The sequence below is a fragment of the Micromonospora pallida genome, from assembly GCF_900090325.1.
Taxonomy (GTDB): domain Bacteria; phylum Actinomycetota; class Actinomycetes; order Mycobacteriales; family Micromonosporaceae; genus Micromonospora; species Micromonospora pallida.
Genome location: NZ_FMHW01000002.1, coordinates 3,109,409 through 3,167,079, shown reverse-complemented (window position 1 = coordinate 3,167,079; position 57,671 = coordinate 3,109,409). Strand labels below are relative to the sequence as shown.

Genomic DNA, 57,671 nt, shown 5'->3' with positions numbered 1-57,671 from the left:
TCGAATGGGACGCCAGGCGCGCTGAACATCGTCGACAACGATCTCACCCTCAGCACCACTGTCGAGGGTGAGCAGGCGATCTCCCGTACCTTCACCACGGAGCCGGAGGTCACCGCGATCCGCATCCGGTACCGCTTCGTCACCAGCGAGGTGCCCGGCGGGTACTTCGGCAGCCAGTACAACGACTACTTCCGGGTGGCCCTGCGCAGCCAACAGGGCGGCGGAGCGAGCGCCGAGGCGAACAGCATGAACGGGCTCGGCCTCGGAGAGTTCCACTACGGCAGCGGCGCCACCGGTTGGCGGGATCTGACCCTGCCGGTCGACCAGGACGGCGACACCATCCAGGTTGACCTGGGCGTCGCCAATGTCGGTGACGGCGCGTACGACTCGCAGGTGGTCGTCGACTTCGTCGAGGAGGTCCGCGACCAGATCAGCCCCACCCTGGCCTGGAACAACACCCAGGGCGGACTGGACCTGACCTACACCGTCGAGAACGGAGAGCTGGAGCAGGCGGGCCGGATCGACGTGTACTGGGCCAACGGACCGGGCCACGCCAACCGGCTGGGTGCGCCGGTGTTCAGCCATGCGGTTCCGGCCGGCACCGCTGCAGGACAGCACGGGCCGGTCCGGATCGCGGGGAACCTGCTCGCGGGCGACCCGGCCGGGGTCACCCACCTGGTGGCGACAAGCAGTCCCAGCCGGGTGGGGGCGGTGGCCGACGTTCGGGTGAACTTCGGCCCGAACGCGAACGCGGGGGCGGTCCGCGCGGCCACCATCGACATCATCAAGGACAGCCAGCGTGCGGCCGGCCAGGCAGCGGTGACGATCAGCAGCACCGCCCGGACTCCGGCCGACCAGGCCCGCGCCATGTTCCAGAATCTGACCAACGCGGCCCGCCCGATCGCCACGAACGTGCAGAACCAGCTAGCTCTCTACGCGGCAGCCGGCGACGCGGTGGTCAACGTCTTCGTCGCACAGACCCAGGGCCTGACCCGGCAACAGATCCTGGCGAACGCCGGAACGATCCAGGCGGCGATGGAACAGGAAATCAACGACCAGGGGCCGCAGAACGTGTCCCGTCACTGCGCCGACCCGAACGTCGTCAATGTCGCCGACATCGGTGCGGGTGCGTTCACTGCCGCTGGCGGCACGCTCTTCGTCAACGCGATCCGCCCCCGGGTCACGCGGTTCCTCGACGAACGTGCCAGCAACAACTGCTATCACATAGAAGTGCAGTAGGGCGACTGATCCGTGGGGGGCGGTACGGCACTGCCGTACCGTCCCCCACGCCGCGCGCCCGAGCCTCGTGCACGCGAAGAAGCAGCAGAGGCGGTCAGGCGGCCTCCCGGCGGCGGCCGAGGGACAGGAGCAGGCCGACGGCGGCCAGGGTGGCACCGGCACCGGCGGTGTAGCCGGGGAAGTCGGTGGGGATGCCCAGGTGGACGGTGATGCCGAGGATGCGGGACAGCCCCCAGGGCAGCAGCGCCAACTGGTCGTTCCACACCGTCAGCGCGCGCTCCAGGCCGACCACCGCGACCAGCCCGGACAGCACACCGAGCGGGACGCCCACGGCGGTCAGGGTCGACCCGACGGCGCTTCGCCGCCGCAGACCGTACCGGTCCCGCAGGACGACGGCGGTCGCCACGAAGAGCCAGCAGAACGCCGCGAACGCGACGGTGACGTACACCGTGCGCACGGTCGGCTCGGTCCAGAAGGTGAACCAGTACCGCCCCGGTCCGCGCCCGGCGAGCGCCGCCAGCAGCAGTACGCTGCGCAGCAGCGCCACGCCGCCGACCACGGCCCACAGGTGGAACGGGTCCCGTCGGCCGACGACGAGGCGTACGACGAGGGCGAACAGCGCCCACCCGCCGAGGGTGACCAGCAGGTGCGCCGGGGCGGCGAACCAGGTGAAGACCAGCCGGCTCGCCACCAGCAGCCCGGCCGGGACCAGCCACACCAGCACCCGGTCGACCCGGGAGGCGGGTGTCGGCAGCGCGGCCACCCGCCACGGCCGAACCGCGCCGAGCAGCAGCCCTCGCGCGGCGGCGCCGCCGGGCCCCCGCTCGCGCAGACCGAGCAGCACCACCAGCAGGATCGACCCGAGCAGCACCCGGGCCGCCCAGGCCATCGCCGGGTCGCGGTCCGCGCGAAGCGCCCCGAGGTCGGCGGCGGTGAAGTTGTACGCCGGCAGGTCCAGGTCGGCGCCATAGCGCTGCCGGTGTACGTCGCGCGCAGCGTGGTACGTCGTCTCGGCCACCCGCCAGCCGTCATAGGCGGTACGGGAGCCGGTGTCCAGCCACTGCGCGTGCCGCAGCACCATGGTCCGGTAGGCGCCGAGGGTCTCGAACAGGTTCACCTGGTAGTCGAGCGTCCTGGTGAAGTGTTCGCGCAGCCCGGCGTCCCGCCAGGTCGTCGGGTCAGTCGCGGCGACCAGGTCACGCATGCGTCGCGCCAGCGTGATGGCCTGCTCGCCCTCGTCGATCGCCACGTCGATGCGTCCGCCGGTCACCGCGTAGATGCTGTCCAACGCGGCGGAGTCGCCGGTCGGGATGTCCCACTCGAAGATCCACATCATCGGCGGTGGTTCCAGCCCGAGCGCCCGCACCGACCGGTCGGCGTAGGGCCCGAGGTAGAGGCCCTTGGTGACCGCCGGCCGGGACAGCGCCATGGCCTGCCCGATCGCCGCGACGGTGGTCGGGTCGGCGGAGAACGTCCGGTACGCCCAGTCCGCCGTGACCTGCGCCGGGTCAGTGTCCGGGTCCCAGGCCAGCCGGCCGGTGGCGTACGTGTTCAGGTCGTACAGCTGCCAGAACCCGGCGCGCAGGTAGAGCGACATCGGCCCGGCACGCAGCGGGCCGCCGTCCTGGGTCCAGTTCCAGACGCCCTCGACCCTCGGGTTGGCGGCGAGGAACTCGCGGAGCGCCTGGCGGTGCAGCGGGCCGAGGTCGTTGGGGAGCGAGCCGAATCCCTCGAACTCGCGCCGGGCCTGGAACTCCACGATCCGGCGGTGCCCACCGGTCGTCAGGGTGGTGTTCAGCGGTAGGTGACTGTAGAAGTCGCCGAGGCTGTACTTGGTGGACACGATCAGGTGCGGGTCGTCGAACCCGCCCAGCACCTGCTCGTACGACTCGGGGTTGGTGTGCAGGTCACCGACGGCGCCGACGCCGACCGTCCAGGTGCGGAAGACCATTTCCCGGTCGGCCTCGGCCGCCGTGTCCAGCAGCGCCCGCAGCATCGCGCGCACCGACGCGTCCGTGGTGACGACCAGCTTCGACGAGTAGTCCCAGCCGTCGGCGGCGTACACCTCGCCGCCCTCGCCGACGCGGACCATCAGGCCGTCGACGAACGGCAGGCTCTCGAACAGCTCGGCCAGCCCGGCCTGGTAGACCGCCCACAGTCGGGGGTCGGTCACGTCGAGGCCGCCGACGGTCCGCGTCAGGTACGCCTCCAGCGGGGGCGACACCGCGAGCATGTCGGTGAGCAGGAAGACCTTCACCCCCATCTCCTCGGCGTACCGGAAGACCGGGCCGAACGCCGCGACCATCGCCCGCGCCCGGTCGACGTGTGGGTCGCCGGCCGGGTAGACGGCGTGCCCGTCGCCGACCTTCGCGAAGGTGACGTACTCCAGAAAGCCGGGCACGACGATCCCGTTGTAGCCCTGCGCCACCGAGTGGTCGACAAACTGCCGGAACTGCGCGCCGATCCGGGCCACCGCCCCGGCGTCCACCCACGGTGTCTGCGGCAGCAGCGCCGGTGAGACCACGTCGGTGTTCAGGCGGTAGTCGGCGCCGGCGGCGAAGGCGGCCGGGTCGGGCTCGCGGCCCACCGAGCCGGCGTCGGTCAGCCGCAGGCCGAGCCGTGGCGTGACCAGCCGGCCCGCGTCGGCGGCGGGCAGCACCTCGGCACCGGAGCGGATCCGGTCGGCGAGCCGGTACAACCCGCCCGCGACGCCCGCGACGTCGACCCCCTCGACGGCCAGTTCGGTCCCGCGAGCACCGAGCCGGTACGACTCCGGCGCCCCGGCCAGCGTGGCGAGCACGCCCGCCCGCAGGGCGGTCACCGCCGACAGCGCCGGAGCCGGGGCGGCTGGCCGGGGACCGGTGGCCGGTCCGGCCGTTGCCGGCGTATCCACGGCGGTCGCGGTCATGGCCGGGCGCGGCGGGACGGGGGTGACGACCGGGCGGGGCAGGCCACGGGAGACGAGCGCGTCGGCGACTGCGGCCGCCGCCTTCCTGGTGCGCGGCTCGTCGGGTACGACGAGGGACGCCAGCGGCGGTGCCGGCGCGGTCACCCGGGACGGCGCGGCGGTGACGTCCTCGCGTGGCACGGCGGCGGGGGTGTGGCTCAGCCCGAGCGTGTCGCCGACGCCCCAGGCCACAGTCGCGCCGAACCCCAACAGGACGACCACGGCGACAAGCAGCGGGTACGGCCTCCGGACCCGAGCAACGTGAGTCACATTCGCATGGTAGTGCCACTCCGGACCCAGATCTGGCCCCTGATGTCGCGATTCTTACCAACACCCCGGGTGGTGCCGGATCTATAAGGTGACGGTCGATGAGAGAGCGGGTGTCCAACGCCTTCTTCCTGGCCGCGCTCGTGCTGATGTGCTGCGCCGGATCGCTGACATTGGGCACGGCCAAGGTCATGGCCCAGCAACACCCGATGGTCGCAGTGGCCGTCGTCGGCGGCGGCTACGCCGTGCGCCTAGCAGTCCGCGAAATCCGCGACCGGCAGACACTGCACCGGCTCGGGGCCGAGGGCTGGCAGCCCGTCCCAGCCGACCAACCGTGGCCATGGCTGCCGCTGTGCGAGCGACCCGACCAGACCAGGGTGCGCCGGGCCTGGACCCGGACCGTCGACAGGCTTCCGCTCACCGTCGGCGAGATCACCTGGGACGGCAACGCGCTCAGTGGCTCGGTCAGGGGCTGGAAAGGCCGGGGGGTGTTTGTCGTGGTCAAGCTGCCCGCGCCTACCGAACCGATGGCGCTACGCCGACCACATCGCACGATCGGCACCTCCCACCGGCTCGACTCCCCTGCGATGCACGCGGCATACGAGGCCGACGAGATCCCACCATGGACCGCCCAGGACGACCACCTGTTCACGTTCCACGCTTTTCCGGGACAGTTACGGGCCGATGCAGTCCAGGTGGCGGTGCAGCGGACGCTGCTTGTGGTACGCCTGCTGGACCTGGGCCCCGACCGATGAGCGGTCGCCGACCCGGCCCGCCACGTCGGCACGGGCGCAGCAACCTGACGGGTGGTGTGCTGCGCGTGGGTCATGGCCAGGACGTCGGAGGCGGGCCGAATGCGCGACGACCGGCCCGCACCGCCAGCGTGGCGAGGGCAGCGTTGGCGCCACCACCGATCACCGCGCCGATACCGAACGGTGCCACTCGACCGAGAACGATGATTCCCTGCTTGGTCCCGTACTTCGTGATGAAGTGTTTTCCCAAGATCTTGTTGATCTGGCGCAACGTCTGGAGAGGCACCTTGGCGACAACCTGACGCCCCCAGTGTTGCCCCGTACGCTCGGCGACCTTGGTAATGGTGGCGGAGCCGGACCCGCCGAGCATGATCCCCATCACGATCGTTCGGCGGCGCTCGATCTCGTCGATGCGAACTCCGTGGACCTCGGCGATTGAGAGCGCGAAGAGGGCGCTCAGCTCGAGAGACGAGAGCGCCTCGCCGGCCGACAGTGCCAGTGCGACCCCCGTGCCGACGCCGGGCGCGGCGGCCGCTCCGCCAACTGCGGCACCCGTCCCGGTCAGGGCGCTGACGTACATCCGCTCCAGATTGCGGATCACCTGTGCCGGTGTCGCCTCCGGGTTTCGCTGGCGGGCCCGAGCGATGTTCTTGCGCACCAGCGGGCTCTGGAGGGCGATTGCCTTGTCCAGGAGGTCGAGGATGCGCTGCCCAGGTACGGCTGCCTCCGGAACCGATCCGTCGGGGTCACCAGCTGCCATTTCTTGAACTCCCTTGGGTTGTTACGTCCACAGCGCACAGATGATCACGCGGTGGCCGCGCCACGTCTACCCGCTCCCGCCAGCGGAATCTCGAACGGCGGTCCTGGTTGGTCGCTCAGACGGCGGCGGTGGTGTGCCAGTCGCGGAGGAACGCGTCGACCAGGTCGTGCGCGCGGGGCCGTAGGTCGAAGGATTCCACCCGCCGGCGGCGAGCCATGTGGGCCAGCGCGTCGGCGGCCTCGTTGAGCGGATGACCACTGTGGCCTTTGACGTGTGCGAACACCAGGTCCGGCCGGCCGGCCACCTGGGTGGCGAGGCGGAGCAGGGTGGGCTGGGTCGCCCAGCGGCGGTTCCGGAGGTGGTAGCCGGCTGGCATGGCGGTCTCGCCGGCCTGCCAGCGGTGTAGCCACTCCATCGCACCGAGGCTGTCCAGCAGTACGGTCAGCCCGACCGGCGGCTCGTCGTAGTCGGTCAGCAGAAAGTCGACCGCCCGCAGCTCGTTGACGAGAACCCGGGACGGGCCGGTCGGGTCGAGCCGTCCGGTGCCTCGGCCCCGCAGCCCGTACCGGCCGTCGGTGACGACATAGCCGATGCCGCCGACGCGTCCCTTCCAGCTCGCGTCCGTGGCCGCCATCAGTGGCGTGGACCCTGCGGCCCACCGGGTGACCCGGCCACGACCGTGTCCGGGATCGTCGTCGGACCGGCGGTGTACGTCATGGTCTGCAGCGAGTTGTTCGGCGGTGTGGAGCAGACCGTCGGCGGCGGTCAGTTCGTCGTAGCGGGCGGCGGTGACCGCCAACTGGACGGCGTCGCCGACCCGCTGGCAGGCGTGGCAGTCGGCAGCGCGCAGGTAGTGGCGCAGGGCGAGCAGCCGGTGGTGCCGGTCGGCAGGGAACAGGTCCAGGTCGCGGAGGAACTCATCGGAGCGCATGACGCCTCCTGACGTATCGAAAGGAAACTACCCGGCGGGCGGCGGTGCCAATCGCCGGCCGAGTGACGAACACCGGGGGCGGGGACACTCCGCCCCCGGACGGACCGAGGGTCAGCCGAGCGTCACGTCGATGCCGCCGGAGAACGGGGAGTCGTGCAGCTCGAGCTTGGCGAGCTTGACGTTCTTCGGGATGTCGAAGACGAGCACGCCGGTGACCTGGTTACCGGGGTTGATGTCGTTGAGGAAGGTCTCGGCGTTCTTGTTGGCGTACATCGCGGCGGCGCCGTCGGCGGAGTACTCGGTGCCGTCGGCGGCGTACGCTTTCTGGCTGCTGCCGTCGAACATCTGCGCTTCTTTGCCGATGTTCTTGACGTTCAGGGTGACCAGGCAGAACTGGCCCTGCGCCTTCTGACCGAGCAGGTCGGTGCCGACCTTGGCGACGCCGCACTTCGACGACTTGACGGTGAACTCGAACTTGCCGTCCCGGGCCGGCTCGCCGACCTTCGCGACCGTGGCCTTCTTGTCGTCGCCCGCGCTGCCGGAACCAACGGCGCTGTCGGTGCCGCCGGAACTGCAGCCCAGGGCGACCAGACCGGTGGTGATCAGGGCGATGGTGGTGCTCTTGCGCATGGGGATCCTCCTGCTCTCGCGTGGCGGCGTCAATGAGAGCATCATCCGTGAACGCTGTCAACAGACGTAATGCTTGACGGGCGTGGCACACTGCGGAGGTGCAGGAGACACCGACCGTCACGGCAGCGGAGATCGCCCGGCTTGCCGGGGTCGGTCGCGCCGCGGTCAGCAACTGGCGCAAGCGCCACGCCGACTTCCCCGTCCCGGTGGGCGGCGTCCCGGCCAGCCCCGAGTTCGACCTGGCGCAGGTCGAGCAGTGGCTCCGCGCCCAGGGCAAGCTGCCCGAGCTGGCCACCGCCGAACGCCTGTGGCGGCACCTCGCCGCAGCCAGCGAATCCCCGGCCGCCGGCCTCGCCGCCGTCGGCACCCTGCTGCTGGCCCGACAACGCGGCCGACGCCCCCGCCGGCCAGCCGACCCGCACCTGAAAGCGCTGCTGCCCGACGTCGACGCGCTCGCCGACGAACTCGGCCCGCAGGGCGCCTTCGACGAGCTGTGGCAGCGGTTCTCCGCACCCGGACCCGGCCGCCCGTTCGCCACCCCGGACGACGTCGCCGACCTCATGGTCGGCCTCGCCGGCGTCGGCGGCGACGCCGTCTTCGACCCCGCCGCCGGATCCGGCGCCATGCTGCGCGCCGCCGTCCGCGCCGGCTGCACCTCCGCCGACGGGCAGGAACTCGACGAGGGCCTCGCCCGGCTCGCCAGCCTGTGGCTCGCCCTCCGCGACGTGCCGGGGGAGATCAGCACCGGCGACTCCCTGCGTGCCGACGCGTTCACCGGCCGCACCTTCGACGTCGTCGTCTGCCACCCCCCGTTCGGGTCCACTAACTGGGGCGACGAGGAACTCGGCCACGACCCACGCTGGATCGTCGGCAGCACCCCCCGTACCGAACCGGAGCTGGCCTGGGCCCAGCACGCCCTGGCCCACCTGCGGGTCGGCGGGCAGGCCGTACTGCTGATGCCACCTACCGTGGCCAGCCGCCGCGCCGGCCGACGGATCCGTGCTGAGCTGCTGCGTCGCGGCGCCCTGCGCGCCGTCGTTGCGCTCCCGCCCGGGGCGGCCGCGCCGCACGGCGTACCCCTGCATGTGTGGGTGTTGCGGCGGCCCGCGCCCGACGCGCCGCCACCGGCGCGGACGCTGCTGGTCGACGCCGCCGGTGACGACCTGACCGAGACCGGCCCCCGGATCCTCGCGGCGTGGCGGGACTTCACCAGCACGCCGGACGCCGAGGTCGAGGAAGCAGGCTTCGCCCGCGCCGTCCCGGTGATCGAACTGCTCGACGAGGAGGTCGACATCACCCCGGCCCGCCGGCAACCCGTCGTCACAGGCGAGACTACGGGCGAGCACCTCACCCGGCTCCAGCAACGGCTGGCCGACGCAGCCGGCCGGCTGCCGGCGCTCATGCCGCAGGTCACGCCCGTAGCGGGCCGCCGGACGGTACCGGAGACCATGACCGTCGCCGAACTGGCACGCATCGGTGCGCTGCAGATCATCGGGCCGGTGCGAGTCAGGCCGGCAGCCGAGCGGGACGGCGCGACGGATAGCGCGGTCCCGGGCGTCGTGGTGACCGGGCAGGACGTCGCCAACGGCGTCGAGCCGACCGCCCACGACGACGGCAGCCTGGCCGAGCGGATCAACCTGCAACCCGGCGACGTCGTCGTCCCGGTGGCTGCCCGCCGGTTGGTCGCCCAGGTCGTGACCACGGGCGGGCTGCTGCTCGGGCCGAGTCTCGTCCTGCTGCGTGCCAACCCGGCCGTCCTGGATCCGTGGTTCCTCGCCGGTCAGCTGCGTAGTACCGCCAACGAGCGGCAGGTCACCAGCCTCTCCGGCACGAGAATCGACGTCCGCCGTGCCCAGATCTGCCGCCTTCACCTCGACGAGCAGCGCGCGCAAGGCGAAGCGTTCCGCCGGCTGGTCGACTTCGAATCGACGGTACGGGAGGTCACGGCGCTCGGCGGTGACCTTGCGCGACTCGCGGCGGACGGCCTGGCCGGCGGTGCGCTACGCCCGAAGGGAGGGCAGCGATGAGCGGGACCGGACCGGACCCGGTCGGCTGACTGCGCGGTCTCGTTGAACGGACTGGACATGGGTGATCTTCTGGTCACCCGCCAATGGGCTACAAACCGAAACAAACAACCCGATCAGATGACTCGCCGTTCACCTTGGACGGACGTAGGGTCGCGGGGTTCAAGTGGGGGCGAAGTGAACATGGGAGCGCAATGCCGAGCATGACGACGGCCAACGCCGACGAACTGGCGGTCAGCAAGCTGGTCGCGGTACGCGGCCAGCGCTGGGTTGTCAGCAACATCGAGCCGGCCGGGCAGTGCACGCTGGTCACGCTGCAGAGCGTCGAGGACGGCCGCTACGGCCACACCCTCGACGTCATCTGGGAGGTCGAGCCGGGCCGGCAGGTGCTGCCCAGCGGCGCACTGCCCCCGGTCGCCGGGGAGGCGTTCGACTCGCCGCAGCGGCTGGCGGCCTTCCTCGACGCGGTCCGCTGGTCGGCTGTCACCTCGGCTGACGTGAAGACGCTACAGGCGCCGTTCCGCTCCGGCGTCGCCATCGAGGACTACCAGCTCGAACCGGTGGCCCGCGCGGTCGACGCGCCGCGGGTCAACCTGCTGCTCGCCGACGACGTCGGCCTCGGCAAGACCATCGAGGCCGGACTGGTGGCCCAGGAACTGCTGCTGCGGCACCGCGCCCGCCGCATCATGATCGTCTGCCCGGCCGGCCTGACCCTGAAATGGCGCGACGAGATGGCCGAGAAGTTCGGCCTCGACTTCACCATCATCGACTCCGAGCGCTGCGCCGCCGTTCGCCGCAGCCACGGCTCGGCGGCCAACCCGTTCGAGGTCCACCCGCTGAGCATTGTCAGCCTGCCGTGGCTGCGCGGGCAGAAGGCGCAGCGCCTCCTCGACGAGGTGCTGCCCGCCGACGGCCCGACCTATCCGCGCACGTTCGACCTGCTCATCCTCGACGAGGCACACCACGTCGCTCCGGCCGCGCCCAAGCAGATCTACGCCGTCGACTCACAGCAGACCAAGCTGATCCGCCGGCTCGCCCCGCACTTCACCCACCGGCTCTTCCTCTCCGCGACCCCGCACAACGGTTACCAGGCATCGTTCACCGCGCTCCTGGAGATCCTCGACAACCAACGGTTCGCCCGTGGCGTCAAGCCCGACCAGACCGCCGTCAGGGACACCGTCGTCCGCCGGCTCAAGCGGCACATCGAGAAGCCGGACGGCACCCCCCGCTTCGTCGAACGCCAGGCGTCCGCGATCCCGGTCACGTACCCGGAAGACGAGCGGCAGATCCATGCCCTGCTGACCCAGTTCGCCGAGCTGCGGCGCAAGCGCCTGCATTCGCAGCGCGGCCGTAAGGCCACCGACCTGGTGACGCTGCTGCTCAAGAAGCGGCTCTTCTCCAGCCCGGCCGCGTTCGCCCACACCGTCCGCGTCTACCTCGACACCCTGGCCAACCGGAAGGGCTCGCCCAGCCTGGCCGCCGGGGACGACGTGCCGGAGTGGATGGACGAACTGATGGAGGACATGGCCACCTACGACGACGAGCAACTCGCCGAGGCGGAGGACGATGCGCTGAACCGGGTCCGCCCGATGCAGCCGGACCCCACCGACGACGAGACGGCCCTGCTGCAGAAGATGCTCGACTGGGCGGAGCAGAAGGAGGCCCAGCCCGACGCCAAGGCCCGCGAGCTGATCACCTATCTGACGGCGATCTGCCGCCCCGACGGCCGGCACTGGACGAACGAGCGGGTCGTCGTCTTCACCGAGTACCGCGACACCCAGACCTGGCTGGCCGACCTGCTCCGACAGGAGGGGCTCGGCGGCGACGGGCTGGCCCTACTGCACGGCGGCACACCGGGCGACGAGCGGGAGCAGATCCGGCTGGCGTTCCAGGCCCAGCCCACCGAGCGCCCGGTGCGGATCCTGCTCGCCACCGACGCGGCCAGCGAGGGCATCGACCTGCAGAACCACTGCCACCGGCTGGTCAACTACGACATCCCGTTCAACCCCAACAAGCTGGAACAGCGGATCGGCCGGATCGACCGGTACGGGCAGGAGGTCAACCCGGAGATCCAGCACTTCGTCGGCACCGGCTTCGGTAAGCCGGTCGACGCGTTCGAGGCCGACCTGGAGTTCCTGTCCCGGGTCGCCACGAAGGTCGCCCGGATGGAGGAGGACCTCGGCTCCGTCAACGCCGTCCTCTCCGACGCGGTGCAGCGGCGGATGCTCGGCGAGCAGGTCAACGTCGACATCGACACGGCCGGCCGCGACAAGGCCGCCGGCACCCTGCCCGTCGAGTCCAACCTGCGCGAGCAGGTCCGCCGGCTCCGCGCCGACCTCGACCAGACCGTCGAGGAACTCGGCATCACCCCGACGGCGGTCAAGCGGGTCGTGGACACCGCCCTGGAACTGGCCCGCCAGCAGCGACTTCAGCGGCATACCGACGACAAGCACCTGCTCGACGGCCTCTACACGGTGCCGCCGCTGACCGGCTCCTGGCAGCGGGCCGGTGCCGGCCTCACCGCCAAGCTCGCCGACGGCGACGAGCCGCCCCGCCAACTGCCGGTCACCTTCGACCCGCAGGTGGCCAAGGAGGACCGCGACGGCATCGTCCTCGCCCACCTCAACCACCCCCTGGTGGCCATGTCGACCCGGCTGCTGCGCGCCGCTGTCTCCAACCCCGACATCGGCCTGCACCGGGTCACCGCTGTGGTCAGCGACGATCCCACCCTGGAGGACGTGCTGGTCGGGGCGTACTCCCGGTTCGTGCTGGTCGGCGCGGACGGCGTGCGGCTGCACGAGGAGGTGCTCCACGCCGGCGGCTGGGCCCCCGAACAGGGCCGCTTCCGCCGCCTGGAGAACCTCGGCATGCTCAAGGGCATCCTCGACCGGGCACTGACGACCGGCGCCCCCGCCTCCCCGGTCGTGCAGGCACGGCTGGCCGAGCGCTGGCCCCGCGTCCGGGGCGGCCTGCTGTCGGCCATCGAGTGGCGGACCAGGGCCCGGCAGGAGTCGCTGGAGCGCAAGCTCGCCCAGCGGCAGGAAGCCGAACGGCAGCGCATCATCCACAACCTCGAACAGTTCGCCGCCACCCTGCGCGGCGCGCTCGACGCCGACGACAGCGAGACCGAACAGGCGCTGATCAGCCGCGCCGAGGCGAGCAAGACCAGGGAAGAACTCACCCAGTACCGCAAGGACCGCCAATCCTGGGAGGACCGTCTGTTGGCCCTGGAAGCCGAGCGCGACCGCGAACTCGAAGCGGTCGCCGCCCGCTACCGCGACCCGAAGGACCACAGCTTCCCGGTGGCCGTGGTCTTCGTCGTACCGAAGCGGGAGGCCACCCGATGAGCCGTACCTTCCGTCGCCCAGCCCCCGACGGGGTCGAGCAGCACCGCAACTGGCTCAGCCTGGTCGAGGTCAGCGGCCCCTTCCTCAGCCTGCCGGTGCTGCGCCGCACCTGGCCCACCCTCGACACCCTCGATCGGCGCAGCCGCGAACGGCTGCGCCAACAGCACACCACCTGGCAGGCCGACACCGCCGCAGGCCAGGCCGACTGGATCGGGTACGTGCTGGACGAGCTGCTCGGCTGGGGCGACGCCCGACACACCGAAGGGCTCGACGCGCTCGCCCACACCGTCGCCGAGCACGACACCGAGCTGCGGCCGTCGTTCGTGCTGGTCGAGCCGGGGGAACAGGTCAAGGCCGACAGCGTACGGCTGCTCGGCCTGGTCATCCCGCCCGGCCAGCACCCCACCGCCCGCGTCAAGGGCTCCACCTGGGCCGCGACGCCCGCCGACCGGCTCGCGCTACTGTGCCGGCACCACAACATCGAGCTCGGCCTGGCCACCGGCGGACGCTGGTGGACCCTGGTCTGGGCCCCGCGCGGCGGCGTCACCACCACCGCCACCTTCGACGCGGTCTCCTGGCCGGAGGCAGCCGAGCGGGACGTGGTCCGCGCCTTCGTCTCGCTGCTCTCCCGGCACCGGTTCTTCGGCGTGCCCGACACCGAACGGTTGGTGCCGCTGCTGCGGGACAGCCTCGGCAGCCAGGAGGAGATCACCGAGGCCCTCGGCGTCCAGGTCCGCCAGGCCGTCGAGCTGCTCGTCGCCGCGATCGGCCGGATCGACGTACGCGACCGGCAGGACGGTGGTCGCGGCCTGGCCCACGTCGAGGCGCACGAGGTCTACCGGGGCGCGGTCGCGGTGATGATGCGGATCGTCTTCCTGCTCTTCGCCGAGGAGCGCCGGCTGCTCCCCGCCGACAACGAGCTGTACGCGGCGGCGTACTCCGCCGGCCGGCTCTGCGCCGAGCTGGAACAGCGGGTCACCGAGGGCAGTGAGGAGGACCTGGAGCACAGCTCCGCCGCCTGGCACCGGCTGCTCGCCCTGTTCACCGCCGTCTACCACGGCATCGACCACCCCCGGCTCACCCTGCACGGCCACGACGGCTCGCTCTTCGACCCGAAGCGGTACGACTGGCTGCCGCTGACCATCGACGACCGGACCGTCCTGCATATGCTCCGTTCGGTGCAGTACGTCCAGGTCGGCACCGGCCGGTCCCGGGAACGCCGCACGGTCAGCTTCCGCGCCCTCGACGTCGAGCAGATCGGGTACGTCTACGAGGGCCTGCTCTCCTTCGAGGGCTTCCGCGCTCAGGACGTCACCGTCGGGCTGATCGGCAAGGAAGGACTGGAGGACGAGGTCGCCCTCGCCGACCTGGAGACGCTGCACCGCCTGCACCCCGACGTGTCGGCGCTGGCCAAGGCGCTCGCCGAGAAACACAAGGACTCCAAGATCGGCTCCCCGGCGGCGCTGGCCAAGAAGCTTGCGCCCCTCGACGGGGCGGAACGCGAGGAGGCCCGCCGGAAACTCCTCGCCGTGACCGGCGGCGACTACCCGCTCTCCGAGCGACTGCTGTCGTTCGTCGGCGTGCTGCGGGCGGACCTGCGCGGCCTGCCCGTGGTCATCCTGCCCGGAGCGCTCTTCGTCACCGAGTCCGCGCTGCGCCGCAACACCGGCACCCACTACACCCCGCGCTTCCTTGCAGTAGAGGTGGTCGAAGGCGCGCTGGAACCGCTGGTCTACGAGCCCGGCCCGTTGCAGACCGCCGACAGGGCACAGTGGAAGCCGAAGTCGGCCAAGGAGATCCTCGCCCTGAAGGTCGCCGACATCGCCATGGGCTCGGCGGCGTTCCTGGTCGCGGCGGCCCGCTACCTCGCCGGCCACCTCATCGAGGCCTGGTCGCGGGACGGCGACGAACGCGCGCTCACCTACCAGCAGCGGGACACCGGCCGCACGATGGACGCCGACGACGACCCGCTCGTCATCGAGGCCCGCCGGCAGATCATCGAACACTGCCTGTACGGGGTGGACATCAACCCGATGGCCGTGGAGATGGCGAAGCTCTCCCTCTGGCTGGTCTCCATGGACCCCCAGCGCCCCTTCACCTTCCTCGATGACCGGTTGGTCCCGGGAGATGCACTACTCGGTCTCGGGAACACGGCGACGCTGCCCGGGAAGGCCGCCGGTGACCTGCGGCTGGAACGCGACATCGCCGAGGCCCGGGACCTGCGCCGGAAACTCGCCGCACTGCCGGACCGCCTGGACACCCTGGCGGAGAAGCGCCGACTCCTCGACGAAGCGCGTGCGGTACGAAAGCGCGCCGACGCCTACGCCGACCTGGTGGTGGGGGCCTCACTCGCGTCGGTCAAGCGTGGCCAGGACCCTGTCGTGATCGCCGCACGCGTCGGCACGCTCGCCCAGCAACTGGCCAAGGGCGGCAAGGTGGACCCGCTCATCGAGCAGGCGCAGTCCTGGCTCTCCCTCGACCAGCCGGACGGCGGCTTCGACCGCGATCCGCTGCACTGGCCCCTGGAGTTCCCCGAGGTCTTCGAGCAGGGCGGCTTCGACGCCATCATCGGCAACCCGCCTTTCCTGGGTGGCAAGAAGATCAGCGGTCCACTGGGCACGGCATATCGGGAGTATCTCGTCGCAGTGCTCGGGCGGGGCGTGAAGGGAAACGCCGACCTGGTCGCCTACTTCCTTCTCCGGGCACATGACTTACTTAACGCCGGCGGGCAAACCGGGCTGATCGCCACCAATACCCTGGCCCAGGGTGACACCCGGGAAGTCGGCTTGGAGCAGGTCGTGACACGTGGGATATCGATCCGGAGATCAGTTAAAAGCAAGCCCTGGCCGTCAAGTTCGGCCGCGCTCGAATACTGTGCCGTCTGGACTAGTCGACGGCCGGTCGGCCGGGAGGCTGCTTGCGTGGCCGATGGAGTCGTCGTCCCTGGTATCACCACCATGCTCGATCCTGTATCCCGCGCGTCCGGGCCGGCTGTGCGATTGGCTGGGAGTGCCGGCCTTGCTTACATAGGTAACTTCGTCAACGGCATTGGCTTCGTGATGTCCGAAGAGGAGGCGGCGGATCTGATTGCGGCCGACGGGCGCAGTCAAGAGGTTCTTTTCCGATACCTGAACGGGCAGGACGTAAATTCTCGACCCGACCTTTCGGCAAGTCGGTGGATTATTGACTTCGGGGACTGGTCGTATGACCGTGCCTGCCTTTATCGGGCCTGCATGCAGCGACTCCGAACTCTCGTAAAACCTTCGCGGGATCAACTTCCTGACGCTAAGCGAGCCACTCGTGAGAAATGGTGGCAATATGAGAAGCTGGCACCAGGACTGCGCGCCGCAATTGCGGAGCTTGGCAGGGTAGTTGTGATCACGCTCGTCAGCAAGACGGTTATGCCGGTGATCGTGCCGACCGGCCAGGTCTTCTCGCACGCGCTCGCTGTGTTTGCGACGGATGACACGGCCATGTTGGCGTTGCTGTCGAGTGCGCCGCACTACTGGTGGGCGGCCAGCCGCGCGTCGTCGATGAAGGCTGACCTTCGATACACCCCGTCGGACGTGTTCGAGACGCTTGCGTTGCCGGAGTTGACGTCCGAGCTGCGGGGACTCGGCGATCGACTCGACACGTACCGGCGAAACGTGATGCTCAGCCGGCAGGCGGGGCTGACGGCTACGTACAACCTTGTCTTTGACTCGGGGTGTCAGGACGACGACATCGTGGAGTTGCGGCGGATTCACCGGGACATCGACGTGGCGGTCTGCCGAGCCTACGACTGGGACGACCTGGTCGATCAGGGCCTTGACCACGGCTTCCACAAAGCCGGCGCGTACACCCGCTACACCGTCGGGCCCGCCGTCCAGCGGGAGATCCTCGATCGGCTGTTGGAGTTGAACCACCAGCGTTACGCCGAGGAAGACGCGCAGGGCCTACACGACAAGAAGAAGTCCGGCCGCAAGGCGCAGCCCGGCCCCGCGACCCTGTTCTGATCCGCACACCCTTCCCGGAGGCTGCTTCCGTGTTCGTTCGTGGCCAGCTCACCCGTCAGCGCGGCGTCGACCCGCGCGGCCTGACGTTCGCCTTCCTCGACCTGGAGACCACCGGCCTGCACCCCAACAAGGGTTCCCGGGTCTGCGAGGTGGGCATCGTCCGGATGCGTGGCGACGGCGTCGTGCTGGACGAGTACTCCACCCTCGTCAACCCGGGCATGCGGATCAACAACGAGGAGTACCACGGGATCACCAACGCGGACGTCAAGCACGCACCGACGTTCCAGGACGTCGCCGGGGACGTGCTCGCGTACCTGGGCGGTGCGATCGTGGTGAGTCACAACCTGGACTACGAGGAGAGGTTCCTGATCGCCGAGTACGGGCGGCTCGGCATCACCCTTCAGGGTGTGCCCGGGTTGTGCACGCTCGTCACCGCGCGCGTCCACCTCGACCGGTGGGGCTACAAGCTGGACAACGTCGCCAACCTGATCACGGGGGAGTGGCCGACAGCGTTGCACTCGGCGCTCGGTGACTCCCGCGCGCTCGCCGCGACGCTGGCGAAGCTCATCGCCGAAGCACCACAGCCGCTGGCCTGGGCGGGGCCACCGCCGGGGCCGCTGCCCAGCCTGCCGCGTACCGGGATCATCAGCCCGCGCGCCGCCGGGCTGCGCAAGGGCACCGAGGGGTGGTTGGCGACCCTCACGGCGAGGCTGCCGTACATGGCGTCTTCTCCGCCACCCCGGCCGGACGGGTTGCGTGACTACCGGGCGTTGCTTGCGCACGCGCTCGTCGACGGCCGGATCGTCGGTGAGGAGGCGACGCAGCTCGCGGTCGTCGCCGGTCGGGCCGGGCTCACCCAGAGTACGGCGCGGCAGGTGCACGAGGAGTTCCTGGCCGAGGCGCGGGCCCGCGCGGAGGACGACGGCGTGGTCACGTCCGTCGAACTCAAGGAGCTTCAGCGGGCGGCGAAGGAACTCGCCGCGTCACACCTGATCAGCGACCTGGAGGAGGCCGCTGCCGCGAACCGGGCCAGGACCAACGGCCCGCTCAAGGGCTGGCGCATCCTGCCGGTCGGCGACTCGGCCGACGTCACCGAGGTGGTCGACTACGCCGTCGAACAGGGCGCGAAGGTCGCCGTGAACGTCACCAAGACTGTGCGGCTCGTGATCGACGGCGGTGCCGGGCAGGACGACCCGCGAATCGCCAAGGCAGTCACCGCCGGTATAGACATCATGTCGCCCGATCAGGCGCGCAAGGTGTTGGAGGCTGAGGCGGCGAAGGTCCGGGGTGGACTGTTCGCCGATGCGGAGGGCGCGCAGGTCGCCGGCCGGCTCGCCGCCGAACGGACTGCCGCAACCCGTCCGGCTCGTCCCGAGTGGCACGAGTTCTGGCGGCCACGGGAGATGACTCCCGCCGAGTACCATGCCAGGTTCGTCGAGCGACACGACGACTGGGACGAGACGCCCACGATCCGGATCACCGTTCCCGCCACCGTACGTGTGCCGGCTACTCCGGTCATGACCGCCCAGAAGAAGAGCGGATGCGCGGCGGTGATCGCCGTCGGTGGTCTGCTCGTGGGCGGTGCCTTCGAGCTGGTCCGACAGGTGATCGCGTGAGTCAGACCAGCTTGAGCCAGAGGAAGGCACGACAGATGGTGACCAGCATCCAAGGAGCGCAGGACCGGAGGTTGGAGTGGTGAGAGCCGACGAGGCCGCCCTCTTCCCGCATCCCCGGGGTGAGCAGCAGGCGCTGTCCCTGGCCGGGGACGGCGACAGCGACGCGGACCAGCGTTCGCCGCTCGACGTGCCGCAGACTTTTACGAAGGCCACCTCCTACCAGTTGCGCGACGAACTGGAGGAGCTGATCGGGCGGGACCTGCTCGGGCCGTGGGACGGGGAGCGGGAGGAGTTCCCACCCGGTGCGATGGGCCCACGGGAGCGGTACCTGGTGGGCATGCTCGGGCCGAAGCAGCGGCCGCGCACCGACAAGAGTGCCGAGGTGCAGGACGTGGACGCCGCCGTGCAGGGGGACGGCAGCGAGGCCGAACTGCCCGAGGTGGTCACCCCGCTGAACCTGGGCAAGATGTGGGCGTCCTCGATGGGGATGTCGTTCGCGGTGGCCGGTGACACCGACGTGCTGTCCGTGACCGCCGACTGGGGGCGTTACGACCTGCGCGAGTCGGAGGACGAGAAGGGCCGGAAGCGCCGGGTCTGGTACCGCGAGCCGGTGTCGTACGCCAGACCGGTCCGGCTCGACGGCGACACCTCGTACCGGATTCCGTTGACCGTCGCCGACCAGGACGCGCCGGGAGTGCACCTGTCGGTCGAGATCCGGCCGCGGGACGGGCGGCGGGTGGTGCAGCTCGCCCTGATCAACTCGCAGGCCGAGCCGGAGAGCAACGGGGACACCGCGTGGCTGTTCCAGGCCGCGCTGACGGTGACCGCGTCGGACGGACACGCGGCGGTCTTCCTCCCCATCGACGATCCGCTCGACGGCGTGAAGGGCATCAGCGACGACGAGGAGGAGACGCATCTGCGGCTGCTGTACCGGGCGCAGCGCCGCCACGCCTCCGGCCGCAACGTGGCCGTGCATCCGTGGGTGCGCGCCGGGGAACGCTGTGCCCACAAGCTCTTCACCACCTGGCTGCCCACCTACAACGTGCCCGCGACGGTGGCACCGACCGGCCCGGGTACGCCGCTGGCCGGCGTGGAGCTGTCGATGGACGCCCTGGCTGCGGTTGACGTCGACGGACTGCGGACCGGGCTGGTGACCCTCGCCGACAGGTACGAAGCCTGGCTCACCGACGAGGAAGCGAAGGTCCCCGACCTGCCGGAGCCGTTCCGGGGGACCGCCCAGCACGCCGTATTCACCGCCACCCGGGCCGCCAAGCGACTCCGGGCCGGCATCGCGCTGCTGACCGACCCGACGGCCGAGCGGCACGGCGAGGCGCTGGCCGCGTTCCGCTTCGCCAACGAGGCCATGGCGTTGCAGCGTCGCCACAGCGAGGTGGCCCGGCTGCGGGAGGAACAGGGCCTGTCGTACGTGGAGGCGAAGGCCGCCGTTGACGCGCGCGGTGCCTCGGCCGCCTCCTGGCGGCCCTTCCAGCTCGCGTTCGTGCTGCTGAACCTGCCGTCGCTGACCGACCCGGCGCACCCGGAGCGGGCGGCGAACCGGGACGCCGTCGTCGACCTGCTGTTCTTCCCGACCGGTGGTGGCAAGACCGAGGCGTACCTCGGCCTGACCGCGTTCACCTTCGCCATCCGCCGCCTCCAGGGTGTGGTCGGTTCCGGTGCCGACTCGCGCAGCGGCGACGCCGGGGTGTCGGTGCTGATGCGGTACACGCTGCGGCTGCTCACCGCCCAGCAGTTCCAGCGGGCCGCCGCACTGATCTGCGCCGCCGAGGTGTTGCGCCGACGTGACGAGCGCACCTGGGGCGTCGAGCCGTTCCGGATCGGGCTGTGGGTCGGCGGGGGCGTGTCGCCGAACTGGTTCGACGAGGCAGCCGCGCAGATCGCCGAGGCGCGCGAGGCGGGCCACGGCAAGTTCACCAACGTGCTCCAGACTCTGAGCTGCCCGTGGTGCGGGTCGAAGCTGCGGGCCGAGCGGGATCTCGAACCCAAGGAGGACCTCCGGCGGGTCCTGCTGTTCTGCCCGGAGGCGGAAGGCGCGGACGCCTGCCCGTTCTCCCGCACCCGCAGCGCCGAGGGTCTGCCCATCCTCACCGTCGACGAGGAGATCTACCGGTACGCGCCGAGCCTGGTCATCGCCACCGTCGACAAACTCGCCCAGCTCCCCTGGCGCGGCTTCGCCGGGCTGCTCTTCGGCCGGGTACGGCAGCGCTGTCCCCGACACGGCTACCGGCACGACGACCTGGACGCCCGTACAGGGTGCAGCAACCGGCACAACAAGAAGGGCAGCCTGGAGGCGGTCAGCAGCCAGCCCGTGGTTCGGCTGCGCCCGCCGGATCTGATCATCCAGGACGAGCTGCACCTCATCTCCGGTGCGCTCGGCACCATGGTCGGGCTCTTCGAGGCGGCCGTCGACCAGCTCTGCACCTGGCCGTTGCCCGACGGCGGCGCGGCCGGGCCGAAGATCGTCGCGTCGACGGCCACCACCAAGCGGGCCAGGGCACAGGTGCTCGGTGTCTTCGGGCGGGACCTGGCGGTGTTCCCGCCGCCGGTCATCGACATCACCGACACCTTCTTCAGCCGTCAGGTTCCGGTCACCGTGGACCACCCGGGCCGTCGTTACCTGGGTGTCTGTGCCCACGGCGTACGGATGAAGTCGGCCGAGATCCGCGTCGCGGAGATCCTGCTGCTCGCCGGGCAGACCCTCTTCGACCAGTACGGCTCGCCCGCCGACCCGTACCTGACCACGGTGGGATACTTCAGCGCCACCCGCGAGCTGGCCGGCATGCGCCGGCTCCTGGACGACGACGTGACCACCCGGGTACGCACCCACGGCCGCCGCAAGGGCATGTCGGACCGGCTCACCGGGCCGGTGATGCTCAACGTCCAGGAGCTGACCTCCCGGATCTCGTCCGGAGACATCAGTGACGTGTTGAAGCGGCTGGAGATCGGCTTCGACGCGGAGATCGACACGACCGCCCGGCGGAGGGCCGTCTTCGAGGACATGCGGGAGGCCATGAAGGCCAAGACCGCCTCCAACCCGCGGCTCAAACTGCACCCGGTGACCGACCGCTACTACCGGCGACAGCACGACGGCCGGCTGCCGGTCGACGTGGTGCTGGCCACCTCGATGCTCCAGGTCGGCGTGGACGTCTCCCGGTTCGGCCTGATGGTGGTCACCGGGCAGCCGAAGAACACCGCCGAGTACATCCAGGCGTCCTCCCGGGTCGGCCGGGACGCCCGTCGCCCCGGCCTGGTGGTGACCCTCTACAACTGGACCCGCCCCCGGGACCTGGCCCACTACGAGGACTTCGAGTACTACCACGCCACCTTCTACCGTCAGGTGGAGGCGCTGTCGGTCACCCCGTACACCCGGCGGGCGCTGGACCGGGGCACCACCGCGACCATGGTCGCAGCGGTGCGTAACACGGAGGAGGCCTTCTCCCGGAACACCGACGCCCACGACGTGCCGCTCGACGGCCCGGAGGTGCGGCGGGTCGTCGACCGGTTCCTGGACCGGGCCGAAGCGATCGGTGGCACCCGCGCCCGGGACTACCTCGGCGAGCGGATCAACCGGCTGCGGGACCGGTGGAACGAGCGTAAGACCGGCTCCACGCGGCTCGGCTACGCCGACGGAACCTTCAAGCAGCAGAAGCTCGCCGGCCTGCTCACCGTCGCCGGTGGCGAGCGCTGGACCGACCTCACGGTCGGGCAGTCCATGCGGGAGACCGAGAACGAGATCAACCTGGTACTGCCCGCCGGGGAGAAGATCTTCGACCCGCAGTACGGAGCGCCGGACTGGTCGTTCGGCCCGCAGAGTGACGACGCGCGGGAAGAGGACCTCCCCGACGGGGACGAACTGGGCGAGTCGACCCTCGCGGGGAAGGGACACTGATGGCGGGCAAGCACTTCCGGCGGGTCGGATCGGTCCGCCCCAGCCATCTGATGTTCACCACCGGCGTCGGTGCCATCGTCGACCTGCCCAACTTCTCCGTGCTCGTCCGTGGGCTCGACGACTGGAACTACACCACGGTGCCGGACTGGGAGCCGATCACCGAGCCCCGGCTGCTCGCCGCCGTGCGGAGGCTGCTCAAGGACAAGTCCATCAAGGAGCTGCGCCCGGCGCCGTGGATGGACGGCGTGGACCAGCAGCCCAACGGCCCGGCGGCGAAGGTCGGCGTGCCGATCACGCCGTTCCCCGGCTGGCTGCGCTGCACCGCCTGTGACGAGTTGGCACCGGTCGACGGGGGCGTCTTCGGGTTCGAGAACGCCAAGGCCCGCAAACCGCACGAGGCCCGGTTCTTCCACACCGCCTGCGGACGGAAGAAGTCCGGCCGGCGGCCGATGGCGGTCGCCGCCCGGTTCGTGCTCGCCTGCACCGCCGGCCATCTGGACGACTTCCCCTACACCCAGTACGTGCACCAGGGCGGCGGCTGTCCCGACGCCAGCCACCCGAAGCTGCGCATGGACGACCGGGGTGGCAACCTCGGTGCCAACGTCGAGATCAGGTGCGTGCCCTGCGGCGCCCGCCGCAACATGAAGGAGGTCCTCGGCGGCCGGGGCGCGGAGAAGCTACCCCGCTGCCGGGGCCGCCGGGCGCACCTCGGCGACTTCGAGCCCGGGGCGTGCACCGGCGAGCTGAAACTCCTCATCGTCGGAGCCTCGAACCAGTGGTTCGCCCAGACACTCTCCGCCCTGGCCGTGCCCCGGACCGGTGCCAGCGAGCTGCAGACCAAGGTGGAACAGCACTGGGAAGCGCTCAAGGGCATGCCCAGCGTGGACATGCTGCCCTACCTGCGGACCGTCGTGCCCGCTCTGCGGGAGTTCGACCGGTGGTCCGACGCCCAGGTCTGGGCCGCGATCGAACGGCAGCGCAACGGGCCCCCGGCCGACGACGACGAGAAGACCTATCCGGATCTGCACACGCCGGAGTGGGAGGTCTTCTCCGCTGCGGAGCTGCCACCCGCCACCGACGACTTCACCCTCCGTCGGGACCCGGACGGCGTGCCAGGGGAGCTGAAGGAGATCTACGCCGACGTGATCCACGCGGAACGGCTGCGCGAGGTCCGCGCCCTGGTCGGCTTCACCCGCCTCGACGCCCCCGACCCGATGGACCCGGAACTGGTCCAGCGGGCCCCGCTGTTCAAGGCCACGCAGAACTGGATACCGGCCAGTGAGGTACGCGGTGAAGGCATCTTCCTACGCCTTCCCGAGGACCTGCTCGCCGGGTGGGAGCGGCGGGTCACCGACACGGAGTGCATGGAGACGCACCGGGAGGCGTACGGGCGGTTCCGGGAGAGCCGCTACTCCGGACGCGTCCGGGGCGGCTTCGAGCGGATGAAGAACTGGCCGGGCGAGCGGTACATTGCCCTGCACACCCTGTCACACCTGCTGATCCGCACCATCGCACTGGAATGTGGCTACAGCTCGGCCAGCCTGTCGGAACGCATCTACCCGGGCACGCCCGACGACCCGCAGCGGGCCGGGATCCTCATCTACACCGCCGTACCCGACGGAGAGGGGACACTCGGCGGCCTGGTGTCGCTCGCCGAACCCGACGCGCTGGTCCGACTCACCCGACGGGCCCTGCACGACGCTATGCACTGCTCGTCGGACCCGCTCTGCGCCGAGCGGCTTCCACACCACCCGGAGGACTTCCTGCACGGCGCCGCCTGCCACGTCTGCCTGTTCGTCTCCGAGACGACCTGCGAACGCGGCAACCGGTTCCTGGACCGGCGGTTCGTCGTACCGATCGACCAGCCGGAGCTGGCGCTCTTTCCCGAGCTGCCGTGACCTGGCAGCCGGCCTTCGAAGCGGCGGCCGAAGCCGCGGTGCACCGGCTCGGCCCGGCGCACCTGCGGGTCCTGGCCGACCGGCTCGGCGACGGCTGGCCGGAGCAGGCCGTACTGCACGCCGTGCCGGTTCCCGGGTTCGCCGAGGCCGCCGGGGCGGTGCTCGCCGCGAAGCGAGCCACCGGAGTGTCGGGTGTGGAAGCGGCGGCCTACCTGCGAGGGTTGGCCGCCGGCCACGCCCAACAGTCGGCGGCCGTGCGGATCGAGTCGGTGTGGAGCGGGCCGAGCACCCATCCGGTTCCGGTCCGCGCGACCGCGCAGGTTCTCGTCGAGCTGGTCGCGGAGGCGCGTACCGAACTGCTGCTGATGACGTACTCCGCCCGGCCCTACCCCCCGCTGGTGTCGGCCCTGGCCACGGCGGTCGCGCGCGGCGTGGCCGTGACCGTCGTGGTCGAGACACTGGCCGGGGCGCGCGGGGCGTTGAACGGGGCCGAGCCCGCCGCTGCCTTCGTCGACCTGCCCGGCGTCCGGTTGTGGCATTGGCCGGTCGAGCAGCGGGCCGTGGAGCACGCCAAGATGCATGCAAAGATCGCGGTAGCCGATCGGCGGGTGTTGCTGCTGTCCAGTGCCAACCTCACCCAGTCGGGGGTCAATCGCAACATCGAGGCCGGGCTGCTGGTGCGTGGCGGGACCGCACCCGCGCGGGCCGCCGAACACATCGCCGAGCTGCAGAGCCGTGGTCTGCTGGTTCCGCTGCGCACATCGGCGCGGGGGCGGTGAGCAAACCAGGCCCGGCCGGCGCCACGCGGCCGACGACGACTGCGGACTAACGTACGGATGTGGCGGAATCGAGAACGGGAAAGGGTTCGCGCCGTGGGGACGCTGATCAACGGCCGGTACGAACTGGACGTTCTGCCGATCGGTCGCGGGGGCATGGGCGAGGTGTGGCTCGGCCATGACACCAAACTGGACCGGCCGGTGGCGGTCAAGTTCATCCGGTTTCCCAACGGCGAACCGGATCGGGACTACATCCGCCGGTTCGTGCGTGAGTCACGGATCACGGCCCGCCTGGAACACCCCGGCGTCCCCGCCGTCTACGACGTTGGCACCCACGACGGCCGGCCCTACCTCGTCATGCAGCGCATCATCGGGATCAGCGTCAGCGACCTGGTGGCCGAGCAGGGCTCTCTCTCCATCGGATGGTCGGCGGCGATCGCTGCACAGGTCTGCGCCGTCCTCACCGCCGCGCATCAGGCCTCGCTCGTGCACCGGGACCTGAAGCCGAGCAACCTCATGCTTCAGCCGGACGGTGCCGTCAAGGTCCTCGACTTCGGACTCGCCGCCGCGCCCACGCTTTCCGACTTCTCGAAGATCACGGCGACGGGTCTGCCCCCCGGCACACCCCCGTACATGGCACCCGAGCAGATTCAGACCAACATGAGCGGTCCTGCCACCGACCTGTACGCGTTGGGCTGCACCCTGCACGAGATGCTCACCGGAGAGCGGCTGTTCACCGGCTCGACGTCGTACGACGTGTGGAGCAAGCAGGTCGGACACGAGCCGGTGCCGGTCCGCGGCGTACGCGACGACGTCCCCACCGAGCTGGAGGCTCTGCTCCTGCACCTGCTGCAGAAGAAGCCCGAAGATCGGCCGGAGAGCGCGCAGGTCGTCTACGAACGGCTGCTGCCCTTCGCCACCGATCTCCGACCGATCCCGGGGACCCTCCACCCGCCGTCGGCGATCAGTCCCATCCGCATGTACAGCGTGGTGCTCGGACGGGTGTTCGGCGGCCCACCGCCCGCCGGGCCGGCCCAACCCGCGGTGCCACCGGCCCCGCCGCCCAAGCCAGTAGGGCCGCCGCAACCGCGCGGCGAGGCGCGACCGGGAATCGGTCGCTCGGAGCTGCGGCGCCTACGGGCGAACGCTGGGCGGCTGGCAGGGGCGTCCCGCTACGGGCAGGCGGCGGACGTGCTCGCTGCCGCTGTCCAGCCGGCGATCGATGCCCTCGGTCGGACCGACAGCGACGTGGTGCGGGCGCGGCTCGAACTCGCCGACGCGTTGTTCGAGGAGGGCGATTACCGGCGAGCCGCCCCGGTGTACGAGGAACTCGCCACGGACGTCGCCCAGGCGGAAGGGCCGCGCGCGGAACTCGCACTGCAATGCCGGCTCCGTAGCTCCACCTGCCGTGCCCTGTTCGGTGAGACGAGCGAGGCGCTGCGGCAGCTCGACGCACTGGTACGCGACCAGACCGACGCGTTCGGCGCAGACGACCCCCGCACCCTGGAGCTTCGTCGCCAGATCGGCCTGCTCCAGCTCGGAGCGGGTCAGCGGCGTGCGGCCGAGCAGACGATGAGCCGTCTCCTCGCTGATCTGACCCGGCTGCATGGCGCTACCCATCCCAGGACGCAGGAGATCGCCGGTCTGTTGTCCGGGCTGCGCCGCCCGGACGCTCCATGACCAGGAAGGCCCACCCGTCGAAGACATGGGCCACGGACGGGAGCGCTGTGCCGTCTTGGCGCAGGCTCAGTGCGGAGTCTTGGCCGCCCGGACGAAGCGGGTCCAAGCGGTGGGGGAGAAGGTGAGGGTGGGTCCGGTCGGGTCTTTGCTGTCGCGTACGGCGACGAGGCCGGGCAGGTTGTCAGCGACCTCCACGCAGTCACCCCCGTTGTCGCCGCTGCGGGTGCTCTTGCGCCACTGAGCGCCGGTCAGTTCAGCCATGGTGGACCTCCCCGATGATCTTGTTGATCAGTTGACTTGATTGTGCCTTATCAAGCGTCAGGTCATCGAGGCTTGCCCAGACTTCTTCGTAGATGGCGAGTTCTTCCTTGCGGTCGAGGTAGAGCGCTCCGGTCAACGACTCTTTGTAGATGACCGACGGCTCGGGCTCGACTCGGTTGCGGATCGGGAAGTCCAGGATGACGAACGAGCCGGCGACCGCGCCGAAGTGCAAGCCTGCGCTGAGGGGGAACACCCGGATGGAGACGTTGGGTAGCTCCCCGACCTTCAGTAGGTGACGGAGTTGGTCCGCCATGGTCGACGCATTGCCGACTGTGCGGAGCAGCGCCGCCTCGGCCAGGACAACCTCAAGTTTGGGTGCCCGAGGCAGCCTCCGGTGAAGAAGGGCCTGCCGTTGTAGCCGTACCTCGACCAGCCGCTCACGCTCGTCTTCCGTCACCTGGTGTCGATGTTGGTAGACCGCGAAGGCGTAGGCACGCGACTGGAGCAGCCCGGGGATCAGCGCTTCGTCGAAGCGGCGGATGGAAGACGCGGCGGACTCCAGGCCGACGTAGAGTTCGAACCACTCGGGGATGGCATCGATGTACGAGTGCCACCAGCCCTTGGCCTTGGTCTCTTGGGCGAGGGCGATGAGCGCGGCGGCCAGCTCGGGCGTCGCGCGGTACAGCTCGCACAGGACCCGGACGTCGAGAGCGCGGGCCGGGCCGAGGCCGGTCTCGATGCGCCACATCTTCTGTCGGCTGCAGTGCAGCGCCTCTGCCGCGCCGTCGAGAGTCATCCGTGCCTCGGTGCGTAGCTCCCGTAGAGCCCGCCCGAGCTGCCGTCTCGGGACGGTCGATCCCATGTCGTCGGCCATCCGCCACCCCTCTCCGTGTTGCTTTTTGTTACATAGCGCCGCCATCGGTGAAACGTGACTCTGTCGCCTCGGGAAAGATTTGTCAGGTCGGCGTCCACGCAATGGCGATTACGCATTGGACCCTACCGGAAGCGGTCGGTAATCGCCATTGGCGCGCAATTCCCATGCGCGCGATTTGCGTGCAGCCGCGCTCACGAAGTAGGCCCGGAGGATGCCGCGCTCGCTCACCTCACGAGCGACGTCCTGGGCCAGACGGTGAGACAGCTCAACCCTGACCAGCAGGAGTGCGTCATCCTTCGGTTTATTCAAGGGGTTTTCGGTATCGGAAAAGTGAGGCGATGGACAAGACCGAGGGCGCCGTCGAGGCTTTGCAGTACAGGGCAACGCGCCCTGCACAAGCTCGTCCCGGAGGGGCTGCGCCCGTGAGACCTCGTCGTCGACGTGACCGCTTCGCTGCGCTGCCTCAACCGGACTACCCGGGCCGGGGCTTTCGACCGAGACCTCCGGGCGCAGCTCATGGCCGCAGTCCAGCGGGACGGCATCGGGCACGAGCGGGCTGGGCCTGATGCCGGACATTCCGATCCTCGGCCGCCAGTAGCTCGGCCTGGCGATGGCGGTTACTGCCCGCCTGCGAGGTTGATGGCGGCGGACAGGCCGGGCGGGGCGAGAGTGACGGCGATCCGGGTGTCCTCAGGGGAGAGCCGGGTGGGCTTGCCGTAGCGGCCAAACGTGACGACGGCCCGGTGGTAACCGGGACCGCCGTCACTGGTCATGACCTTGGGTTGCACCGGCTCGCCGTCCGGGCCCGTGGCGGTCACGGTCAGCGGGGACGGGAGCCCCGGTCCTGTCCAGTCCGGGGTCCGGAGAGCGCCGGACCCCGGCTCTTCGAGGATGTCGATCACCATCATCAGCCCGTGCGGGCCGTCGATGACTCCGTTGTGCAGGAGGACCAGCCCGCCGCCGCGCGCGAGGATCGCCGGCGGCTGGAGGAGTCGGGGCTCAGCGACCGTCATAGGTGCCGACCCTAGCCGGCCGCTGAGCCCCGTGCGGTCACATCGAGCAGGACAGGACGGGTTCGTTGCTGCCGACGACGGTGTCGAGGTAGGTGCCTCGGGCGTAGACGTCGACCACCAGGCGGTACTTGCGGCGGTTGGTGTTGTCGCAGCCCAGGCCGCCGGTCTTGGTGGCCACGCGGCCCGTCACCCAGCCGGTGTCCATGTAGCCCTCGTCGTCGAAGACGATGCACCAGAAGTCGGAGCATGTCGATTGGAGCCAGACCACGACGCGGTGAGGCCAGTCGCGGGCGTTGTCGCAGGTCTGCTGCGCGCCGAACTCGAGCGTGAGGGTGCCGATCATCTTCGGGCCGTGCGAGGTGCCCGCGCAGTAGGAGATCGGGTAGTTGACGTTGTCGGGGTCGCGGATCTCCCAGGAGCCGTCCGGGTGGACGACCAGTTCGGGTTTGGCGGTCGAGGGGGCGGGGGTTGGGGCCGCGGCCTGGGCCGGGACGGCGGAGAGCAGGGCGGCGACGGTGAGGAGCGCCGCGAGGGCGAGACGTAGTGGTGCGGACCGTTTCATGCTGCCTCCTGGTGAAAGGGGAACGCATCCACGATCCGCACCTCCTATTAACGGATATCAACCATTTAAGAGTTCATAGAGTTGGAAGTCGGACACGCGGTGGCGGGTTCCTGGTTTGCCGCGCGGACGTGCCGTTATCGAGGTGGCCAAGATCCAATGAATCCCGTCAATTGACTTGCAGTTAAGGGCGTCGATATTCTGGCGCGCGGTAGATCATGATCTGCGTTCTCCAAGGTTTCCCACACCCAGCGTCAGCACGGAAGGGATCACCATGAAGGATGTCGGCGTAGCCCGGCGACGGCGGTTGGTCGGTTCGGTCGCGACAGCCGGTATGGCCGCCCTGTTCCTCTCGGCGACCGCGTCCCCGGTGGCGGCGGCGGAAGGTCGGATTCTCGGCGTCGGCAACCCGGGCGCCATCCCGAACAGCTACATCGTGGTGCTCAAGGAGAGCAGTGCGGCTGACACGCAGGCAGCGGCGCGTCAGTTGGCTGCGGAGTTCGACGTGCGGGTGGAGCACACCTACTCGCACGCGGTGCGCGGGTTCGCCGGCACGATGAGCCCGGCCGATGCCCGCCGGCTCGCGGCCCAGCCGGAGGTGGCATACGTCGAGCAGAACGCCGAGGTGCGCGTCACCGGGACCCAGCCGAACCCGCCGTCGTGGGGGCTCGACCGGATCGACCAGCCGAACCTGCCGCTGAACAGCGGCTACACGTACCCGAACACGGCGGGCAACGTGCGGGCGTACGTGATCGACACGGGTATCCGGACCACGCACACGGACTTCGGTGGCCGGGCCTCCTGGGGCACCAACACCACCGGGGACGGCAACAACTCCGACTGCAACGGCCACGGTACGCACGTGGCGGGCACCATCGGCGGCACGGCGTACGGTGTGGCCAAGGAAGTGTCACTGGTCGCGGTCAAGGTCCTCGGCTGCACGGGTTCGGGCAGTTGGGCGGGGGTGACCGCCGGGGTGGACTGGGTGACCGCCCACCACACCGCCGGGGTGCCGGCGGTGGCGAACATGAGTCTCGGCGGCTCCGGCAGCAACGCCACGCTGGAGAACGCGGTCCGTAACTCGATCGCCGACGGTGTCGTCTACGCGATCGCCTCGGGCAACAGCAACAGCGACGCCTGCAACTTCACCCCGGCCCGGGTGGCCGAGGCGATCACGGTCAACGCCAGCACCAGCACCGACGCGCGCGCGTCGTTCTCCAACTGGGGCACCTGCACCGACATCTTCGCCCCCGGCCAGGACATCACCTCGGCCTGGCACACCAGCGACACCGCGACCAACACCATCAGCGGCACCTCGATGGCCGCCCCGCACGTGGCCGGCGCTGCCGCCCTGGTGCTCGGTGCCAACCCGGGCCTCGACCCGGCCCAGGTCGCCGGCACCCTCTCCGCCAACGCCACCGCGAACAAGATCACCAACCCGGGTACGGGCTCGCCGAACCTGCTGCTCCAGGTTTCCGCCGGCACCGTCACGCCCGGTACGGCCACCGTCTACCGGCACTGGAACGGCCGTGACCACGTCAGCAGCACCAGCGTCTCGGTCAGCGGCTACGTCAACGAGTTCGCGATCGGGAAGCTGCAAACCACCCCCGTCGCCGGCACGAAGCCGATCTACCAGTGCGTCGTCAACGGCTGGGACCGGATGACCTCCAGTGCCTCGAACTGCGAGGGCCAGGCCTCCGCCGGCATCATCGGCTACGTCTACACGTCGCCGCCGGCCGAGCCGCACCAGGCGTTCCACCGGTGCCGGATGAGCTCCGGCGACCACTTCGACTCGCCCGCCAGCAACTGTGAGGGCCAGATCTACGAGCACATGATCGGTTACCTGCTCCTCTGACCCTGACCGGTTCCGTTCCGACTCGTCCGACGGGGTCGTGGTGCGCGAGCACTGCGGCCCCGTCTCGGCGGGGCGAAGGTGCTACCTGACCCGGGGTGGGGATCGCGTCGACGGACGAGTGCCACCAGCCCTGGGTGACGGGAACGGTGAGCGCGTACGGACACACTGCTCCGCCCGTCAGTGCTTCTGGCGATGGGGGTCTTCGTGGTCGCCGTGATCCTCGGCGGCGTGGATGCCATCCCGAGCGTCCGGAACTGGCTGGTGGACTGACGGATCTGCACGGGCGGCCGCGATCGACCCGGCCTGGTTGTGCTGGCGATGGTGGTCGATGATGTCGCTATGCGTGCCCGACGCTGGGTGGCCTTCGGGTCTCAGTCGGACGTGCCGAACTGTAGCCAGACGCGGACCCGCTCGGTGACCATGTCGCGCCCGCCGAGGGCGTCGCGGACCTCGGCGGTGAACGCGGCGCGGCCCTGCGGGGAGGGCAGCCGGTCGGCCGACAGGGCGGAGAAGACGCCGCCCACCATGTCGTCGACGGTGAGCGGTGCGTCGTACTGCACCGACGACTCCGCGTATCGGTAGCCGGCGCGAACGAGGGCATCCTGATTGCGTCGGCGGCCGGCCTCGTCGGTCTGGCAGGTCGCCGTGACGGGATGCCCGAGCAGCCGTTCCAGGCACTCGCGCAGTACCCCGGACCACTCGGCGTCCTGCAACCACAGCGGCGCGCCGTTGGTGACCACGGCGACGCCGCCGCCGGGCCGCAGCAGTGGCCGGGCGGCCCGGAACAGCGTGTCGCGGTCCATGAAGTGGACGGCGACAGCGACGGTCAGCGCCCCGATCGTCCGTTCGCCGAGTAGCCGGCCCAGCGCCGGCAGGTCGCGGTCAGCGCCGAGCAGCCACGTGGTGTTGGCGCTTGCCGCGTTGCGGGCGGCCTGGTGGGCCAGGGCCAGCATGTCCGGCTCGGGGTCCACGCCGATGACGGACCGCACCCGGGCAGCGAGCGGGAGGCTCAACTGGCCGGTGCCGCAGCCGAGGTCGACCACCGTGTCTCCGGCGCTGAGGTCGAACGCTCCGACGAGGACGTCGAGCACCTCGGGCGGGTAACCGCGTCGGTGCCTCGCGTAGTACGCCGCCACCTCGCCACTGAAGCCCGTTCCCACTCCGACAGCCTGCCCGCAGCGGATGGCGGGTAGCGAGCGATTCTGCTCAGGGCATGCTCTCCCGGGACACGCTATGGCTGGCACCGGCGTTACTCAGGTGATCCGGTCAAGGCCCTCCGCGAAGTCCTGAAACCGGTCCGGCACCGTCAACCAGTCCCCGTTGGTGCGGTAGTCCAGGAACAGTCCTGCCTGGACCACGCCACGCACCATCGCCCTCAGCGGCCACGAGCCGCTTCGATCCAGGTACGCGAACACCGCACGCAGGAACGCCCGCAACGCCACCGGGTCGACCTGCACCTCGTCCTGTCCGGTGTCGTCGATCCCGCTTGGTGTCTCGACAAGCTTCTCCAGCAGCAGGACCTGCCCGCAGAACATCTGCGAGGTACGGAGGCCACGGTCCCAGATCTCCCGGCCGTCTACCGTGAAAAGCATCCCCATGACCGCCCCCACGTCGTCAGGCGGCCAGCACCCTACTACCCGAAGGCCGGGTTCACCCCGCAAGGTCCGTCATGATGGGCCGTCCAGGACGGAGGAGGCATGGTGTGGCGAGCGTTGATCGGGCTGCTCTGGGGAGCCGTCCTCATCGCGATTGGCGTAGCCCTCGCAACCGACTACCGCGGGGTTGCGACGAAGCACATTGAGCTTGCCTCACGCGTGGTGTATCCGCTTGGCCCGTCCCGCCGGGCGGGTTGGATGGATGAGCGTCTTGTCCGACGCCGCGCTCGTTTCGTGGTGTTCGACAGGATCTTCGGGGGCATGGTGGCCGTGTCGGGTACCGTGACGTTCCTCGTCGGAGGGTATCTGCTGCTCGCCTGATCTGGACCTGCTGGTGCGGGGATGCCGCGAGACGCGGCTGTATCGCGAAAAGTCGGAGCTTTCCGGCAAAAGGAAATTCTGATTCATGATCGCCTATGTGAATGACCCTTATCGAACGCGGTTTCTGATCTATTGTCGGTGTGTGTCGATTCGACGCTCCGCGTCTTGACATGCGTCTGTAGCGGCCAGGACACTCCCGAAGAAGGTGAAAGCCGATCGCAGGGTTGATCGGTCTGGGGTGTTGGTGGACGCCAGCAACTGGCCTGTCGACGGCACTGGCCGTGGAAGGTGAAGAACTCATGCCCAAACGTCGAAGAATCCTGCAATCGGTCCTGTCCGCAGTGGCGGCGATGCTGCTGGTGGCGACGACCGCACAACCGGCGTCCGCATGGACCTGGTCGTCCGTGACGAACGTGTACTACCCGATCGGCTCGTCCTACTGCGTGCGAGCCCAGGCCGGAATCGACCACTTCGTTCCCGGTTCTTTCTCGGGGAACCTGGCTTATTCCAACGCCTACCTGCTCAGGGTGCGTGTGGACATCATCACCGGGTGGCGTTCCTGCGAACTGGCTGCCACTGGCTGGGGCCGCGCTCGCCTGGACGTGCAGAAATGGAACGGGACTGCCTGGACCTTCTGCCGTGGCTCCGGCTGGGCGTACGGCAGCTTCGGCTGGTCGAGCGGCGAACTGGGCGGGCCGTATGGTCCGTCGCAGATCCTGGACTACGGCGGGTCGGCCTCGTGCGGCCAGGGCTACTACCGGACGATCGCATTCGCTGAGTACGAAGTCAGCCCGTCCACCTGGGTCGGTGGCAGCGTCCCTTCGCCCTACGAGTGGGTGCCCTGACCTTGCTCCACCCCATCAGGGGCCGGAACCGCCCGCTACGGGCTCCGGCCCCTGATGCAGGTGGGGCCTGGCCGAGCAGCCCCCGCTGACACCCCGACGTCGGGTCACCGCAAGGTCGTAGGCGAGCGAGCCCCCGCGTCGTCCGCGAAATCGCCTTGTCGTCCGGTTGGTCCGTGCCTACCGTGCGGGGATGCCTTTGCGACTGTTGTCGGTGACCTTCGACGCGCACGATCCGATCCGCCTGGCGAGATTCTGGGCCGATCTGCTCGGTCGGGAGGTCGTCGAGGACGCCGGTGGTGTGCTCCTGCCCGGCGACGACACCCAGGTCGGCCTCGGGTTCGCGCCCGGTGGTGCGGAGACGGTCCGGCCGAACCGCATGCACCTGCATCTGACCAGCGCAAGCGCCGCCGATCAGCCGCAAACGGTGGAGACGGTGCTGCGGCTCGGTGGTGACCACCTCGACGTCGGGCAGCGTCCCGAGGAGGGGCACGTCGTCCTGGCCGACCCCGAGGGCTACGAGTTCTGTGTGATCGAGGCGGGCAACAACTTCCTCGCCGGGTGCGGTTTCCTCGGGGAGGTCGCCTGTGACGGCACCCGGGAGGTCGGCCTCTTCTGGAGCGCGGCGCTGGACTGGCCACTCGTCTGGGACCAGAACGAGGAGACCGCGATCCAGTCACCGCACGGTGGTACGAAGCTGGCGTGGGGCGGCCCGCCGGTGGCCCCGAAAGTCGGGCGGAACCGGCAGCGCTTCGACCTCGCCCCGACCGGTGGCGACCAGCAGGCCGAGGTCGACCGGCTGGTCTACCTCGGGGCGACCCGGCTGGAGACCGGTGCCGACGGCGCTCTCGTGCTGGCCGACCCGGACGGCAACGAGTTCACCCTCAGCCGCATCTGACCGCGGCAGGGGCGGGCACCCGTCGCGCGCCGGATGTGGCGCTGCGAGCCGAGGCTACGGGCCTGTACCTCAGTCGGTGAGTGAGAATCGGGGGAAGCCGGCCAGAGTGTCGAGCGCCCACAGTTGCACATCGGAGCGCGGCGGGTCCGTCTCGCCCGGGGACGCGGGATCGTTGCGCTGCGCGATGAGTGCGCGTTTGCCCTCCTGATCGAGGGCGACCTCCCATCGCACGATGCTGCCAACGGTGTCCGGGACGATCTTCCAACCGGTCATCGGCCTCAGTTCGGTCTTGTCCCAGGTGCGCAGGTCCCAGTAGGTGAGGAAATTGTTGTAGGTGGTCCAGTGGTGGTAACCCACGAGGGCGATGTTCCCGTCGCCACTGAGGGCGACGGTGTTGGCCGAGTGGTAGCCGGCGTTCCGGATCAACGAGTATGCCTCCGGGTTGGCCGGGCTTGACAGGTTGTAGACCAGCACACCCCCGTCGCCGTTGCCGGACTGGTGACTTACCAGAGCGCGTTTCGCATCGGCGCTCATGGCCACCTCGTAGTAGTCGACGGAGTATGCGCCGGAACCCAGGAGCTGCTTCTTCCTCACCTGGCTCGAGTTCGTGAGGTCCCAGAAATGCACGCCGTCGCTGCCGCCGGAGATGGCGTAGTGGCCGTCGTGGTTGAGGGCGAGCGAGGTGACCCCCTTGGCGGCCAGTTCCCGGGGAATCGGCCGGGCCGGGTCCGCGAGATCCCAGAGCGTCAGCTTCCCGCTCAGGTGAAAGGTCGCCGCGTACCTGCCGTCTCCACTCAAGGCCACCTTGACTGCCGTGCCGCCACGATCAGGTATGAGTTCGGAGGCGCGGGGCTTCAGCGGATCGGTCAGGTCCCAGAGTGACACCGATCCGTGGGGAGGGTCCGCGCCCTCCTGCACGGAACTCGTAACGGCGCGCTTGCCGTCACTGCTCATAGCCACACTGTGCGCAGTGCCGGCGGGCTCGGACAGGATGGTGGCTCGAAAGTCCTTCGGTGGCTGGACGGTCGCCGTCCTCGTGGGTTCGCTCGGGGTCTCGTCAGCGGAACAGGCCGTGCCCGTTGCGAGCAGGACTGCCGCCAGGCAGATGATCCGGGTCAGCGAGGGGAGAGTCATGGCTGATCACCTGGGGCATGCAGAGGACGGCGCCACCCTGGTCCAGCCACGTTCCGAGGGTTGGTGTATCTGCTGGTAGGCGGAGCAGTCGAGCTGGCCGCTCCGCGTCACCAGGGCGGTGACCTGGAACGGCCTGCCCTGATCGTCGATGTCTATCGATCCGACGTTGCCATCCGCGATGAACTCCACTCTGAAGGTGTATTCGCAGTATCGTTCTCTGGTCACGGTGGAAAGGCGGAAGGTGACCTGCTCGCCGAGCTTCAGGGTATATTTGCGGCTGGCGAAGTAGTTGCCGGTCAACTGCGGAAGTGGGGCGCCGTCGACCACCTTGGATTCTTGCGCGAAGACGGAGTCGCGGTCGAGGTCGTAGCCGATCTGGACGGTTTCCGCAGAACCCTGCGGCGAATTGTCGAAAAGTGCGGCCTTCAGTGGCTCACGGCAACGCGGGCGAATGGCGATGTCGGTGATACGGACCTCCTTTGCGCGATTTCCCTCAAGTTCCAGCTCCACCGTGGAGACCCCGGACTCGACTCCCCCGTACGAGCGCATGATTTCCTGGGTGCTCTTTTCGTACGCCGCGAAATCGCCGTTGATGTCTCTGAGGGTCTGTGCGCTCACCGGGCCGGGAAACACCCAGGTGTTGTCGTTCTCCCGGGGGGGCAAGGGTGACTTTGTTGACTTTGATCGGGTCGCCGACGGGAGCGGTCGGGCTGCTGCCGGGGGTGGCCGACGGCGTCGGGGTCGGCTTGTCCTCTCCACCCAGGCCGAGCCACTTCACACCGGCTGTGGTCCCCACTCCGCCGACCACGGCGACGACAATTGAGATGACGCCCGCTACGAGTGCGCGTGACAGCCACTTCTCGCGCGGGGTCGGGTCTCCGTCCTGACTCTCCGGCCGTCGGCGAGGGGTGGAATCTTCGGCGGGCAACTACGTCACATCCTCAAGGAGATGGACCGAACGCGGCCATCGATTCTACACAGCGTTGTCCAATTCCGGGTCGACCAAGGGAGTGTCGGGGAGAAGCGGCCTCGAACGCGAGAAGGTCGAAGAATCCTGTAATCGGTCCTGTGCGCGGTGGCGGCGAGGCTGCTGCAGAACGAGGTCGACCGGCTGACCCGTCACCGGCCGCCGAGCCGCGCTGTCGGTAGCACCGATGGTGCACCGCTCCTGTAATCGAAACGGCGATCTACCAGCGGGTACGTGACGCGGCCGACTCATCCGCGATTCACCAGCTTAACGAGGGCTTCCTAGCGTCCGGGGTGATCACCCACCCCCACACCGGAGGCTTGACTTGAGCCAGACCCGCAGGGACTTTCTTCGCCGCGTCGGCATCGCCGGCGGCGCTGGCGTCATGCTTCACAGCATGGGTGCGCTCGGCCTGACCAGCGCCCATGCCGCGGAGACACCCCCGTTCACACCGCTGAAGAAGAGCGACCTCGGCCGGCACGGCAGGAAGACGGTCATCGTGATGGGCGGCGGCATCGCCGGCCTCACCGCGGCGTACGAGCTGCTCAAGGGCGGCTACGACGTCACCGTCCTGGAAGGCCGCGGCCGGCCCGGCGGCCGGAACTGGACCGTGCGTGGCGGCGACACCTACACCGACCTGAAGGGCCAGACCCAGACGGCGACCTTCTCCAAGGGCCAGTACATGAACGCGGGCCCCGGGCGCATCCCGCAGATGCACGTGACGCTGGACTACTGCAAGGAACTCGGCGTCCCGATCGAGGTCTTCACCAACCAGAACGCCGACGCCTTCCTCTACCGGGAGAACGTGCCGGGTGCCCTCAACGGTGTCCCGGTCCGCCAGCGGGCCGCCAAGGCGGACGCCTACGGTTACACGGCCGAGCTGCTCGCGAAGGCGACCGACCAGGGATCGCTCGACCAGTACCTCACCGCCGAGGACAAGGAGCGCCTGCTCACCTACCTGCGCAGCTTCGGCGCCATCGGGAACCGGGTCGCTGGTGACCCGGCGGCCAGCTTCAAGTACAACGGCGGCGGGCGTCGCGGCTACGCCCCGCAGCCGGGTGCCGGCCTGGAGGCGGGCACGCCCATCCCGCAGTACGCGATGTCCGACCTCTTCGCCTCGACGCTGGGCAACTACTTCTCGTTCGAGATGGGCTTCGACCAGGCGATGATGATGTACCAGCCGGTCGGCGGGATGGACCGGATCGCCTACGCCTTCGCCAAGGCGATCGGCGGCGGCCGACTGCGCTACAACGCCCAGATCGTCGAGTACAACAACACGGCCGATGGCGTCGAGGTCGTCTACACGACCCCGAGCGGTACGAAGAAGGCTGTCGCCGACTTCGCGATCAACGCCATGCCTCCGCACATCGCCGCGAAGATCAAGTCCAACCTGCCCACTGCGGTCGTCACCGCACTCGGGTCGGTGAGCGTCACCAACGCCGGCAAGATCGGCATCGAGTACAACCGCCGGTGGTGGGAGGAGGACTTCCGGATCTACGGCGGCATCACGAACGCCAACACCAACCTCGCGAACATGTGGCACCCGTCGTACGGCTACCACAGCGACCGGGGCACGATGATCGGCTACTACAACACCGGCGGGAACGCGAACTTCTACGGCAACCTCACCCCGCCGCAGCGGCTGGCGGAGGCGGTCACGCAGGGGAAGAAGATCTTCGGCGACGTGTACGGCCAGGGCATCACCGCGTCCTTCTCCCAGGACTGGGCCTCCACGCCGTTCTCTGAAGGGGCGTGGGTCGGCTGGCCCGGCGCGGTCGGCGGGCAGACCGGTGCGGGGTACCGCAGCCTCCTGGAGGCGACCGGGAACGTCTACTTCGCCGGCGACCACCTCAGCCACGCCATCGCCTGGCAGCACGGCGCGATGGTCTCCGCCCGCGTCGCCGTCGAGTCCATCCACGCCCGGGTCACGGCCGCATGAGCACGCCCGCCCCCACCCCCGGCATCCCCACCAGAAAGGCCCCCGCAGTGCGCCGACTCGGCATCCTCATCCCCGCCGCCGTCATCCTTCTCGCCGTCCCGACCGTCGCCGCCGCCGGCGGGCTGTTCCCGCCCCGGCCCGGTACCACGGTCAGCGTGCTCCCCGCCGGACAGGACAACCCGATGATCGCCGAGGGGGTGGCCATCGGTAAGGGCACGGCGCTGTACAAGACCAGCGGCCTCGGCCCCTCGGCCCTCAACACGGCCGCACCGGCCGGGTCGGAGGCGCGCTACATCGACACCGAGGTGTTCCCCGGCGGTGTGCTGCCGGCCGGCGTGACCATCACCGAGGCGCAGGGCATCAACGTGCTGCGCCGCATCGGCGAGAACCTGGCGAAGGCGGGCCTGTCCTACGAGGACGTCATCTCCATGCGGGTGTTCCTCCAGAATCCCGCCGGCCAAGAGCGGATGGACTTCAATGGCTGGAACCGGGCCTACCGCCAGTTCTTCGCCAACACCAGCCTGTCGACCGGTAAGCCGGTGCTCGTGCCCCTCGGGTCGGCTGCGCCGGCCCCGCCGATGGTGGTCAACCCGGCCCGGCCGTCGCGGTTCGCGCTCGAGATCGAGAATCTGCCGGTCAACGGCTGGCTGGTCGAGGTCGAGGTGGACGCCGCCTACCCGTCGAAGGACGAGTGATCCCACCCGTCACGTAGGAACCGTCGACCCGTCGCGTAGGGGATGTCCCCGTCCCCCGGCGACGGGTCGGCGGCCGCACCGGTCCGCTACGTTGTCCCGCGCCTGACGATCTAGAGCGCGAGGCGACAGCAGACGGGAATCATGATTCCGTTGGGTCTTCTCCTCGGCCGGGATACGCGTACGCAGGGCCTGATCCGCCCGTCAGTGGCACTGGCGATGGGGGATGTCCTTGGTGCACGTCACGCTTCGCCGTGCGTGCTGTGGCAGAATCGCCGGGCACGACTCAATGGAATGTGATGCCGTTTGGTGAGGGAGGGCCGTGGCGAAGTTGGTCGAGAAGGACAAGCTCGGCGGGCGCGTACGGACCACAGGCGAAGCGACAGCGGAGTCGGCTGCATCGCCTCGCCTGGGAAAAACGCTCCCTGGCTATGTGGCGGCGGCTGTCGGTCTTGCGGGTGTCTTGTATCGGGCGATTCTGATGGCGCTGGACGTTCCGCCAGCCAATAGCGATGAGGGCACTGCCGGGCTGGCCGCCCTGCACATCGGAGAAGGCCGGCACTGGCCGACGTTCTTCTACGGCCAGGACTACATGGGCACTTTCTACTCCTATCTTGCGGCCCCCTTGGCTCAGGTCCTCGGCACACACTGGTGGGTACTTCGTCTGCCGGCACTCGCGATTTATGCCGTCTTCCTTCTTCTCGTCTTCCGGCTGACGCGCACGCTCTACACGCCCTGGTTCGCCGTCTTCATCATGGCGGTCCTGGCGTTCGGGTCCGACCGGGTGGTCAAGGATCAGATCATCGGAGCTGGCGGCTATTCCGACGTGGCCACTGCCACCGCCGGGCTCATGCTGGCATCTGCACTTCTGGCTCTTCAGCCGGAGAAGCGGAACATGACATTCGCCGTGTGGGGTTTGCTGGCCGGTTACATTGTCTGGACCCACTGGCTCGCGTTGCCGTATGTGGCCGCTGCTGTGCTGCTCGTGGCATGGATGAGTCGATCAGAGCTGACGATACGTCGGGTGTCCCTGGCAGTTTCTGGATTCCTCCTCGGCGCAGCGCCGTTGATCTGGTTCAACCTCCGCTCCGATCACCCCAACTCCTTCTCGGTGCTGTTGTCGATCAGTGGCGCGACCGAGTCGGCCGCGTGGCCGGACAGGTTGCACGGTGCGGTTCTCCTCGGTCTGCCGCTCAGTTCCGGGATGTGTGCGCCCAGTCACTGTGCGACCTGGCAGATGTGGTGGGGACCGGCTTACCTGATTCTGATGGTCGTGGCAGCGGTCATCGCGGTCGTTGCGATACGCCGCGCCGACCCCGGCGAACGTCATGTGCATGCCAGTCGGCTTGCTCTCGTCGCCGGTGCTGCGATGACCCTGGCCGCGTACATCGCGAGTTCCTCGTCGGCGACGACCCCGATCGAAAGCGCCCGCTACCTTCACTACGGGATGGTGTCGCTGCCGGCCATTCTCTGGCCGCTGTGGACCGGCATGGGTTCCCTGGTCGGCAGGGCTGGGGCCAACATCTCCAACGGCAGGGGCGTACGCCAACGCCGTGTGACCGGCGCGGGCCGACGCGGCGTCGTCCTGGCCGTCGGCTGTGTTGCACTCACCTGCGCGGTCTTCGCCGGCCTGCTGGTCGCTACCGGGCAGTTGATCGCCCACCGGTCTCACTACGCTGCCAAAGCTGACGATGAACAGCAACTTCTGGACCAGTTGCGGGCAGATGGCATCGCGCACATCTACTCCGAGTACTGGACGTGCAACCGGCTTGCCTACCGCAGCGGGGAGCAGGTCCGCTGCGCGGTCCTCGACGAGAACCTGGCACCCGGGTTCGATCGTTACCGACCGTACCGTGACCAGGTCCGGCAGTCGGAGCAGGTGGCCTACGTCCTGCCCGGATCGAGCGCCATGGCGGACAACATGGCCCGGTCTGCCCCTCAGGGGGTCGACGTGGTTTCTGTACGTGAGATCGCGGGCTACCAGGTTTACCTCTGCCGCCAGAAACCGGAGCGGAACTGAGCAGGCATCCGAACGGCAGTGGCGGAGCGACCTGGCATACGGCTCAACGAACCAGCAGGAGAACGGCTGGCCGAGGAAGCGGAGGTCGCACCGGGCGACGACGCAGATTCAGTCGCGGGTCTGCTCGTCAATTGTCCCGGTGCGCCCCCGCTTCATTGTTGGGACAGGGCATCGAATCCCCGCTCGTCGAACGCGTGCCTCCCGAGGGCCGCCTGGCTCGATTGGTCGGCGCGCTGGGGCGGCTCCGGCCAACCGCTCCGATGCAGCAGGCAGGGGTGCCGGAGCCTGATCGGGCTGCGGCCCGGACATGCGACGTGGCTCCGTCTCCCAGTGGGGAGACGGAGCCCTGGTCAGCCGAGGAAGCTCGGTCAGTTGTCGTTGTAGAAGAAGCCCTTGTTCATGGTGCTGCCGCTCATGTCGATGCCGTCCGGGCAGTAGACGAAAGAGCCGCGGCGGTCGCCGGCCCAACGGATCGTGCCGGACTTGAACGCGCCACTCTTGCAGAACGCGTAGGCCCAGTACTCGTCAGGTCCGTTCCCGTCGACCCAGCCGCCGTAATTGTAGCCGTCATCTTTGGTGATGTGTTGAGCCCCGAACCACGTCGGCGTCACTTCTGTCGCCAGGGCGGGAGAAGCGGGAAGAAGTGGAAGGACCAGAGCAGCAGCCAAGGCTGGGATTGCGGTTTTCATGCGCATGATGAGGAAATCTCCGTCCACGAATGAAGTAAATCTGGGCGGTTAGCGGCCCGTGCCCAGATCAGACGGCCTCGAGAATGAACCCTCGTTGACCGGGGCCATCCTTGATTCCTGACGGGCAGTAGGAGGACGAGCCGCGACGATCACCGGCCCAGCGCCAGACACCATACGACGGGTCCCCGACTTTGCAGTGGGCAAAGCTCCGATACCGGTCAGGTCCGTTGCCGTCGACCCAGCCGGCGTAGGTGGTGCTGGTGTCGGTGGTGACATGCGTGGCACCGAACCACAGTGGAGCGGCGTCGGTGGCCGACGCGGGCTGGCCGGACAGCAGGCATGCTGTTAGCGCGGCGCCAGCAATAATTGCCGATCGCAATTTACTCATCATTTAGAATTATCCCCGTTGGTGTTGAACTGGACGGACGGGAAGCGGGGGGTGCCCCGCCGGCCGCCGAACCACTGGGTCGGATTCTGTTGGCCACCAGAGCTTCCGACGCCACGATCATATAGGCGACGGTCATCGCCATGGTCCCCGATCCGGCCGGTCACTACGCAGCGCACCGCGACTGGTCACGCAGGGTTGGGTGGACGGTTGGCGGTTGTCCACAAGATGCGCATATCTTCCGAACTGATCACGAAGGTCGGTGACATAACGCGAAGGTAACGGCTTGATCACGGAGTGCGAGGCTGTGGTTACTCATCGCCCCGCCTCGCCCGGACCCTCTGGCAGGGGGTGGGACCGGGCGCGGACCTGTGCGCCCTCGGCCGCATCCTGTTCGAGATGCTCACCGGTTGCCCGCCCTGCCCGGCCAGGAGCGCGCTGGACATGCTGCACCAGCACCTGCGCGCGCCGGTTCCGGTCGTCACCGAGTACCGGCGCGACGTCCCCGACGACCTGGCACGTTTCGTTTGCCGTCTGCTCGCAGGGACCGGGCCGACCGGCCGGTGTCCGCCGTGGACGTCAGACACTCACTCCTGCCGTTCACCAGCGGCCGGAACATTTTGCCTTCCTAATGTGCGGGGAACTGCCATACCGTTCGTGCGGCACCTCCCGGTGCGCAGGCAACGGTTACTTCCGCTCCCAACGGGGAGCCGCGGGTTCGAATCCCGCCGCCGCCTCTGGCGGTGTCGACCAGCGGCCCAGGTCACCTTGGCCCGCAAGGGCCAGTCGCCGTCGCCGCTTTGGTCTCGGGAGGCGCCCGCGCGCCGCATACCCGGTGCGAAGGACACGGCCACTTCTCTGGTATGGGGCCTGTGAGGCCCTGCGGTTCGAACCCGCTGACGCCGTGTCCGACCCTGATCTCGGTTCTGCGGCGTGAACGGTTCTCAGGGCCCGGAGTCGTCCTGCCGTTCGGAATCATCGTTCTCTCTGCCCCTGCGCGGTCCGGGCGCCGACGCGACCACTCCTGCTGGAGCAGGATGCCGCCGATGCGGGCTCGGGACAGCGCGCGGTGAGGTCGGCGAGCGGCCGGTGGGTTCGGTGGCGTACCGGACGGGGCGGGGGCATGGCCGGACTTCCTCCTGGTGGCGGCGGCCGGGGCCGGGCGTCCAAACGGGTGGTGAGGCCGGGTGCGGTCTGGATCGCTGCGCTGTGCGTGGCCTGGCGATTGGCTAGGCAAGTGAGCGTTAACAGGAGCCGAAGTGTTCGCCAAACTACGGACGCTCTCCGATCTTGTCAAGAGCTCTACCTGCGACGACATCTCCCGTTGACAAGGAGGACATCGGGGGTTGACATCCCCGGATGTTAACGCTCACACTTCTCGGCCAGATGGGTAGTGGCTGCCAGGCCGCGGAGCCGGGGACCGGCCGCACGGGATGGCCCACCAAGGCGTCAGAAAGTTGGAGGAAGGTCCAATGTCGAAGAAGTTCCTCGCGGCCGTCGCCGGCGTGGTGCTGGCCGTAGGCCTGGCCGGGTGCGGTGGTGACTCGTCCGCGTCCGGTGGCGGCGGAGCCGGCGACGACACCATCACCATGGGCTTCGCCCAGGTCGGTGCCGAGTCCGGCTGGCGTACCGCCAACACCAAGTCCATCCAGGAGTCGGCCAAGGAGGCCGGCATCGAGCTCAAGTTCTCCGACGCCCAGCAGAAGCAGGAGAACCAGATCAAGGCGATCCGCAGCTACATCCAGCAGAAGGTGGACGTCATCGCCTTCAGCCCGGTGGTCGAGACCGGTTGGGACGCGGTGCTGCTCGAGGCCAAGCGCGCCAACATCCCCGTGATCCTCACCGACCGGGCGGTGGACTCGGAGGACACCTCGCTCTACCGGACCTTCCTCGGGTCGGACTTCGTCGCCGAGGGCAAGAAGGCCGGCGAGTGGCTGGTCCAGGAGTCCACGGGTCAGAGCGAGGTCAACGTCGTCGAGTTGCAGGGCACGACCGGCGCCGCCCCCGCCATCGACCGCAAGGAGGGCTTCGCCGAGGCCATCAAGGCGGCCCCGCAGATCAAGGTCGTCGCCTCGCAGACCGGCGACTTCACCCGGTCCGGCGGCAAGCAGGTGATGGAGGCCTTCCTCAAGTCCAACCCGAAGATCGACGTGGTCTACGCCCACAACGACGACATGGGCCTGGGCGCCATCGAGGCCATCGAGGCGGCCGGCAAGAAGCCGGGCGTCGACATCAAGATCATCACGGTCGACGCGGTGCGCGACGGCATGCAGGCCCTCGCCGACGGGAAGATCAACTACATCGTCGAGTGCAACCCGCTCCTCGGCCCCCAGTTGATGGACCTCGCCAAGAAGGTCATCGACGGCGAGCAGGTGCCCCAGCGGGTGGTGACGGAGGAGACGACGTTCACCCAGGAGCAGGCGAAGACCGCGCTGCCCAACCGCCAGTACTGAGACGGGCGGAATCCGCCCACCGGCGCCCCGCCATCCGCACGTGGATGGCGGGCGGCGCAACCCCGGTGCCGGCCACCCGACCGGCCAAGGCTCGTAGCACGTGATGGAGGACCACCATGTCGGTGGACGCGAAGCAGGCACCGCGTACGGGACAACCGGTCGCGCTCGTGCAGATGCGGGGGATCTCGGTGGAGTTCCCGGGGGTGAAGGCCCTACAGGAGGTGGACTTCCGACTGTTCCCCGGCGAGGTGCACGCCCTCATGGGCGAGAACGGCGCGGGCAAGTCGACGCTCATCAAGGCCCTGACCGGCGTCTACACCCCGACCGCCGGGGTGACCACGCTCGCGGGGCACCGGGTGTCGTTCTCCGGCCCGGCCGCGGCCCAGGACTCGGGCATCAGCACCGTCTACCAGGAGGTCAACCTCTGCCCGAACCTCACCGTGGCGGAGAACATCCTGCTCGGCCGTGAGCCGCGGCGGTTCGGTGCCGTCGACGGACGGGCGACCCGGGCCCGCGCCGCCGAACTGCTCGCCGACATGGGGCTGCGCATCGACCCGGGCTCCGTCCTGGCCGAGCACCCCATCGCCGTCCAGCAGCTCGTGGCGATCGCCCGCGCCGTGGCCGTGGACGCCAAGGTCCTCATCCTCGACGAGCCGACCTCCAGCCTCGACCAGGACGAGGTCGCCGAGCTATTCCGCATCATGCGCGTGCTGCGGGACCGGGGAGTCGCCATCCTCTTCGTGTCCCACTTCCTCGAGCAGGTCTACGAGATCTCCGACCGGATGACGGTGTTGCGCAACGGCCGTCTGGTGGGGGAGTACTTCACCGCCGAACTCAGCCGGCTCGAGTTGGTCTCCCTCATGATCGGCCGGGAACTCGGCGTCCTGGCGGAGGTGGAGCGGCTCGCCGAACAGGCCGGTGAGGAGGCCGCCACCGTCCCCGTGCTGCGGGCCACCGGACTCGGTCGTAAGGGTTCGGTCGCGCCGTTCGACCTCCAGATCAACCGCGGCGAGGTGGTCGGTCTGGCCGGGCTCCTCGGCTCCGGCCGCACCGAGCTCGCCCGGCTGCTCTTCGGAGCGGACCGCCCGGACAGCGGTCAGGTGACCGTCGACGGCAAGGTGGTGCACCTGCGTGGTCCCCGCGCCGCCATCGCCGCCGGAATCGCCTTCTGCTCAGAGGACCGCAAGGGCGAGGGCGTGGTGGCTGACCTCAGCATCCGCGACAACCTGATCCTGGCCATGCAGGCCGCCAACGGCTGGGCCCGACCCATTCCCCGTCGCGTCAAGGACCAACTGGTCGAGAAGTGGATCAAGGCGCTGGACATCCGGCCGGCGAACCCGGACGCGCTCGTCGGCAGGCTGTCCGGCGGCAACCAGCAGAAGGTGCTGCTCGCCCGCTGGCTGGTCACCAAGCCGAAGCTGCTCATCCTCGACGAGCCCACCCGGGGCATCGACATCGGGGCCAAGACCCAGATCCAGAAGCTCGTCGCCGAACTCGCCCAGGAAGGCATGGCCGTGGTCTACATCTCCGCCGAGCTCGAAGAGGTCGTGCGCCTGAGCCACCGCGTCGTGGTGATGAGGGACCGAGCCAAGATCGCCGAACTCGACCAGCACGCGACCGTGGACGACATCATGCGGCTCATCGCCCACGTGGACGAGCGTTCCGAGGCGGTGGCGGCATGACCGCCACCCGTCCCCTGGAGCGGTTCCGCGACAGCGGGCTGCTCTGGCCCCTGGTGGCCCTCGTCGTGCTGCTGGCCGCCAACGCCGTGGTACGCCCGTCGTTCCTCGCGCTGCGGTTCCAGGACGGCCACCTCTACGGCAGCCTCGTCGACATCCTGAAGAACGGCGCGCCGACCATTCTCATCGCGCTCGGCATGTGCCTGGTCATCGCGACCCGGGGGATCGACCTGTCGGTGGGCGCGGTCGTCGCGATCGCCGGTGCGGTCGCCTGTTCCTACATCGCGGGGGCGGCCGACCCCGGCAGCGCCGGGACCGCCCTGGTCGGCATGGGGATCGCGCTGGTCCTGTGCGCCGTCCTCGGGCTGTGGAACGGCTTCCTCGTCGCCGCCCTCGGCATCCAGCCGATCATCGCGACGCTGGTGCTGATGATGGCCGGACGGGGCATCGCCATGCTCATCACCGACGGTCAGATCATCACCGTCCGTAACCCGGCGTTCCGTACGGTCGGCGCCGGCTTCCTGGTGCTGCCCGTCTCGATCCTCGTCGCCGTCGCCGTGTTCGCGCTCGTCGCGCTCGTGACCAGGAAGACGGCCCTCGGCCTGCTCATCGAGTCCGTCGGCATCAACCCCGAGGCCAGCCGACTCGCCGGCCTGCGGGCGGGCACCATCCGGTGGACCGTCTACGTGTTCGCCGCGATCTGCGCGGGCGTCGCGGGCCTGATGGTCAGCTCGAACGTCAGCGCCGCCGACGCCAACAACGCCGGCCTCTGGATCGAGATGGACGCCATCCTGGCCGTGGTGATCGGTGGCACCTCGCTGGCCGGCGGGCGCTACAGCCTCACCGGCACGGTGCTCGGCGCGCTGATCATCCAGACCCTCACCACGACGGTCTACAGCATGGGCATCGCGCCGGAGATCACGCTCGTCTTCAAGGCCGTCGTCGTCATCGCCGTGTGCCTCCTACAGGCGCCCAAGGCCCGGGCGGCCCTGCTCCGCCGCACCCGGCGACGGCCCGCGCCCCCGGCTCCGGCCGTCGCGCCCACAGCCCCTCCGAGTCCGCAGACCCCGACCGCAGCGGCGGTGGAGAAGGTGGCCCAGCCATGACGACCTCAGCAACGCCCGTCAAGGGCAAGGCCCCGCTCGGGGCGCTCCCGGGCCGCCGGTCGCTCCCCGGCCGGGTCGTCCCGGTGGTCGCCACGTTCGTGCTGTTCGTGCTCCTCTTCGGGGTCGGCACCGCCCGCTACGACGGGTTCCTGTCCGGTCAGGTCGTGGCCAACCTCTTCATTGACAACGCCTTCCTCATCGTCCTGGCCGTCGGCATGACCTTCGTCATCGTCACGGGGGGCATCGACTTGTCGGTGGGGGCGGTGGTCGCGCTCTCCACCATGGTGGCCGCGGCCGGCCTGCGGGCCGGGCTGCCGGCGCCGCTGGTGGTGCTGCTGGTGCTGGCGATGGGAACGACGTTCGGCCTGCTCATGGGTCTGGTCATCCACCACTTCGAGATCCAGCCGTTCATCGTCACCCTGGCCGGCATGTTCCTCGCCCGGGGGCTGTGCTTCGTCGTCGGCGTCGAGTCGATCTCGATCAAGGACCCGACCTTCCGTACCGTCGCCACCGCCGCGATCCCACTGTCCGACACGGTCTCGATCACCTGGAGCGTGGTGATCGCCCTGGCCCTCGTGGCGGTGGCCGTCTGGGTGCTGCACCGGACCCGGTTCGGCCGCACGGCGTACGCGGTCGGCGGCAACGAGAACTCGGCGCTGCTCATGGGCCTGCCGGTCGCCCGGGTGAAGGTCGGCGTCTACGCCATCAGTGGACTCTGCTCCGCCATCGCCGGACTTCTCTTCTCGCTCTACATGCTCTCCGGCTACGGCCTGCACGCCGTCGGCATGGAACTGGACGCCATCGCCTCCGTCGTCGTCGGCGGCACCCTGCTCTCCGGCGGCGTCGGTTACGTCCTCGGCTCACTGCTCGGCGTTCTCGTTCTGGGTGTCATCCAGACACTGATCTCGTTCCAGGGCACGCTGAGTTCATGGTGGACGAAAATCGCGATCGGCACACTCCTGCTCGTCTTCATCGTCATGCAGCGGGTCTTCCTGGGGAGGAAGCCGTGACGGCGGCCGCGGCCAAGGCCCCGGTGATGGCCGACGTCGCCCGCCTCGCGGGCGTGTCGCACCAGACGGTTTCCCGGGTGATCAACGGGTCGCCCAGCATCAAGCCGGAAACCCGGGATCGGGTGCTTCAGGCCATCGAACGACTCGGCTACCGCCCCAACACCGCCGCCCGCGCGCTGGTGCGCGGACGCTCCGGCATCATCGGCATCGTCGGCACGGCCCGGACGCTGTTCGGCCCGACCAGCATCCACCGGACCGTCGAGGACGCGGCCCGCGCCGCCGGCTACTTCGCCACCTCGGTCAACCTCTCCGAGGTGACGCGGCGGGCCCTCAGCGACGCCACCGAGCACCTGATGCGGGTCGGCGTGGAGGGCATGGTCATGATCGCCGGCCACGACGAGGCGCTCGAGGTGGTCCGTACCCAGCGATCCCAGGTCCCGTTCGTGGTGGTGGAGGGGGACCTGTCGAAGGCGTCCCTCACCGTCGGGGTGGACCAGGTACGCGGTGCCCGAATGGCCGTCGCACACCTGCTGGAACTGGGACACCGCGAGATCGTGCACGTCAGCGGTCCGCTCAACTGGGCGGAGGCCCGCGCCCGGGTCGAGGGCTGGCGCCTGGCGATGAGCGAGGCGGGCCTGCGCCCGGCCGAGCCGATCCACGGCGACTGGAGCTCCCGCAGCGGCTACGCCGCAGGGCTGCGGGTCTGCGAGATGCCCGGGACGACCGCGGTGTTCGCCGCCAACGACCAGATGGCGATCGGCGTGCTCCGCGCGCTGCACGAGTGCGGCCGGAGGGTGCCGGAGGACATCTCCGTCATCGGCTTCGACGACGTCCCGGAGGCCGCCTACCTCATCCCGCCGCTGACCACGATCAAACAGGACTTCGACGCCGTCGGTCGACGGGCGATCGAGGTCGTCACGCAGGCGATCAAGGGCGAGGAGCTGCACCCCTCGCCGTTGGTCATTCCCACGCTCGTGGTGCGCGAGAGCACCGCGCCACCGACAAGGACCGGCTGATGAGCAACGACAGGTACGTGGTGGGGGTCGACTTCGGCACACTGTCGGGACGGGCCCTGGTGGTCCGGGTCTCCGACGGCGCCGAACTGGGGTCGGCCGTGTACGAGTATCCCCACGCCGTGGTCACCGACGCCCTTCCCGCCGGCGTGGCGCTGCCCCCGGAGTGGGCGTTGCAGGTGCCCCAGGACTACCGCGAGGTCCTGCGGGTGGCGGTGCCGCAGGCGGTACGGGCGGCGGCGGTGGACCCGGCCGCCGTCGTCGGCATCGCCACCGACTTCACGGCCTGCACGGTGCTGCCGACCACGGCCGACGGCACCCCGCTGTGCGAACTGCCCGCGTACGCGGACCGGCCGCACGCCTACGTCAAGCTGTGGCGGCACCACGCCGCCCAGGGACAGGCCGACCGGATCAACGAGCTGGCCCGCCGGCGCGGGGAGGCCTGGCTGCCACGCTACGGCGGGCTCATCTCCTCCGAGTGGGAGTTCGCCAAGGCGCTCCAGGTCCTCGAGGAGGACCCCGAGGTCTACGCCGCGACCGAACGCTGGGTGGAGGCTGCGGACTGGATCGTCTGGCAACTCTGCGGCAGCTACGTCCGTAACGCCTGCACGGCCGGGTACAAGGGCATCCGCCAGGACGGGAGGTACCCGTCGCCGGAGTTCCTCGCCGCGCTCGCCCCCGGCTTCGCCCGCTTCGTCGTCGACAAGCTGGAGCACCCCATCGGCCAGCTCGGCGAGGTCGCCGGCCGGCTCACCGCGCAGGCGGCCGCCTGGACCGGACTGCCCGAAGGCATCGCGGTGGCCGTCGGCAACATCGACGCCCACGTCACCGCGCCCGCCGCCCAGGCCACCGAACCCGGTCAGCTGGTGGCGATCATGGGCACCTCCACCTGTCACGTCATGTCGAGCACGGTGCTGCGCGAGGTGCCGGGCATGTGCGGCGTGGTGGACGGCGGGATCGTCCCGGGGCTCTGGGGCTACGAGGCCGGTCAGTCCGGGGTGGGGGACATCTTCGGCTGGTTCACCCGCACCGGCGTGCCCGCGGCGTACGAGGCCGAGGCGACCGAGCGCGGCATCTCGGTACACGAGCTGCTCACCGAGCGGGCCGCCGGCCAGGCGGTGGGGGAGCACGGGCTCGTCGCGCTCGACTGGCACAGCGGCAACCGGTCGGTCCTCGTCGACCACGAGCTGTCCGGCGTCGTCGTGGGGCAGACGCTGGCGACCCGCCCGGAGGACACCTACCGCGCGTTGCTCGAGGCCACGGCCTTCGGCACCCGGGTCATCCTCGAGACGTTCCGGGACAGCGGCGTGCCGGTCTCCGAGGTCATCGTCGCCGGCGGTCTGACCAGGAACCGCCTGCTCATGCAGATCTACGCCGACGTGACCCGGATGCCGCTGTCGGTGCTCGCCTCCGAGCAGGGGCCGGCGCTCGGCGCGGCGATCCACGCCGCCGTAGCCGCCGGCGCGTACCCCGACATCACCACCGCGGCGAAGGCCATGGGCCGGGTCGCCCGGGCCGCCTACCTGCCCGACGAGGAGCGGGCCGCAGCCTACGACGAACTGTTCGCCGAGTACCTGACGCTGCACGACTACTTCGGCCGGGGCACGAACCCGGTGATGAAGCGGCTCAAGGAGATCCGCCGTTCCGCGATGGCCGCCGCCGGCCGGAAGGAGAACTGACCGTGACCGTCCTGACCGACGTGGACGCGACGATCCGACGCCTGCGCGAGGAGGTCTGCCGGCTGCACGCCGAGCTGATCCGCTACGAACTCGTGGTGTGGACCGCCGGCAACGTGTCGGCGCGGGTGCCCGACCGCGACCTCCTGGTGATCAAGCCCAGCGGTGTGGCGTACGACCAGCTCACGCCGGACAACATGGTGGTCTGCGACCTGCACGGCCGGGTCGTCGACGGCGCCCACGCGCCGTCGTCCGACACCGATGCCCAGGCGTACGTCTACCGCCACCTGCCGCACGTGGGCGGCGTGGTGCACACCCATTCGACCTATGCCACGGCCTGGGCGTCCCGGGGTGAGGCGATCCCCTGCGTGCTGACGATGATGGCCGACGAGTTCGGCGGCGACATCCCCGTCGGGCCGTTCGCGCTCATCGGCGACGACTCCATCGGGCGCGGGATCGTCCAGGCTCTCTCGCAGAGCCGTTCGCCCGCGGTGCTCATGCGCAACCACGGCGTCTTCAGCGTCGGACCGACGGCCCGGGCCGCCGTCAAGGCCGCCGTCATGTGCGAGGACGTTGCCCGCACCGTCCACATCGCCCGCCAGCTCGGTCATCCGCTGCCCATCGACGAGCGCGACGTCGACTCCCTCTACGACCGCTACCAGAACGTCTACGGGCAGCGCTGACCCGCCCGGCCACACGAGGAGATCCACCCATGCCCGCTGACCCTTCCCACGCCCCCGAGCTGTGGTTCCTGACCGGCAGCCAGCACCTGTACGGCGAGGAGACCCTGCGCCAGGTGGCCGAGCAGTCGCAGGCCATCGCCAAGCAACTCGACGCCAGCGGCGCGCTGCCCGCCAAGGTGGTCTGGCAGCCGGTCCTCACCGACTCGGCCGCCATCCACGCCCGGGTACTCGAGGCCAACGCGGCCCAGCAGTGCATCGGCGTGATCACCTGGATGCACACGTTCTCCCCGGCGAAGATGTGGATCGCCGGCATGGACGCGCTGCGCAAGCCGATGCTGCACCTGCACACCCAGGCCGGCGCGGAACTGCCCTGGTCCACCATCGACATGGACTTCATGAACCTCAACCAGGCCGCGCATGGCGACCGCGAGTTCGGCTACGTCACCGCCCGACTCGGTGTGGCCCGCAAGGTCGTCGCCGGCCACGTCAGCAATCCCGTCGTCGTGGACCGGGTCGCCGCCTGGGCCCGCGCCGCCCTCGGCGCGCACGAGCTGCGGACGCTGCGCCTGGCCAGGTTCGGCGACAACATGCGCGACGTGGCCGTCACCGAAGGCGACAAGATCGAGGCGCAGCTGCGGTTCGGGGTCTCCGTCAACACGTACGGGGTGAGCGAGCTGGTGGAGGTCGTCGACCAGACCGCCGACGCGGTGGTCGACGACCTGGTGGCCGAGTACCTCGACAGCTACGACGTGGCGGCCGAGCTACGCCCGGGCGGGGACCGCCACGATTCCCTGCGCTACGGCGCCCGGATCGAGGCGGGCCTGCGGACCTTCCTCTCCGACGGCGGCTTCCGGGCGTTCACCACCAACTTCGAGGACCTCGGCGGCCTGCGCCAACTGCCCGGCCTCGCCGTGCAGCGGCTGATGGCCGACGGTTACGGCTTCGGCGGCGAGGGCGACTGGAAGACCTCGGTGCTGCTCCGTACCACCAAGGCCATGGAAGCCGGCCGTCCCGGCGGCACCAGCTTCATGGAGGACTACACCTACCACCTGGTGCCCGGACAGGAGAAGAGCCTCGGCGCCCACATGCTCGAGGTCTGCCCCAGCATCGCCGGGCGCAGGCCCACCCTCGAGATCCACCCCCTCGGCATCGGCAACCGGGAGGACCCGGTGCGCCTGCGCTTCACCGCCGCCCCCGGCCCGGCCGTGGTGGTGGGCATCAGCGACCTGGGCGACCGCTTCCGCCTGACCCTCAACGAGGTCGACGTCGTCGAGCCCGACGAGGCGCTGCCCCGGCTCCCGGTCGCGTGCGCCGTGTGGGAGCCGCGACCCACCCTGTCGACCTCCGCCGAGTGCTGGCTGCTGGCCGGCGGCCCGCACCACACCGTGCTCTCGAAGGCGGTCGGCACGCAGGAGTTCCGCGAGCTGGCCGAGATGCTGCAGACCGAACTCGTCGTCATCGGCGCGGACGCCACGCCGGAGACGCTCCAGCGGGAACTCCGCTGGAGCGCCGCCTACCACCGCCTCGCCGCGCGCCTGTAACCGCACCGTAGCCCCCGACCACCGTCGAACCGCACCGGTTCGACGGGCGATCAGCCCTGCCCGAACGCCCCCACCTCGGAAGGAGCACCCATGCCACACCCCCACCGCTGGTCCGTCACCCGACGGCGCAAATTACTCGCCGCAGCGCTCGCCGCGACCCTCACCTCGACCCTGGCCGCCCAGCCGGCCCAGGGAGAGCCCACCGCCGGCCGGGAGCCGCAGGTCGACCTGGCGCCACTGTCCAGGCCGTTCGTCATGCCCGGCTTCAAGGAGCAGGAGTTCAACGGCGCGCTCCTCGTCGGCGAGGGGGAGACCCGGTTCTCGGTCTCGGTCGACCTGCTGACCAAGGACAACAAGATCGTCCACGAGAACATGGTGCCGAACATCCGGCGCATCGGCCCGATCGCCACCGACGGCTCCTACTACGAGATCGAACTGAGCACCGACGACCGGGTCCTCACCGCCGAGAAGATCGGCGGCCTGCAGGCGACCCTCGACCACCCGGAGAGCTGGTCCGCCGAGGACGTCGCGGCGGCCCGGACCCAGTTGCCGACCCTCAAGGCCCAGTACGAGCGGAACCAGCGGAACCGCCGCAACATCGTCATCCGCTTCGCCCGGGTCAGCCCGACCGAACTCGTCGGATCCGTGACCGCGCTCGACGACGACACCACCGTCTTCCTCGACGCGAGCGCGCCCTGGCTGGAGCCCAGCCGCTACGTGGTCGCGGGCGACCGGGCCATGACGGGCACCACCACCGGGCTCACCGACCCCGACCGGCAGGCGCACCTGCGCGTCGACACCAGCGTGCCGGCCGACAGCAGCGCGTCGTACGCCTCGCTGAAGGCCATGCTCGACGCGATGGTGGGCAAGAACGGCGCGGCCGGGGACGGCGCCGCGGCCATGCGCTGGGAGCTCGACCGCGACGAAACGGTCACCTTCACCGCCCGCATGGGCGACGCGACGCTCGCCGCCTCGTCGCGCTCGCAGGCCGAGGCGCTCGCCATCCTGACGCAGGCCCGCAGCCGGGTGAACGACGGCAGCGTGGACGGTGACGGCTCGGTTGGTCAGACGTCGACGTACATGCGTGACGCCATGGCGCTCAACGCCAACTACGACGAGAAGTTCAACCGCAGCTTCGTGATGTGGGGCCTCGGCGGCGGTGGCGACGACATCTTCAAGGGCTGGGACTCGGCCTGGGACGGGATCACCGCCCTGAGCCTCGACCCGGCGCTCGCGCTGGACCACATCCGGGACTTCTACGACCAGGGCGGCGCCCGGTACGACCAGCTCCACGCCGGCCCGATGCACGCCTACCTCGCCTGGCGGGCCTACGTCCGCACCGGCGACCGCAGCATCCTCGACCTGGTCTATCCGCTGATGGTGCCCTACATCGACCGGATGCGGGAGTTTGACACCGACGGTGACGGCCTGCTCGAGACCCCCTGGGCGGGCGAGCGTCTCGGCGGTCGCGGCAACCACCTCGGCCTCGACGACAGTCCGCAGTACTACAACGCCATCCAGGTGCCGACGAACGGCAGCGACAACCGGGACAACACCAACCTGACCGACGTCGCGCTCAACTCGTACTACGGGCTCTTCGCCGAGAACCTCTCGCAGATGGCCGAGGTACTCGGGAAGGACGCCGACCGGACCCGGTTCGCGCAACTGCACGCGAAGCTCGAGCAGCGCATGAACGACCGGCTGTGGAACGCCGAGCGTGGCCTGTACCTCAACCGGTATCTGGACGGCACCTGGGAGCCGACCACCACGCCGACGGTCTTCTACCCGCTGTTCGGTGGGCTGGCCGCCCCGGACCGGGCCGAGATCCTGGTCCGTGACCACCTGCTCAACCCAGACGAGTTCTGGGGCGAGTACGCCATCCCGAGCGTGGCGCGCAACGACCCGGCGTTCTGCTCCGCCGGGCGGACCCACGAGGTCGCCCCGCCGTACCGCTACTTCCAGCGCTACAACGACGAGGACGCGTGCGAGGAGTGGAAGGGGGCCGTGTGGCCGCCGATGAACGCCACGGTCTACGACGGCCTGAAGCGGTACGGCTTCGACAAGCCGGCCGCGGAGCTGGCCACCAAGAGCAGTGACCTGTGGTTGTCCACCTGGGAGGAGATGGGCTGGTTCCCCGAGTACTGGGACGCCGAGCCCGGCCAGGTGGTCAACGGCGCGGCCACCGACACCGCGTGGCGTACCTACAGCTGGTCGAACCTGATGCCGCTGATGGGCACCCAGGAGCTGATCGCCGACGAGCCGTGGGGTGACCCCCGGGGCATGCGCTTCGGGACGTTGGGCCTGCCGGGCACCAACTCGGTCAACGAGGTGCCGCTGCACGGGCACCGCTACAAGGTGGTGGCCGGCCCCAAGTCGACGGTGGTCCACCAGGACGGCCGCCCGCTGTTCATGGCGCAGGGGGCGCGGGTCGTCGTCCGGGACTTCGTGGTCGCGGACGGCACGGCGACCTTCACTGTCAAGTCGGACGGCGAGGCCACCGTCAAGGTCTTCCCCGAGGGCGGTGGAAAGCCCCGCACCGTTCAGGTGCCGGCGGGCACGACCCAGGTACGGCTCTGACCCAGGGCGGGTTCGGGCAGCGTCGCGCGACGCTGCCCGAACCCGCCGCACCGACGAACACAGTCACCCCCTGACGTCGGGGCTGCTCGGGCCATCGTCCTGCGGCATCCGGCGTACGCGACGGAAAGCGGGACACGACAATGAACGACCACGTGAGACTGGGTAGGCGGGGACTCCTCGGTGGTCTCCTCGGCGCCGGCCTGGCGGTGGGGCTCGGCGGGCTGCCGGCGTACGCCACCACAACAGCCGGAACAGCCGGTGCCGGGGCGCCGCCGCTGGCGTCCCTGCCCCTCGACCGGGTCCAGCTCCTGGAGAGCAGGTTCCTGGCCAACATGCGGCGGACCACCGCGTACCTGCGGGTCGTCGACCTGGACCGGCTGCTGCACACGTTCCGACTCACCGTCGGCCTGCCCAGCACCGCACAGCCGTGCGGCGGCTGGGAGGCGCCGAACGTACAACTGCGCGGGCACACCACCGGCCATCTGCTCAGCGGCCTCGCCCTGGCCGCCGCCAACACCGGCGACGCAGAGCTGGCGGCGAAGGGCGCGCGACTGGTGGCCGCCCTCGCGGAGTGCCAGGTCGCGGCGGCCAAGACCGGCTCCACCCCCGGCTACCTGTCCGCCTTCCCTGAGACGGCGTTCGACGACATCGAGGCCGGCAAGAACGTGTGGGCGCCGTACTACACGATCCACAAGATCATGGCCGGGCTGCTGGACCAGCACGTCCTGCTCGGCAACGCGCAGGCCCTCACGGTCCTGCTCGGCATGGTGGACTGGGTGGACACCCGGACGTCACGGCTGTCCCGGGAAGCCCTGCAGAAGGTCCTGCACACGGAGTTCGGCGGCATGAACGAGGTGCTGGCGAACCTGTGGTTCGTCACCCGGGACGAGCGGCACCTGGAACTCGCCGCCCGGTTCGACCACGACGAGATCTTCGGGCCGCTCGCCGAGCGCCGGAACACCCTCGCCGGGCGGCACGCGAACACGGACATCGCCAAGGTGGTGGGTGCCGCGGCGCAGTGGGAGGCGACCGGCGAGGAGCGCTACCGCACCATCGCGAC

41 protein-coding genes and 1 tRNA gene (2 of these 42 running past the window's edge) are annotated in these 57,671 nt (G+C 69.6%); 28 read left to right on the top strand and 14 right to left on the bottom strand.

The features are described from left to right. Positions 1 to 1,239: the 3' portion of a hypothetical protein gene (locus GA0074692_RS12660; protein ID WP_141725258.1), read on the top strand. It extends 1,365 nt beyond the left edge of the window; the window shows 1,239 of its 2,604 coding nt (coding positions 1,366-2,604); its start codon lies off the left edge, out of view; its stop codon occupies positions 1,237 to 1,239. Between the two features lie 94 nt (positions 1,240 to 1,333). Here GA0074692_RS12660 and GA0074692_RS12655 read toward each other — a convergent pair whose 3' ends face one another. Further along, positions 1,334 to 4,456 carry a hypothetical protein gene (locus GA0074692_RS12655; protein WP_245730285.1) on the bottom strand — a complete coding sequence of 1,041 codons (3,123 nt, stop codon included), beginning with the start codon at positions 4,454 to 4,456 and terminating at the stop codon, positions 1,334 to 1,336. 110 nt (positions 4,457 to 4,566) lie between these two features. On the opposite strand from GA0074692_RS12655, the gene GA0074692_RS12650 reads away from it, so the two are divergent. Beyond that, positions 4,567 to 5,208 (top strand): hypothetical protein, encoded by a 642-nt coding sequence (locus tag GA0074692_RS12650; protein WP_091643858.1) that lies wholly within the window; start codon positions 4,567 to 4,569, stop codon positions 5,206 to 5,208. Between the two features lie 70 nt (positions 5,209 to 5,278). Here GA0074692_RS12650 and GA0074692_RS12645 read toward each other — a convergent pair whose 3' ends face one another. The 3 genes from GA0074692_RS12645 to GA0074692_RS12635 all read right to left on the bottom strand — a co-directional run bounded on the left by GA0074692_RS12645 (position 5,279) and on the right by GA0074692_RS12635 (position 7,526). Beyond that, a complete protein-coding gene (locus tag GA0074692_RS12645) occupies positions 5,279 to 5,965 on the bottom strand; it encodes a hypothetical protein (protein ID WP_091643855.1) in 687 nt (228 codons plus the stop codon). 115 nt (positions 5,966 to 6,080) lie between these two features. Further along, the gene (locus GA0074692_RS12640) at positions 6,081 to 6,896 is read right to left on the bottom strand and encodes a ribonuclease HI (protein ID WP_091643850.1); all 816 of its coding nucleotides are present in this window, start codon (positions 6,894 to 6,896) and stop codon (positions 6,081 to 6,083) included. A gap of 111 nt (positions 6,897 to 7,007) precedes the next feature. Further along, entirely contained in the window at positions 7,008 to 7,526 is a 519-nt protein-coding gene (locus GA0074692_RS12635) for a DUF4352 domain-containing protein (protein ID WP_091643845.1), read from the bottom strand. Positions 7,527 to 7,624: 98 nt separating this feature from the next. On the opposite strand from GA0074692_RS12635, the gene GA0074692_RS12630 reads away from it, so the two are divergent. From GA0074692_RS12630 to GA0074692_RS12595, 8 genes are all read left to right on the top strand, one after another. Further along, positions 7,625 to 9,553 (top strand): N-6 DNA methylase, encoded by a 1,929-nt coding sequence (locus tag GA0074692_RS12630; protein WP_091643842.1) that lies wholly within the window; start codon positions 7,625 to 7,627, stop codon positions 9,551 to 9,553. A 200-nt stretch (positions 9,554 to 9,753) separates the two neighbouring features. Next, positions 9,754 to 12,897: a DISARM system SNF2-like helicase DrmD gene (gene drmD / locus GA0074692_RS12625; RefSeq protein WP_218106642.1), complete on the top strand. Its 3,144-nt coding sequence runs from the start codon at positions 9,754 to 9,756 to the stop codon at positions 12,895 to 12,897. Then, a complete protein-coding gene (locus tag GA0074692_RS12620; protein ID WP_091643834.1) occupies positions 12,894 to 16,892 on the top strand; it encodes an Eco57I restriction-modification methylase domain-containing protein in 3,999 nt (1,332 codons plus the stop codon). The genes drmD and GA0074692_RS12620 overlap by 4 nt, the downstream gene beginning before the upstream one ends. A 29-nt stretch (positions 16,893 to 16,921) precedes the next feature. Then, positions 16,922 to 18,508, top strand: coding sequence for a 3'-5' exonuclease (locus GA0074692_RS12615; RefSeq protein ID WP_091643830.1), 1,587 nt, complete (start codon positions 16,922 to 16,924; stop codon positions 18,506 to 18,508). A gap of 79 nt (positions 18,509 to 18,587) precedes the next feature. Further along, positions 18,588 to 22,415 carry a DISARM system helicase DrmA gene (gene drmA, locus GA0074692_RS12610; RefSeq protein WP_218106641.1) on the top strand — a complete coding sequence of 1,276 codons (3,828 nt, stop codon included), beginning with the start codon at positions 18,588 to 18,590 and terminating at the stop codon, positions 22,413 to 22,415. Further along, complete coding sequence (gene drmB / locus GA0074692_RS12605; protein ID WP_091643821.1) at positions 22,415 to 24,313, top strand: DUF1998 domain-containing protein; 1,899 nt, start codon at positions 22,415 to 22,417, stop codon at positions 24,311 to 24,313. Before drmA ends, drmB begins: the two co-directional genes overlap by 1 nt. Continuing rightward, positions 24,310 to 25,092 (top strand): DISARM system phospholipase D-like protein DrmC, encoded by a 783-nt coding sequence (drmC, locus tag GA0074692_RS12600; protein WP_091643818.1) that lies wholly within the window; start codon positions 24,310 to 24,312, stop codon positions 25,090 to 25,092. Before drmB ends, drmC begins: the two co-directional genes overlap by 4 nt. 93 nt (positions 25,093 to 25,185) lie before the next feature. Next, the gene (locus GA0074692_RS12595; RefSeq protein ID WP_245730284.1) at positions 25,186 to 26,769 is read left to right on the top strand and encodes a serine/threonine-protein kinase; all 1,584 of its coding nucleotides are present in this window, start codon (positions 25,186 to 25,188) and stop codon (positions 26,767 to 26,769) included. A 66-nt stretch (positions 26,770 to 26,835) separates the two neighbouring features. On the opposite strand, the gene GA0074692_RS12590 is transcribed toward GA0074692_RS12595, so the two are convergent. The 4 genes from GA0074692_RS12590 to GA0074692_RS12575 all read right to left on the bottom strand — a co-directional run bounded on the left by GA0074692_RS12590 (position 26,836) and on the right by GA0074692_RS12575 (position 29,479). Next, positions 26,836 to 27,030 carry a DUF397 domain-containing protein gene (locus GA0074692_RS12590; protein WP_091643812.1) on the bottom strand — a complete coding sequence of 65 codons (195 nt, stop codon included), beginning with the start codon at positions 27,028 to 27,030 and terminating at the stop codon, positions 26,836 to 26,838. Then, positions 27,023 to 27,904: a helix-turn-helix domain-containing protein gene (locus tag GA0074692_RS12585; protein ID WP_091643808.1), complete on the bottom strand. Its 882-nt coding sequence runs from the start codon at positions 27,902 to 27,904 to the stop codon at positions 27,023 to 27,025. Before GA0074692_RS12585 ends, GA0074692_RS12590 begins: the two co-directional genes overlap by 8 nt. Before the next feature lie 617 nt (positions 27,905 to 28,521). Further along, entirely contained in the window at positions 28,522 to 28,917 is a 396-nt protein-coding gene (locus GA0074692_RS12580; protein ID WP_091643805.1) for a hypothetical protein, read from the bottom strand. Positions 28,918 to 28,954: 37 nt separating this feature from the next. Continuing rightward, on the bottom strand, positions 28,955 to 29,479 hold the full coding sequence (locus GA0074692_RS12575) for a hypothetical protein (RefSeq protein WP_091643801.1): 525 nt from the start codon (positions 29,477 to 29,479) through the stop codon (positions 28,955 to 28,957). A 271-nt stretch (positions 29,480 to 29,750) separates the two neighbouring features. On the opposite strand from GA0074692_RS12575, the gene GA0074692_RS12570 reads away from it, so the two are divergent. Next, positions 29,751 to 31,331, top strand: coding sequence for a S8 family peptidase (locus GA0074692_RS12570; RefSeq protein ID WP_091643796.1), 1,581 nt, complete (start codon positions 29,751 to 29,753; stop codon positions 31,329 to 31,331). Between the two features lie 371 nt (positions 31,332 to 31,702). On the opposite strand, the gene GA0074692_RS12565 is transcribed toward GA0074692_RS12570, so the two are convergent. Further along, a complete protein-coding gene (locus tag GA0074692_RS12565) occupies positions 31,703 to 32,491 on the bottom strand; it encodes a class I SAM-dependent methyltransferase (protein ID WP_091643792.1) in 789 nt (262 codons plus the stop codon). Positions 32,492 to 32,584: 93 nt separating this feature from the next. Beyond that, positions 32,585 to 32,923: a DUF6086 family protein gene (locus tag GA0074692_RS12560; RefSeq protein ID WP_141725257.1), complete on the bottom strand. Its 339-nt coding sequence runs from the start codon at positions 32,921 to 32,923 to the stop codon at positions 32,585 to 32,587. Positions 32,924 to 33,028: 105 nt separating this feature from the next. Between GA0074692_RS12560 and GA0074692_RS12555 the strand changes: the two genes are divergently transcribed. The 3 genes from GA0074692_RS12555 to GA0074692_RS12545 all read left to right on the top strand — a co-directional run bounded on the left by GA0074692_RS12555 (position 33,029) and on the right by GA0074692_RS12545 (position 35,047). Next, complete coding sequence (locus GA0074692_RS12555; RefSeq protein ID WP_091643786.1) at positions 33,029 to 33,307, top strand: hypothetical protein; 279 nt, start codon at positions 33,029 to 33,031, stop codon at positions 33,305 to 33,307. 299 nt (positions 33,308 to 33,606) lie between these two features. Continuing rightward, the gene (locus GA0074692_RS12550; RefSeq protein WP_141725256.1) at positions 33,607 to 34,152 is read left to right on the top strand and encodes a hypothetical protein; all 546 of its coding nucleotides are present in this window, start codon (positions 33,607 to 33,609) and stop codon (positions 34,150 to 34,152) included. A 190-nt stretch (positions 34,153 to 34,342) separates the two neighbouring features. Then, entirely contained in the window at positions 34,343 to 35,047 is a 705-nt protein-coding gene (locus GA0074692_RS12545; protein ID WP_091643777.1) for a VOC family protein, read from the top strand. A gap of 69 nt (positions 35,048 to 35,116) precedes the next feature. Here GA0074692_RS12545 and GA0074692_RS12540 read toward each other — a convergent pair whose 3' ends face one another. Together GA0074692_RS12540 and GA0074692_RS12535 are read right to left on the bottom strand one after the other, a co-directional pair. After that, on the bottom strand, positions 35,117 to 36,181 hold the full coding sequence (locus GA0074692_RS12540) for a WD40 repeat domain-containing protein (RefSeq protein WP_141725255.1): 1,065 nt from the start codon (positions 36,179 to 36,181) through the stop codon (positions 35,117 to 35,119). A 6-nt stretch (positions 36,182 to 36,187) separates the two neighbouring features. After that, on the bottom strand, positions 36,188 to 36,799 hold the full coding sequence (locus GA0074692_RS12535; protein WP_091643769.1) for a hypothetical protein: 612 nt from the start codon (positions 36,797 to 36,799) through the stop codon (positions 36,188 to 36,190). 674 nt (positions 36,800 to 37,473) lie between these two features. On the opposite strand from GA0074692_RS12535, the gene GA0074692_RS12530 reads away from it, so the two are divergent. From GA0074692_RS12530 to GA0074692_RS12520, 3 genes are all read left to right on the top strand, one after another. Continuing rightward, on the top strand, positions 37,474 to 39,087 hold the full coding sequence (locus GA0074692_RS12530; protein WP_091643765.1) for a flavin monoamine oxidase family protein: 1,614 nt from the start codon (positions 37,474 to 37,476) through the stop codon (positions 39,085 to 39,087). Then, a complete protein-coding gene (locus tag GA0074692_RS12525) occupies positions 39,084 to 39,782 on the top strand; it encodes a Rid family hydrolase (RefSeq protein WP_091643762.1) in 699 nt (232 codons plus the stop codon). Before GA0074692_RS12530 ends, GA0074692_RS12525 begins: the two co-directional genes overlap by 4 nt. 319 nt (positions 39,783 to 40,101) lie before the next feature. Further along, on the top strand, positions 40,102 to 41,799 hold the full coding sequence (locus GA0074692_RS12520; RefSeq protein ID WP_141725254.1) for an ArnT family glycosyltransferase: 1,698 nt from the start codon (positions 40,102 to 40,104) through the stop codon (positions 41,797 to 41,799). A gap of 368 nt (positions 41,800 to 42,167) precedes the next feature. Here the strand turns inward: GA0074692_RS12520 and GA0074692_RS12515 are convergent, their stop codons facing one another. Next, entirely contained in the window at positions 42,168 to 42,515 is a 348-nt protein-coding gene (locus GA0074692_RS12515; RefSeq protein WP_141725253.1) for a hypothetical protein, read from the bottom strand. Between the two features lie 40 nt (positions 42,516 to 42,555). Continuing rightward, positions 42,556 to 42,879, bottom strand: coding sequence for a hypothetical protein (locus tag GA0074692_RS12510; RefSeq protein WP_091643749.1), 324 nt, complete (start codon positions 42,877 to 42,879; stop codon positions 42,556 to 42,558). Between the two features lie 653 nt (positions 42,880 to 43,532). Between GA0074692_RS12510 and GA0074692_RS34690 the strand changes: the two genes are divergently transcribed. From GA0074692_RS34690 to GA0074692_RS12460, 11 genes are all read left to right on the top strand, one after another. Next, a tRNA-Ser gene (locus tag GA0074692_RS34690) sits at positions 43,533 to 43,609 on the top strand. Positions 43,610 to 44,345: 736 nt separating this feature from the next. Further along, positions 44,346 to 45,326: an ABC transporter substrate-binding protein gene (locus GA0074692_RS12505; protein ID WP_091643746.1), complete on the top strand. Its 981-nt coding sequence runs from the start codon at positions 44,346 to 44,348 to the stop codon at positions 45,324 to 45,326. A gap of 116 nt (positions 45,327 to 45,442) precedes the next feature. Then, complete coding sequence (locus GA0074692_RS12500) at positions 45,443 to 47,008, top strand: sugar ABC transporter ATP-binding protein (RefSeq protein WP_218106640.1); 1,566 nt, start codon at positions 45,443 to 45,445, stop codon at positions 47,006 to 47,008. Beyond that, positions 47,005 to 48,111 (top strand): ABC transporter permease, encoded by a 1,107-nt coding sequence (locus GA0074692_RS12495; protein ID WP_091643741.1) that lies wholly within the window; start codon positions 47,005 to 47,007, stop codon positions 48,109 to 48,111. The genes GA0074692_RS12500 and GA0074692_RS12495 overlap by 4 nt, the downstream gene beginning before the upstream one ends. Continuing rightward, complete coding sequence (gene yjfF / locus GA0074692_RS12490; protein WP_091643738.1) at positions 48,108 to 49,121, top strand: galactofuranose ABC transporter, permease protein YjfF; 1,014 nt, start codon at positions 48,108 to 48,110, stop codon at positions 49,119 to 49,121. Before GA0074692_RS12495 ends, yjfF begins: the two co-directional genes overlap by 4 nt. After that, positions 49,118 to 50,137, top strand: a complete 1,020-nt coding sequence (locus GA0074692_RS12485; RefSeq protein WP_245730283.1) for a LacI family DNA-binding transcriptional regulator — start codon at positions 49,118 to 49,120, stop codon at positions 50,135 to 50,137. Before yjfF ends, GA0074692_RS12485 begins: the two co-directional genes overlap by 4 nt. Continuing rightward, positions 50,137 to 51,813, top strand: coding sequence for a ribulokinase (gene araB, locus GA0074692_RS12480; RefSeq protein ID WP_091643735.1), 1,677 nt, complete (start codon positions 50,137 to 50,139; stop codon positions 51,811 to 51,813). The genes GA0074692_RS12485 and araB overlap by 1 nt, the downstream gene beginning before the upstream one ends. 2 nt (positions 51,814 to 51,815) lie before the next feature. Further along, on the top strand, positions 51,816 to 52,493 hold the full coding sequence (locus GA0074692_RS12475) for an L-ribulose-5-phosphate 4-epimerase (RefSeq protein WP_091643732.1): 678 nt from the start codon (positions 51,816 to 51,818) through the stop codon (positions 52,491 to 52,493). 29 nt (positions 52,494 to 52,522) lie between these two features. Further along, a complete protein-coding gene (gene araA, locus GA0074692_RS12470; RefSeq protein WP_091643729.1) occupies positions 52,523 to 54,034 on the top strand; it encodes an L-arabinose isomerase in 1,512 nt (503 codons plus the stop codon). 90 nt (positions 54,035 to 54,124) lie between these two features. After that, positions 54,125 to 56,611 (top strand): MGH1-like glycoside hydrolase domain-containing protein, encoded by a 2,487-nt coding sequence (locus GA0074692_RS12465; protein WP_091643726.1) that lies wholly within the window; start codon positions 54,125 to 54,127, stop codon positions 56,609 to 56,611. A gap of 152 nt (positions 56,612 to 56,763) precedes the next feature. Next, on the top strand, positions 56,764 to 57,671 hold the beginning of the coding sequence (locus tag GA0074692_RS12460; RefSeq protein ID WP_245730282.1) for a beta-L-arabinofuranosidase domain-containing protein. The gene runs 1,624 nt beyond the window's last position; the window shows 908 of its 2,532 coding nt (coding positions 1-908); the start codon lies at positions 56,764 to 56,766; the stop codon falls past the right edge of the window.

What these genes read in the sequence shown, in the direction of transcription:
- GA0074692_RS12645 (WP_091643855.1), bottom strand. Translation starts at nt 5,965, where the DNA reads ATGGCAGCTGGTGACCCCGACGGATCGGTTCCGGAGGCAGCCGTACCT.
- GA0074692_RS12640 (WP_091643850.1), bottom strand. Translation starts at nt 6,896, where the DNA reads ATGCGCTCCGATGAGTTCCTCCGCGACCTGGACCTGTTCCCTGCCGAC.
- GA0074692_RS12635 (WP_091643845.1), bottom strand. Translation starts at nt 7,526, where the DNA reads ATGCGCAAGAGCACCACCATCGCCCTGATCACCACCGGTCTGGTCGCC.
- drmD (WP_218106642.1), top strand. Translation starts at nt 9,754, where the DNA reads ATGACGACGGCCAACGCCGACGAACTGGCGGTCAGCAAGCTGGTCGCG.
- GA0074692_RS12620 (WP_091643834.1), top strand. Translation starts at nt 12,894, where the DNA reads ATGAGCCGTACCTTCCGTCGCCCAGCCCCCGACGGGGTCGAGCAGCAC.
- drmB (WP_091643821.1), top strand. Translation starts at nt 22,415, where the DNA reads ATGGCGGGCAAGCACTTCCGGCGGGTCGGATCGGTCCGCCCCAGCCAT.
- GA0074692_RS12590 (WP_091643812.1), bottom strand. Translation starts at nt 27,030, where the DNA reads ATGGCTGAACTGACCGGCGCTCAGTGGCGCAAGAGCACCCGCAGCGGC.
- GA0074692_RS12585 (WP_091643808.1), bottom strand. Translation starts at nt 27,904, where the DNA reads ATGGCCGACGACATGGGATCGACCGTCCCGAGACGGCAGCTCGGGCGG.
- GA0074692_RS12580 (WP_091643805.1), bottom strand. Translation starts at nt 28,917, where the DNA reads ATGACGGTCGCTGAGCCCCGACTCCTCCAGCCGCCGGCGATCCTCGCG.
- GA0074692_RS12575 (WP_091643801.1), bottom strand. Translation starts at nt 29,479, where the DNA reads ATGAAACGGTCCGCACCACTACGTCTCGCCCTCGCGGCGCTCCTCACC.
- GA0074692_RS12570 (WP_091643796.1), top strand. Translation starts at nt 29,751, where the DNA reads ATGAAGGATGTCGGCGTAGCCCGGCGACGGCGGTTGGTCGGTTCGGTC.
- GA0074692_RS12560 (WP_141725257.1), bottom strand. Translation starts at nt 32,923, where the DNA reads ATGCTTTTCACGGTAGACGGCCGGGAGATCTGGGACCGTGGCCTCCGT.
- GA0074692_RS12555 (WP_091643786.1), top strand. Translation starts at nt 33,029, where the DNA reads ATGGTGTGGCGAGCGTTGATCGGGCTGCTCTGGGGAGCCGTCCTCATC.
- GA0074692_RS12550 (WP_141725256.1), top strand. Translation starts at nt 33,607, where the DNA reads ATGCCCAAACGTCGAAGAATCCTGCAATCGGTCCTGTCCGCAGTGGCG.
- GA0074692_RS12545 (WP_091643777.1), top strand. Translation starts at nt 34,343, where the DNA reads ATGCCTTTGCGACTGTTGTCGGTGACCTTCGACGCGCACGATCCGATC.
- GA0074692_RS12540 (WP_141725255.1), bottom strand. Translation starts at nt 36,181, where the DNA reads ATGACTCTCCCCTCGCTGACCCGGATCATCTGCCTGGCGGCAGTCCTG.
- GA0074692_RS12525 (WP_091643762.1), top strand. Translation starts at nt 39,084, where the DNA reads ATGAGCACGCCCGCCCCCACCCCCGGCATCCCCACCAGAAAGGCCCCC.
- GA0074692_RS12510 (WP_091643749.1), bottom strand. Translation starts at nt 42,879, where the DNA reads ATGATGAGTAAATTGCGATCGGCAATTATTGCTGGCGCCGCGCTAACA.
- GA0074692_RS12505 (WP_091643746.1), top strand. Translation starts at nt 44,346, where the DNA reads ATGTCGAAGAAGTTCCTCGCGGCCGTCGCCGGCGTGGTGCTGGCCGTA.
- GA0074692_RS12500 (WP_218106640.1), top strand. Translation starts at nt 45,443, where the DNA reads ATGTCGGTGGACGCGAAGCAGGCACCGCGTACGGGACAACCGGTCGCG.
- GA0074692_RS12495 (WP_091643741.1), top strand. Translation starts at nt 47,005, where the DNA reads ATGACCGCCACCCGTCCCCTGGAGCGGTTCCGCGACAGCGGGCTGCTC.
- yjfF (WP_091643738.1), top strand. Translation starts at nt 48,108, where the DNA reads ATGACGACCTCAGCAACGCCCGTCAAGGGCAAGGCCCCGCTCGGGGCG.
- araB (WP_091643735.1), top strand. Translation starts at nt 50,137, where the DNA reads ATGAGCAACGACAGGTACGTGGTGGGGGTCGACTTCGGCACACTGTCG.
- araA (WP_091643729.1), top strand. Translation starts at nt 52,523, where the DNA reads ATGCCCGCTGACCCTTCCCACGCCCCCGAGCTGTGGTTCCTGACCGGC.
- GA0074692_RS12465 (WP_091643726.1), top strand. Translation starts at nt 54,125, where the DNA reads ATGCCACACCCCCACCGCTGGTCCGTCACCCGACGGCGCAAATTACTC.